Here is a 55,735-nt window from a genome sequence, read left to right on the forward strand (position 1 = left end):
AATGAGCATTCCGAGCCGGTTTTTAACGCTGCATAACCAAGTTTCAAGCGATTTCGTACATAGCCTAGAGACCTGGGAGGTATTTGACTGATACGCCGAGTGTCCGGCCGATGCCCCCGGAAGAGCCAGCGACGAACCTCGCGCCTTGCGGATCAATATAGGCAGGTGACGTACTGGTAATCCTGATTCTATCCAAGACGACCAGACTGCTTGCATTGACTTTCATGACGTCATTCCTTGCGCTCATGCGCTGAACAGTAGGGTGGCGTTTGCCACCCTTAAATCCTTTGCTTGCAGTCTTATATATTTCTTCGTGTCAGAAAAGCAGCCGGTTCGTTACATGCCCCTTGTTTCAAGGACGAGTTGCCTGGCCGGATTAAACATCTCCGGACACCAGGGATTCATCGGACCATGACGAAATAATGGCAATAAGCCATTATTTTTCATGAACTTAACCATTTCCTCGCGACTGACGGCGCTGGAAAAATCGGAAAACTGGGAGGGGCCAAGATGAGAAATTTCCAAGCCCCGAATAATGATACGAAATATTTCTTATATGTTTTTTGTCGCTACCGGCGAGATCCGGTCGCGTCCCCCCTACGCTCCCAGCGCGCCCAGCCGTTCAACGCTCCACAAAGAAGCTCCGCCCCTCACTCCTGAGCAGGTCGAGCAGGCTCTGCGCCGCCGGGGACAGGTAGCCGCCGTCACGCACGGCGGCGACCAGGGTGCGTTTCATGGTGGTTTCCTTGAGCGGCACCTCACGTAGGTGCATGGCCCCGCGCACGTCTTCCAGGGTATTGCGCGCCAGGAAGCTCAGCAGTTGGGTCTGGCCAATCAACGGTGGCAGCAACGAGATGGTGTTGGTCTCGATCTGCACCGACGGCAGCGGCAGCCCGCGGGCCAGGAACACGCCGTCGATCCAGCGCCGGGAGGAAACACCGGTGGCCGGCAGCACCCAACGGTAGCGTCCCAGGTCCTTCAGGCGGATCGGACCGTCGAAGATCGGGTGGTTGCGGCTGGCGACCACCACCGCCTCATCGTCGAACAACGGGTGGGCCAGTATCTGCGGATCACTGTCGAACTGTGGGCAGATCACCACGTCCAGGCGGCCGGCACGCAGGGACTCGCGCAGCATGTTGTCCTGGCCGATGACCAGGTTCAGCGTGATCTGCGGCGCACGCTCGAGCAGGGTCGCCGTCAACTGCGGCAGCAGGTACTCGGCCATGCTCGACGCGCAGCCCAGGCGGATATTGCCCAGCACACCGCTGGCAAAGTCACGGACCTCGCGGTGGGTCTCGGCGATGTTCTGCTGCAGTTGCCGGGCGCGCTGCTGCAACAGCACCCCGACCGGCGTCAGCTTGATGCGCCGGCCCTCGCGCTCGAACAGCTTGGTACCGAACGACTCTTCCAGGCGCTGGATGCTCTTGGTCAGCGCCGGCTGGCTGCGGTTGAGCTTCTCCGCGGCGCGCCCCAGGTGCCCGAGTTCGGCGATGGTTTCGAAATAGGTGAGATCGCGCAGGTCCATAATCAATCAACCAAAGTTATAGGTTCATGACAATTAGAAACTGGACTTGATCAATTGCGCTATCAATAATTTACCCATCGCGTCGATCGCAACGCCCTGCAACAGGTGCGTCCGACGCTCTGGAGGGAGTTTTGTCCGATTCATCGCGTTTTTCCCTGAGCCACTGGCCACGCCCGCTGCAATGGCTGGCCCTGATCCTTCTCGCCGGCAGCGCCGGGCAACTGTTAAAGCACGCCAACCTGCCGGCCGGTCAATTCATCGGGCCGATGCTGGTGGCGATCGGCTTCGGCGTCAGCGGCGCCCGCATCCGCATCCATCGCCAGGCATTCCGCCTGGGCCAGGGCTGCATCGGCCTGCTCGCCGCCCATTCGATGACCCTGGCCGTTTTAGAAGCCATGGCCGACTCCTGGCACCTGATGCTGTTCGCCACGGTACTGACGGTGGTCCTGAGCTCGTTGGTCGGCCTGCTGATGGTCCGTTTCGGCGGCATCCAGGCCAGCACCGCCGCCTGGGGGACCTCCCCCGGCGCGGCGTCGGCCATGGTCGCGATGGCCGATGATTTCGGGGCCGACGGCCGGGTCGTGGCAACCATGCAATACGTGCGGGTGGTCTGCGTGGTGGTGATCGGCGCGCTGGTCAGCCATGTGCTCGAAGCGCCGGCCGGCGGCGAGCAGCACGCAATGGCCGCGCCCCAACACGGGCTGGACCTGCTCAGCCTGGGGCTGACCCTGGCAACAGCGGTGCTCGGGGTGGTGCTCGGCGCCCGCGTACCGGCCGGAGCCCTGCTCGTCCCCCTGCTGATCGGTGGCGCATTGCAACTGTCCGGCCTGTTGCACATCACCCTGCCGGCCTGGCTGCTGGCCACGGCCTACGGCGCCATCGGTTGCTACGTCGGCCTGCGCTTCGACCGCCCCACCGTGCTCTACGTCTGGAAGCGCCTGCCGGTGATGATCCTCAGCGCCATCAGCCTGATCGCCCTGTGCGCCGCCTCCGCCTGGCTGCTGGCGAAGTGGCTGGGCCTGGATTTCCTCTCGGTCTACCTGGCGACCAGCCCCGGCGGCCTGGACACCATGGCAATCATCGCGGTCGACACCCATTCCGACGTCGGCCTGGTGCTGGCCATGCAGACCCTGCGCCTGCTGGCGGTGATCTTCACCGGTGCCTACTTCGCCCGCCTGGTGATCCGCTTCGCCCGCCAGGCGTGACGCCCGGCACCCGCCCTTGCAGGGATGCAATCGCGGTGCTGTCGCTTGCCTGAACCCATCGGCAAACGACGCCGCTTAACGATTCATTTCACGTTTTTTTCTCATCTGCCCCTCTACATTCCCGCCCGAACAAACATGCGAATGATTCCTATTGTTTAACCGGAGCGGCGAAAAGGGTGCAGTCGCACCCGCTCCCGCTTCTCGGCATCGACCATAAGACCGTACACAAGACCGCAGGAGCTTCCACAGAATGATTTCCCGTTTCCCTTCGCTGTTCAAAATGACCCTGCTGGCCACCGCCCTGTTCGGCGCCGGCCAGGCCTACGCGGCGCCCAGCGCCGAGGGCATCGTGGTCTACAACGCCCAGCACGAAAGCCTGACCAAGGCCTGGGTCGAGGGTTTCACCAAGGAAACCGGGATCAAGGTGACCCTGCGCAACGGTGACGACACCGAGATGGGCAACCAACTCGTGCAGGAAGGCGACAAGTCGCCCGCCGACGTGTTCCTCACCGAGAACTCGCCGGCCATGGTGCTGGTGGACAACGCCAAACTGTTCGCCCCGGTCGCGCCGAGCACCCTGGAACAGGTCGGTGCCGCCTACCGTCCGGCCCACGGCAACTGGGTCGGTATCGCCGCCCGCTCCACCGTGTTCGTCTACAACAAGGACAAGCTGAGCCAAGCGCAACTGCCCAAGTCGCTGCTAGACCTGGCCAAGCCTGAGTGGAAAGGCCGCTGGGCTGCTTCGCCGGCCGGTGCCGACTTCCAGGCCATCGTCGCCGCCGTGCTGGAACTCAAGGGCGAAGCCGCCACCCTGGACTGGCTGAAGGCGATGAAGGCCAACGCCTCGGTCTACCGCGGCAACAGCGCGGTGCTCAAGGCGGTCAACGCGGGCCAGGTGGAAAGTGGTGTGATCTACCACTACTACAGCTTCGGCGACCAGGCCAAGACCGGCGAGAACAGCAAGAACACCTCGCTGCACTACTTCCGGCACCAGGATCCGGGCGCCTTCGTCAGCCTCTCCGGTGGCGGCGTGCTCAAGTCCAGCCGGCACCAGGAGGAGGCCCAGGCGTTCCTCAAGTGGGTCACCGGCAAGGGCGGCCAGGCAGTGCTGCGCGACGGCAACTCGTTCGAGTACGCGGTCGGCGTCGGTGCCGACTCCAACGCGAAACTGGTGCCGCTCAAGGACCTCGACGCGCCGAAGGTCGACGCCTCGAAACTCGACAGCAAGAAGGCCGTGGCCCTGATGACCCAAGCCGGAATCCTGTAATTGCTCCCGCAGTCCAACCCTCCTCTGGACACCGCCGCAGCCGCTCACGCGCCTGCGGCGCTTTCGCCTCGGCGAACCGGAAAATTTTTCGCTCGGCAGAGCAATCCGTGGATCATCGGACTGTCGCTGCTGATGTCCCTGCTGGCCCTGTTGCCCATCGCCTTCGTCATCCTCTCGGCCTGGCAGACCGGCTGGAGCACCCTGCTGGAACTGGTGTGGCGCCCAAGGGTGGCGGAACTGGCGGCCAACACCCTGCTGCTGACCCTGATCACCCTGCCGCTGTGCGTGATACTGGGCCTGGCCCTGGCCTGGCTGACCGAGCGCACCGACCTGCCCGGCCGGCGTCTCTGGTCATTGCTGGCGACCGCACCGCTGGCGGTGCCGGCGTTCGTCCACAGCTACGCCTGGGTCAGCCTGGTGCCGTCGATCCACGGCCTGGGCGGCGGCGTGCTGGTGTCGGTGATCGCCTATTTCCCGTTCCTCTACCTGCCCATCGCCGCCACCCTGCGGCGCCTGGACCCGGCCATCGAGGACGTCGGCGAATCACTGGGGCTCAAGCCCTGGGCGGTGTTCCGGCGCATCGTGCTGCCGCAACTGCGGCTGGCGATCTGTGGCGGCTCGCTGCTGGTCGGCCTGCACCTGCTGGCCGAATACGGTCTCTACGCGATGATCCGCTTCGACACCTTCACCACGGCGATCTTCGACCAGTTCAAGTCGACGTTCAGCGGCCCGGCGGCCCACACCCTGGCCGGTCTGCTGGCGCTGTGCTGCCTGGGGCTGCTGACGGTCGAGTCGGCGGCCCGCGGCAAGGCCCGCTACGCCCGGGTCGGCTCCGGTACGGCCCGCCAGCAGCGCACGGTACGGCTCGGTGTCGCAGGCAAGCTGGTGGGCCTGAGTGTCCCGTTGCTCAGCAGTGCACTGGCCCTCGGCGTGCCGTTGATCACCCTGGGCAACTGGCTGGTCGCCGGCGGCGTGGATGTCTGGCAGGCGGATGAGCTGTGGCCGGCCTTGCAACAAACCTTGCTGCTCGGGGCCGCCGGTGCGCTGCTGACCACCTGCGCCGCGGTGCCGGTGGCCTGGCTGTCGATCCGCTCGCCAGGGCGCCTGCATCGCCTGCTGGAAAGCTGCAACTACATCACCAGTTCGCTGCCGGGCATCGTCGTCGCGCTGGCGCTGGTCACGGTGACCATCCACTTCGCCCGGCCGATCTACCAGACCTCGCTCACCGTACTGCTGGCCTACCTGTTGATGTTCATGCCGCGGGCCCTGGTGAGCCTGCGCGCGGGCATCGCCCAGGCGCCGGTGGAGCTGGAGAACATCGCCCAGAGCCTCGGTCGCTCGCCGGCCCGGGCCCTCTGGCTGGTCACCCTGCGCCTCGCCGCACCGGGTGCCGCCGCCGGTGCGGCGCTGGTGTTCCTGGCCGTGGTCAACGAACTGACCGCGACCCTGCTGCTGGCGCCCAATGGCACGCGCACCCTGGCCACCGGCTTCTGGGCCCTGAGCAGCGAAATCGACTACGCCGGCGCCGCACCCTATGCCCTGATCATGATCCTGTTGTCGCTGCCGCTGACCGGCCTTCTCTACCATCAATCCAAACGCACGGCGGGCCGATGAACGCTCTGGTACTCAACTCGCTCTACAAGTCCTTCGGTGCACAATCGGCCCTGGAGAACGTCAGCCTGTCGCTCGCCGCCGGCAGCCGCACGGCGATCGTCGGCCCCTCGGGTTCGGGCAAGACCACCCTGCTGCGGATGATCGCCGGCTTCGAATTTCCCGACTCCGGCAGCATCGTGCTCGACGGCCAGCCACTGGTCGACGCCCACACCGCCATCCCCGCCCACCAGCGCCTGATCGGCTATGTGCCGCAGGACGGTGCGCTGTTCCCGCACATGACCGTGGCCGACAACATCGGCTTCGGCCTCGCCGGCAAGACCAGCGAGAAACAGCCGCGTATCGCCGAACTGATGGAGAGTGTCGCGCTGGATGCACAGATGGCGAGCCGTTGGCCCCATGAACTGTCCGGCGGCCAACAGCAACGGGTCGCCCTGGCCCGCGCTTTGGCCCAGCGGCCACGGCTGATGCTGCTCGACGAACCGTTCTCGGCCCTCGACACCGGGCTGCGCGCGGCCATGCGCAAGATGGTCGCGCGCCTGCTGTCGGATGCCGGCGTGACCACCATCCTGGTGACCCATGACCAGGCCGAGGCGCTGTCGTTTGCCGATCAACTGGCGGTGATGCGCCAGGGCCGGCTGGTACAGGCCGGGGCGCCGATGGATCTCTATCTGCGCCCGGTCGACGAGGACACTGCCGTGTTTCTCGGCGACGCGGTCATTCTTCCGGCGCGGATCGAGGATGGCTGGGCGGAGTGTGAGCTGGGCAAGGTGCCGGTCAACAATGAAGGCCTGCATGGCCCGGCGCAGATCATGCTGCGACCCGAACAACTGCAACTGGCCATGCCCGGCTCAGGTGAGATCGCGGGCAGCCCGGCGGTAGTGACCGACTGTGACTTCGGTGGCAATACCTGCACCTTGACGGTGGAACTGGCCAACGCGGGGAAACGTCCGCTGCTGGTGCGCAGCAGCGGCATGTTGGCACCGCGGGTCGGCGCCCAGGTGCGGGTGTCGACCCTCGGGCACGCCCACGTGCTGGGTTAGCAGGTCAGCACGCCCGCCGTCCGGGTCGGCCGGGCCCAGGGCGCGATCAGGCGCTCTGGCGTACCGCAGGCTTTGCGCTTGAGCACGAAGTTGCGGCACTTGCCGGCGAAGCCATTGCGGTCCTGCACCATGTCCTGCTGCATCTGCGCCAGTTCCAGGTCGCGGCAGTACTCCATCGCCTCCAGATCCGGCGCCTGCTTGTTTTCGCGAGCCATGTGCGGCTCGTGAACCAGGCGTTGGGCCTCGCCCATCAACCACTCGCCAAAGGCCTGCGGACAACGCGGACCGATGCCCTGGATCATGCCCATCGCCAGCGCCTGGGTGGTGCTCAGCGGCAGGCATTGCTGGGTCAGTTGCAGGGCCAGGTCGGCCCCCACCGCCCGCGGCAGGCTGTAGGTCCAGTATTCGGAACCGTAGAGGCCCATGGTCTTGTAGTGTGGATTGAGCACGATGCCGTCGCGGGCCAGCACCACGTCCGCCGCCAGCGCCAACATCACCCCGCCCGCCCCGGCACTGCCGGTCAGGCCGCTGACCACCAGTTGCCGGGCGCTCAGCAGTTCGCGGCAGACATCGTTGATCGCACGGATATTGGCCCAGGCTTCCAGGCCTGGCACTGCAGCAGCCTGGATGACGTTCAGGTGCACACCGTTGGAGAAACTGCCCTGCCCGCCACGGAACACCAGGACCTTGGTGTCCTGGGCCCTGGCCCAGCGCAACGCACTGACCAGCCGGCGGCACTGTTCGGTGCTCATCGCACCGTTGTAGAACTCGAAGGTCAGTTCGCCGACATCGCCCACCTGGCGATAGCGGATCGGCTGGTAGGCCTCCAGGCATTGCCGGTGGGTGCTGATCGACCAGTCCAGGGTCGGCACCTGGTCCAGCCGCCCGGCCAGCACATGGCGCGCCGGGCGCTTGAAGGTTTCCTCGCCGGTGGCGGGCTTGCGCCGCAGGGAACCGATCCAGATGCTGCGATCGCCCGTGGCGACCAGCACCGCGTCATCGTGTACCGCCAGCAGTTGCCCGGGGGTTCCGCAGCGGCTGTCCAGGTGGGCGTCGTAGAGGTAGTACTGCTCACCCTGGAGGCTGGCAAGTACCCCGGGCTGGCCATCGGCGGCATCGATACGACGCTTGATGAACTCGGCGCTGTCATGCCAGCTGAAGCTGCGGTCGCTCTGCTTCATGTTCGGCTGCAGGTGGCCGCGCACGTCTGGCGATTCATAGTCCAGTGGCGTCGGTTTGAAATCGGTACCGAATTTCGCCACCACCTCGTGGATGCAGATCAGCGCCGCATCGGCCACCGGGCCGTTGTACAACTGCGACTTGCGCACCTGGGCCGGCATCTCGAATTCGCTGGTCGCCCAGATCGCGCCGCTGTCCATCTCCTCGGCCGCCTGCAGGGCGGTCACGCCCCAGCGCGGGAGCTTGCGGCTGATGGCCCAGTCCAGCGCGCTGGCGCCGCGGTCGCCGACAATTCCCGGATGGATGATCACCACCGGGCGCTCGGTATTGCGCCACAACTGCTCGGGCACACGGTCCTTGAGAAACGGACAGATCACCAGTTGCGCGCCGCTGCCTTCGATCTGCCGGCAGACCTCCTCTTCAGTGGTGAACAGCACCACACTGGGCTCGTGCCCGGCTTCGCGCAACGCCAACCAGGCACGCTGGGTGAGACCGTTGAACGCGGTGGACAACAGAATGATCTTCAATGAGCGCATGACTAACCTCCTCCTTGAGCATGTACCGGGCCCACTGCTGCGATGAACAATCCATGGCCCGACCGGAGTGGCTACAGTAGCGCGGTGTGAGGAGCCGGCCTTGATCGAGGTCAAGGCCGAAGGTGCAGGCGTCAGCGGTGACGCGCGCGGGCTTCGCTGGCGGTGTGACCGAAGAAGTCGCGGAAACAGCGGCTGAAGTGCGCCGAGCTGACGAAGCCGCAGGCAGTGGCGATGTTGATCACCGACTCGTTGGTCTGCAGCAGCAGTTGCCGGCCGCGGGTCAGGCGCAGCTCCAGGTAGTAGCGCTTGGGTGAGCTCTGCATGAACTGCTGGAACAGTCGGTCGACCTGACGCCGCGACAGGTTGACGTAGGCCGCCAACTGGTCGAGCTCCAGCGGGTCTTCGATATTGTTTTCCATCAGGTCGAGCAGGCTTTGCAGCGCCACCGGCAGACGCGGATCGCGGGAGACCCGCGCCAGCGGCATATTGTCGGTCTGTTCGCTGCGGTCGCAACTGAGGATCGCCTCGATCCCCCGTACCAGTTCGTCGCCCTGCTGGGCGCGGATCACGTTGAGGATCAGGCCCAGGGCACTGTTGGCGCCGGCACAGCTGATCAGCCCACCGTCGATCACATAGGGCTGCGGCAACAACTGCACCGTCGGGCAGATTTCCATCAGGCCGGCGCGGTTCTCCGGGTGCACGGTGCAGGAACGGCCGTCCAGCAGGCCGGCATGGGCCAGCTGGAAGCAGCCGTTCCAGAGGCTGCCCAGTTGCATCGACGCCCGCGCGCACTGGCGCAGTTTCTCCACCAGCTTGCCGGCCGGCTGCAACGGGCTGCGCAGGCCGCCGCAGACAATCAGCAGGTCGGCGCCGTCCGGACGCAGGGCGCTGATGCAGTCGTCGGCGGCGATGGAGATACCCAGGTCGCAGGCGATCTGCAGGTGATCGATGCCAAAGGTCTTCACTTCATACAGCGGCGCCCGTCCCAGCAGGTTGGCCGTGACCAGTCCATCCAGCGCGCCGGTGAAGGCCATCATCGAGAAATTGTCGAGCAGCACGAAGGCGATCCGCCGGGGTGGTGGCGGCGTGAGCGCTCCCTGGCCCGACTCGTTCAGGTAGGCGAGATTCAGGGTCTTGAGGCTGCGACTGAATTGGCGGTGCCCCGCCGGTGGTGATTCGGACATGCGTGATGATGCTCAAGGAGAACCAGGAGGCTGGTGGGCACGAGAATATCGCGTTCGCGCAGCGCCTTCAAAACTGTTCGAAAGGCTTGCCACGCAGTTTTCTTTGACAGCTGTGACGCGGCAGAAAACAATGCTCGGCGGCATCCGAGCCTGAAGAACAGCCGGGGTGCCTGTCTTTCGGAGACTGTATGAACAAGATCCTGTCGATCCTGTCGGGCCTGGCAATCGCCCTGATGCTGACCGGCTTTACCCGGACATCGCCCGATACCCCGGTCCAGCTGGACGACTACACCCTGGGCAAGATCAGGCTGATCGAGTCGCGGCTGGCCAGCGAAGGCCACCCCGACACCGGCCGGCGCATCGACGAGATCTCCGCCAGCTTCCTCGGCACACCCTATGTACCGCATATGCTGGTGGGCTCGGCGACCTCGGCGGAAAAGCTGGTGATCGACTTCCGCGGCCTGGACTGCTTCACCTACCTGGATTACGTCGAGGCCCTGCGCAAGTCCGACAGCCTGCCGCGCTTCATCGAGAACGTGGTCCGCACCCGCTACGAAAACGGCGACATCAGCTACGTCAACCGCAAACACTTCTTCACCGACTGGGCGCATGCCACGCCGCTCAATGCCCGCGACGTAACCCGCGAAGCCAGCCCGGACGCCACCACCGTCACCAAGGTCCTCAAGACGCCTGCCGGCGGTGGTTCGAGCGCCGAGGTGACCCGCGCCATCAGCTACATTCCCAGCCAGTTCGTCGACGACACCGTCATCAGCCGGTTACGCACCGGCGACTACGTCGGCATCTACACCCCCGCCCAGGGCCTGGACGTGACCCACACGGGCATCTTCATCATGACCGACAAGGGCCCCGTGCTGCGCAACGCCTCGGCCCAGTCGAACCACTACCAGGTCATCGACTCGCCGTTCCTCGCCTATGTGAAAAAGACCCCGGGGATCGTGGTGCTGCGGGCCCTCTGAGACCAGCAGCACCTCTCGAAAACCATCGTTACACATATCGGGAAATACCTGTGACAGGGTCGTAACCCGCAGTCCGTCTAGCCTTGAATGTGCCGGCAGGGAATGTCGGCAGGAAGCAGCCATACGTCGGCAACTTTCTCAAACCTAAACGGATGGGTTATTATTGAATCATGGTGACGACAGCGCGATTCGACGATGTACGAGTAGTGATCTACTCCAACGATCACAGGCCCTGCCATGTGCATGTCATGAACTGGGAGCACGAAGCGGTGTTCCACCTGCGGTGCCCCGAAGGTCCGCCGCAACTGCGTATCAACTACGGTTTTACCTATCGCAGGCTCAAGCTTCTGTGCGCACTGCTGACCGAAGACCTGGCCTATCAATGCCAGCAATGGAAGGAGATCCACGGTGACTTTGACTGAACTCGAATTCAGGCAGGCAAACGCCTCCCAACCCAAGGTGCCTCGTGCGGAGCAGGTCCACTACGACACTGAAACCGACTGCGTGGTGATCCGGCTCGATTCCGGGGTGAGCCTGTCTTTCCCGCCGCGCCTGGCCCAGGGACTGGCCGGCGCCAAACCTGCGCAGCTGGCACGGATCGACATCAGCCCCAGCGGCCAGGGGCTGCACTTTCCAGCCCTGGATGTCGACCTGCACCTGCCCGCGCTGATCAATGGCGTGCTGGGTAGCGCATCGTGGATGGCCGGTCAGTTGGGCAGGAAAGGCGGTTCCCGCTCGACCGAAGCCAAATCCCGCGCCGCTCGCGAGAACGGCAAGCTGGGCGGTCGTCCGCGCAAGCGCCCCGCCCTCTGAAGCAGACCCGGACGCCTGGCACAAGGCCCGGGCGTCATCAGCGTGCCGCCTCGTCGAGAGGAAGGGAAAACAGAACGTTTTTTGTATACCATATCCTTTCCATCCCTCTCGAATGATCGCGCCGTGTCCCTACCCAAACTCAATCTGCCGGACCTGGGCAATGCGCCCTCCACCTCGGAGATCATCACCCGTCACCTGCGCGAGGCGATCGTCGCCGGCAATTTCGCCGAGGACGAGCCGATTCGCCAGGACGAAATCGCCCGCCAGTTCAATGTCAGCAAGATCCCGGTGCGCGAGGCACTCAAACGGCTGGAGGCCGAGGGGCTGGTGATGTTCCAGCGCAACCGGGGGGCGATGGTCACGCGTCTCTCCGAGCTGGAGCTGGCGCAGATGTTCGAGGTGCGCATGCTGCTGGAGGACAAGGTGTTGCGCCTGGCGATCCCGAACATGACCGACAGCACCTTTGCCAGGGCCGAGAGCATCTGCCAGGAGTTCGTCGGCGAGAACGATGTCGGCCGCTGGGCCGAACTCAACTGGGAACTGCATGCCTGTCTCTACGAGCCGGCGCAGCGGCCGTTCCTGGTCGGCATGATCCGCTCGGTCAACGACAAGCTGGAACGCTACCTGCGCATGCAGATGAGCCTGTCCGCCGGCAAGGAGCGCGCCGATCACGAACACCGGGAAATCATCGAAGCCTGCCGCGCCCGCGACGTGGAACGGGCGGTGAAACTGCTCGACGAGCATATCGCCGGTGTCTGCGCGACCCTGCTCGAACATCTGCCGCGCGCACACTGAGGCCGGTGCCACTGTGCCGATTTCGTCATGAGCACCCGATAAAAGCATCAAGCCGGACCACCCCCGCGCAGGCCACTCTGCGAACTCCTTCATTCCACAGTGGCCTGCCATGAAACGTATCACCGTGATCGACTCGCATACCGGCGGCGAACCCACCCGCCTGGTGACCGCCGGTTTCCCTGACCTGGGCCACGGCAGCATGGCCGAGCGCCGCCAGCGCCTGGCCGAACAGTACGATAGCTGGCGCGCCGCCTGCGTCCTCGAACCCCGCGGCAGCGATGTGCTGGTCGGCGCCCTGCTCTGCGAACCGGTGGACCCGCAGGCCTGTGCCGGCGTGATCTTCTTCAATAACACCGGTTACCTGGGCATGTGCGGCCACGGCACCATCGGCCTGGTGGCCTCTCTCGCCCACCTGGGCCGCATCGGCCCGGGCACCCATGCCATCGAGACCCCGGTCGGCACCGTGCACGCCACCCTGCACGAGGACCGCTCGGTCAGCGTGCGCAACGTGCCGGCCTACCGTTATCGGCGAGCCGTGGCGCTGGAAGTGGCGGGCATCGGCCAGGTGGTCGGTGATATCGCCTGGGGCGGCAACTGGTTCTTCCTGATCGCCGAGCACGGCCTCGATGTCGCCAGCGACAACCTCGAGGCATTGACCGCCTACAGCTTCGCCGTACAGCAGACGCTGGAGCAGCAAGGCATCCGCGGCGAGGACGGCGGCCTGATCGACCATATCGAACTGTTCGCCGACGACGCCCATGCCGACAGCCGTAACTTCGTCCTGTGCCCCGGCAAGGCCTACGACCGCTCGCCCTGCGGCACCGGTACCAGCGCCAAGCTGGCGTGCCTGGCGGCCGATGGCAAGCTGCAACCGGGACAGGTCTGGCGTCAGGCCAGCATCCTTGGCAGCGAGTTCGAAGGCTCCTACGAGGCCGCCGGCGAGCGCATCGTGCCGACCATCCGTGGGCGGGCACACATCAGCGCCGAAGCGACCCTGATCCTCGAACAGGACGACCCGTTCGCCTGGGGCATCCGCCTGTGAACGAAGGCGCGGTGGCCGACGTGATCGTGATCGGTGCCGGCATCGTCGGCGCCGCCTGCGCCCAGGCCCTGGCCCACCGGGGCCTCGACGTGCTGGTGCTGGATGCCGGGTTGCCCAATGCCACAGCGGCGGGCATGGGCCACCTGCTGGTGCTCGATGACAACCCGGCCGAACTGGCGCTGAGCCAATACTCGGTGCAACGCTGGCGCGAGCACGCGCCCAAGCTGCCCGAGGGCTGCGCCTATCGCAACAACGGCACCCTGTGGATCGCGGCCAACGCCGAGGAAATGGCCGTGGCCGAAGCCAAGCACCACAACCTGCAGGCCCACGGCATCGCCTGTGAGCTGCTCGACGGCCAGACCCTGCACGAACGCGAACCGCAACTGCGCGAAGGGCTCGAGGGCGGCCTGCTGATTCACGGCGACGGCATTCTCTACGCCCCGGCCACCGCCCGCTGGATGCTCGAGACTGCGGGCATTCGCCAGCGTCGGGCGCGGGTCCGCGAAATCGACGGCCAGCGCGTACGGCTCGACAACGGTCACTGGCTCGCGGCCGGTGCCGTGGTGCTGGCTAATGGCGTGCAGGCTGACGAGCTGTGTCCGGAACTGCCTATCGAGCCGAAGAAGGGGCATCTGCTGATCACCGACCGCTATCCCGGCAGCGTCACCCATACCCTGGTGGAGCTGGGTTATGTCACCAGCGCCCACAACGCCAAGGGGCCATCCACCGCCTGCAACATTCAGCCACGCCCGACGGGTCAGTTGTTCATCGGCGCCTCGCGGCAGTTCGGCACCCGCGACCTCGCAGTCGAAAGCTGGATGCTGGCGAAGATGCTCAAGCGCGCCGTCGAGTACCTGCCGGGCCTGGCCCGACTCAACGCCATCCGTGCCTGGACCGGTCTGCGTGCCGCGAGTCCCGACGGCCTGCCGCTGGTGGGTGAGCACCCGCGGCGCAAGGGTCTGTGGCTGGCCGTCGGCCATGAAGGACTGGGCGTCACCACGGCCCCCGGCACCGCCGATCTGCTGGTCGGGCAACTGTTCAACGAAACGCTGCCGCTGGATGCCACTCCCTACCTGCCCCAGCGCTTTCCAGGAGTCTCGGCCCATGCCTGAACTGATACTGGACGGCCGCGCCCTGCGCGTCGCCGATGGCACCACCGTGGCCGCCGCACTGGCCCTGGGCGGTGACGGCTGCAGTCGTACGTCGGTGAGCGGCCGCCGTCGGGCACCGCTGTGCGGCATGGGTATCTGCCAGGAGTGCCGGGTCAGTATCGATGGCTACCGCCGCCTGGCCTGCCAGACCTTGTGCCAGGACGGCATGCGTGTGGAGACCCGGCCATGAGCGAAACCACCGACCTGCTGATCATCGGTGCCGGTCCGGCCGGCATAGCCGCCGCCCTCGCCGCCGCCCCCAGTGGCGCACGCATCACCCTGATCGACGACAACCCACTGACCGGCGGGCAGATCTGGCGTGACGGGCCGCAGGCCAAGCTGCCGCCCCTGGCCCGGCAGTTGCGCGAGCGCCTGCAACATTGCGCCAATGTGCAGCACCATCCCGCCACCCGGGTGATCGCCCGCAGTGGCCCGAAACGGCTGTTGCTCGAAGACCCGCAACGGGGCTGGCAGATTGGCTACGACAACCTGATCCTCTGCACCGGGGCCCGCGAACTGCTGCTGCCCTTCCCCGGCTGGACCCTGCCCGGTGTCACCGGTGCCGGTGGCCTGCAGGCGCTGGTCAAGGGCGGCCTGCCGGTGAACGGCGAACGCCTGGTGATCGCCGGTAGCGGCCCGTTGCTACTCGCCAGCGCCGCCACGGCGCGACAGGCCGGGGCGCGGATCCAGCGAATCGCCGAACAGGCTTCGCGGGCCGCCGTCGCCGGTTTTGCCGCACAGTTGCCGCGTTGGCCACACAAGGGGCTGCAAGCCTTCGCTCTGTTCGACCGCCATTACCGCACCGATACCCACGTGATTGCCGCCCTCGGCAACGACCGCCTGGAAGGTGTGCGCCTGCGGCAGCACGGCAGAATCGTCGAAGTGGCTTGCGAACGACTGGCCTGCGGCTTCGGCCTGATCCCCAACAGCCAGCTCGGCCAGGCCCTGGGCTGTGCACTCGCCGGCCAGGCCATCGCCGTCGACGACTGGCAGGCCAGCAGCCTTGCCGATCATTACGCCGCCGGCGAATGCACCGGTTTCGGTGGCAGCGAGCTGGCCCTGGTCGAAGGCGCGATCGCCGGGCATGCAGCCGTGGGCGAGCGGCAGGCCGCCCGCGCCCTGTGGTCGCGGCGGGCACGCTGGCAGGGTTTTGCCGACCGCCTGAACCGGGCCTTTGCCCTCGACCCACGGCTCAAGTCCCTGGCCGAGCCGGACACCCTGGTCTGCCGTTGCGAGGATGTCAGCTACGCCGAACTGCTCGGCCACCGCGACTGGCGCGAGGCCAAGCTGGCCAGCCGTTGCGGCATGGGCGCCTGCCAGGGCCGCGTGTGTGGTGGTGCGACCACCTACCTGTTTGGCTGGCAGGCCGCGGCACCGCGCCCACCGTTCGGCCCGGCACGCATCGACACCCTGTTGCACCTGGACGACACCCCACCGGCATGAAGCGTGGCCCGGGGCTTCCGGCAACCCCGACGGATCACTATGATCCCGGGGGTTGCCACCAGATGCCTGCCGCCATGTATGCCTCGCTCAACAGCTTCAAGCCCTGCGACCTGCCCACGCTGCTGAACAGCCTGCACAGCATCGCACCGTTGCTCGACACCCTGGCGGACGTGGTGTTCTTCATCAAGGACAACCAGGCCCGCTATGCCTTCGCCAACCAGACCCTGGCCCGACGCTGTGGTTTCAAGCACACCGAAGCGTTGTTGGGGCTGACCGCCGACCGGGTGTTCCCCGAGCGCTTCGGCGCCTCCTACACCGAACAGGATCGCCGGGTACTGGGCAGCGGCCGTGAACTGGCCGACCAGTTGGAGCTGCACCTCTACTACGGCAACCAGCCGATCTGGTGCCTGACCCACAAGGTGCCCTTGCGCGACCCGCAGGGACAGATCGTGGGCCTGGCGGGGATTTCCCGCGACCTGCAGTTGCCGCAGTCGAACCATCCGTCCTTTCCGAAAGTCGCCGCGGTGGATGCGTACATCCGCGAGCATTTTTCCCAGCCCATCAGCCTGGCCGAACTGACCGGCATCGCCGGCCTGTCGGTGGCCCAGTTGGAGCGCCAGTGCAAGCGGATCTTCCAACTCACGCCCCGACAGATGATTCACAAGGCGCGCCTGGAGGAAGCCTCGCAACTGTTGTTGCAGGCCGACCTGCCGATCACCGAGATCGCCCTGCGCTGCGGTTACACCGACCACAGTGCCTTCAGCCGTCAGTTCCGGGCGCTGACCGGGTTATCGCCGAGCCATTATCGCGAGACGCATCGGCAGCGGTGACGTCAGGGCGGATGTCTGGTCAGGAGGCCGAGGGTGGACTTAAGGAGCCATTCGCGGGCAAGCCGCGAAGGGCCGCCACTGTGTTCCTTTAAGGCGCGCTTTCGCCCTCGTCTGCTCCCTTCTGTAACACCACCCTTCCCCCCGCCTTGACCCACGGCGCCCACCAGCCCCCCCCTAAGCCAAGGCTCTGCAACGAATTTCCCTGTCCAGCTGGAATCAGGCACAGTCATTGCTAATCTAATATCGTATACGAAATTCATAATACGATAACCAACACCACTCACCGACAAACGAGGCTTCCATGAAAAATCCCGTTTTTGCCGCAGCGCTCAGTGTGGTTCTCAGCTCTTGCTTCATCGCCACGGCCCAGGCCGACAAGCTCGATGACATCATCAGTTCGGGCAAGCTGCGCTGTGCCGTCACCCTCGACTTCCCGCCGATGGGCTCGCGTGATGCCAACAACAAGCCGGTGGGCTTCGACGTCGACTATTGCAACGACCTGGCAAAAGTCCTCGGCGTCACTGCCGAAGTCGTCGAAACGCCGTTTGCCGATCGTATCCCGGCCCTGATGTCCGACCGCGTCGACGTCATCACCGCCTCCACCTCCGACACCCTCGAACGGGCCAAGACCATTGGCATGAGCATCCCCTACTTCGCCTTCCAGATGGTGGTGCTGACCCGCGAGGACACCGGCATCAGCAAGTACGAGGATCTCAAGGGCAAGAATGTCGGCAACACCAGCAGCACCTACGAAGCCATCGCCCTGGAGAAGGACCAGAAGAGCTGGGGCAGCGGCAGCTTCCGTGCCTACCAGTCGCAGAACGACACCATCCTGGCCGTGGCCCAGGGCCACATCGACGCCACCGTGGTCACCAACACCGTGGCCGCCGCGACGCTCAAGTCCGGCAAGTACAAGGGCCTGAAGGTCGTCGGCAACGCCCCGTACGTGATCGACTATGTGTCGCTGGGTGCCGCCCGCAACGAGTACGGCCTGATCAACTACCTCAACCTGTTCGTCAACCAGCAGGTACGGACCGGGCGCTACAAGGAACTGTTCACCAAGTGGGTCGGCACCGAGATTCCACCGACCGACCTGACCGTTCCCCACGTCTACTACTGAGGACCGCTCGATGCCCAGCACGCCCACTGTCCTGAGCGGACGCAGTCTGGTCGAAGGGTCTGCCCAAGGTCCCCTGCTGTTCGCCGATGTCGGCCTGAGTTTCTGGGGTGGCGTCGATCCGTTCAGCGGCGAGGTGATCGATCGCCATCATCCCCTCAGCGGCCAGCACCTGAGCGGCTGTGTGCTGGCATTGCCCAGCGGGCGCGGCTCCTGCACCGGCAGCAGCGTCATGATGGAGGCGATCAGCAACGGCCATGCGCCTGCCGCCCTGGTGCTGGCCGAGGCCGATGAGATCCTGACGTTGGGTGTGTGGGTGGCCCAGGTGATTTTCGACCGCTCTCTGCCGGTGCTGTGCATCGGCAGGGAGGCCTTTGCCGCCTTGCGCGGCCAGGCCTTCGCCCGGGTGGAAAATACTCGCCTGAGCCTGTTCGATGCCTGCCCTGCGGATGGCTGGCAGGTCACGCCAACGCCTCCCTCCTTTCGCCCGGCAATCGGCAGCGTCGAACTCAGCGAGTACGACCGCAGCCTGCTGGACGGCCACTATGGCAAGGCCGCCCAGGTGGCCATGCAGATCGTCCTGCGAATGGCCGGGCTGCAAGGTGCCACAGCCCTGCTGGACGTGACCCAGGCCCATATCGATGGCTGCATCTATACGGGCCCGGCGAGCCTGCGCTTTGCCGAACAACTGGTGCAATGGGGCGCGCGGGTACGCGTCCCGACCACCCTCAATTCCATCTCCGTGGACCAGCGGCGCTGGCGCGAGCTGGGGGTCGACGCGGCCCTCGGCGAGCCCGCCAGCGCCCTGGGCAACGCCTACATGGCCATGGGTGCGCAACTGAGCTACACCTGCGCGCCGTACCTGCTCGACAGCGCCCCCAAGGCCGGCGAGCAGATCGTCTGGGCCGAATCCAACGCCGTGGTCTACGCCAACAGCGTGCTCGGTGCCCGAACCCAGAAATACCCCGATTACCTGGACATCTGCATCGCCCTGACCGGCCGCGCCCCATTGACCGGCTGCCACCTGGCCGAACGGCGCAAGGCACAGTTGCAGATCGAGGTGCCAACCTTGAACGCGTTGGACGATGCGTTCTACCCGCTGCTCGGCTACCACATCGGCACGCTGTGCGGCAGCCGTATCCCCCTGGTGCGCGGGCTGGAACGCAGCCGGCCCGACCTCGACGATCTCAAGGCGTTTGGCGCCGCGTTCGCCACCACTTCGGCGGCACCCCTGTTCCATATCGCCGGGGTCACCCCCGAGGCGCTCGATCCGGCACAGGTGGCGGATGCATCGCTGCCTGTGGAGCGCATCGACCTGGCCGGGCTGCTGGAAAGCTGGCACGAACTCAACAGCGCCCGCAGCCCATCGGTGGATGTCATCTCGCTGGGCAATCCGCACTTCTCCCTCGGCGAGTTCGCCCACCTGGCGCGGTTGTGCCAGGGCCGACACAAGCATCCGTCGGTGATCATGGCGATCACCTGTGGCCGCGCGGTGCTGGAACAGGCCCGTGCGGCGGGATATCTGGAGCCGATCGAAGCCTTCGGCGCCACGCTGATCACCGACACCTGCTGGTGCATGGTCGGCGAACCGGTGATCCCGCCGGGCGCCCGCACGCTGATGACCAACTCCGGCAAGTACGCCCACTACGCTCCCGGCCTGGTCGGACGCAGCGTGCACTTCGCCAGCCTCGCCGAATGCGTCGACAGCGCCTGCACCGCCCAGGCCAGTGGGCGCCTGCCGGCCTGGTTGCAACAGGAGGAGGCGGCCCATGTTTAATTTCAGCTACACCTTCCAGTGGCGCGCGGCGTTCCGCGCCCTGCCCGACATGCTCAGCGGCGCCTGGGTGACTTTCGAGACCGCCGCCCTGTCGATGATCTTCGGCGTGCTGATCGCCCTGACCCTGACAGTGATGCGCGAGGCCAGACAACCGTTGCCGCGCGGTTTCGCCAACGGCTGGGTGTCGATCGCCCGCAACACCCCATCACTGTTCCAGATCTACATCCTGTATTTCGGCCTCGGCTCGCTGGGGCTGCATGTCAGTTCCTGGTTCGCACTGCTCGCCGGGATCACCTTCAACAACGCCGGCTACCTGGCGGAGAACTTCCGTGGCGGCCTCAAGGCGGTGCCCGGCACCCAGATGCGCGCCGCGCGCTCGCTGGGCATGAGCGCCTTCCAGGCCTACCGGATGATCGTCGTGCCGCAGTTGCTGCGGGTGGTGTTCTACCCCCTGACCAACCAGATGGTCTGGGCGGTGCTGATGACCTCCCTGGGGGTGGTGGTGGGGCTCAACAACGACCTGACCGGGGTGACCCAGGAATACAACGTCAAGACGTTCCGCACCTTCGAATACTTCGCCATCGCGGCGGTGCTGTATTACCTGATCGCCAAGGCGATCGTCGCGATAGCCCGGCTGTTGTCCTGGCGGCTGTTCCGTTACTGAGGGGGTCTGCTCGATGTTCTCTACCAGTCTTACCGCCAATGACCTGCTGTTCCTGCTCAGCGGCGCGTGGGTCACGCTGCAACTGACGTTCTGGGCGATCCTGCTGGGCAGCGTCGCCGGCCTGTTGTTCGGCCTGCTGCGCGCACTGCTGCCGCGGGTGAGCTTGCCGCTGGCCTGGGTGCTGGACGTGTTTCGCAGCGTGCCGCTGCTGATCCAGTTCGTCCTGTTCAACTCGTTCAAGAGCATCCTGGGCCTGAAGATCAGCGCCTTTTCGGTCGGCTGCATCGTGCTGGGCATCTACGCCGCCGCGTACTTCACCGAGATCGTGCGCAGCGGCGTGCTGTCGGTGCCGCCGAGCGTGCGCCGGGCCAGCCGCTCGCTGGGGCTGAGCTACCTGCAGGACCTGCGCTGGATCGTCCTGCCGATGGCCACGCGGGTGGCCTTCCCCGGCTGGCTGAACCTGGTGCTGGGGGTCATGAAGGACACCGCGCTGGTGATGTGGATCGGCATCATCGAGCTGTTGCGCGCCTCGCAGACCATCGTCACGCGCATCCAGGAACCGCTGCTGGTGCTGTGCATCGCGGGCCTTATCTACTACGTCATGAGCCTGGTGGTCGCTCGCCTGGGCGCTCGTCTGGAAAGAAGGTGGCAAGAAAATGATTGAGATCGACAACGTACACAAATCCTTCGGCGACCTGGAAGTGGTCAAGGGCGTCAGCCTGACGGTGAACAAGGGCGAGGTGGTGTCGATCATCGGTGGCTCCGGTTCCGGCAAGTCGACCCTGCTGATGTGCATCAATGGCCTGGAGTCGATCCACAAGGGTAGCATCCGCGTCGACGGCATCGAGGTCCACGACCGCGCCACCGACCTGAACAAGTTGCGGCAGAAGATCGGCATCGTGTTCCAGCAGTGGAACGCCTTTCCGCACCTGACGGTGCTGGAGAACGTGATGCTGGCGCCGCGCAAGGTGCTCGGCAAGAGCCGGCAGGACGCCGAGGAACTGGCGGTGCGCCAGCTCACCCATGTCGGCCTGGGCGACAAGCTCAAGACCTTTCCCGGCAAGCTCTCCGGCGGCCAGCAGCAGCGCATGGCGATCGCCCGCGCCCTGGCGATGTCACCGGATTACATGTTGTTCGACGAAGCCACCTCGGCACTCGACCCGCAACTGGTCGGTGAGGTGCTGGACACCATGCGCATGCTCGCCGAGGACGGCATGACCATGGTTCTGGTGACCCATGAGATCCGTTTCGCCCGGGACGTTTCCGACCGCGTGGCGTTCTTTCGCAACGGCCTGGTGCATGAGATCGGCTCGCCCGATCAGGTCATCGGCAATCCACGGCAGCCGGAGACGGCGGCGTTTCTCAAGTCGGTCAAGTAGAAATGCCCCCCAATCCCTTTAGGAGCCGGGCTTGCCCGCGAACCGCCGAAGGCGGCCGTTCACCTCGCCAGCGTCGCAGCCTGGCCGGCGCTTTCGCGGGCACGCCCGGCTCCGACAGGGGGACCGTTAAGCAGACACGAAAGGAGGAGTATGCAATGCGTTCTTCGAAGATCGTTCATGTAGTCAGTTGCCATGCCGAAGGCGAAGTCGGCGATGTGATCGTCGGCGGTGTCGCCCCGCCGCCGGGCGCCACCGTGTGGGAGCAGTCACGCTGGATCGCCCAGGATGAAACCCTGCGCAACTTCGTCCTCAACGAACCGCGCGGCGGCGTGTTCCGCCACGTCAACCTGCTGGTGCCGGCCAAGGACCCGCGGGCGCAGATGGCCTGGATCATCATGGAGCCGGCCGACACGCCGCCGATGTCCGGCTCCAATTCGCTGTGCGTGTCCACGGTGCTGCTCGACAGCGGCATCCTGCCGATGACCGAACCGCAAACGCGCCTGGTGCTGGAGGCTCCCGGCGGCCTGATCGAAGCCGTAGCCGAATGCCGGGACGGCAAGGTCCAGCGGGTGGAAATCAGGAATGTACCGTCGTTCGCCGACCGCCTCGACGCCTGGATCGAAGTCGAAGGCCTGGGCTCGCTCCAGGTCGATACGGCCTACGGCGGCGACAGTTTCGCCATCGTCGACGCCCGGCGCCTGGGTTTTGCGATTCGCCCCGATGAGGCCCGGGATCTGGTCGAGACCGGCCTGAGGATCACCCGTGCCGCCAACGAACAGCTGGGTTTCGTCCACCCGCTGAACCCGGACTGGTCGCATATCTCCTTCTGCCAGATCGCCGCCCCGGTGATCTACGAGAACGGTATCGCCACGGCTGCCAACGCGGTGGTGATTCGCCCCGGCAAGATCGACCGCTCGCCCTGCGGTACCGGCTGCTCGGCGCGCATGGCGGTGCTACAGGCCAAGGGGGTGCTGAAGGTCGGCGAACGCTTCATCGGCCGCTCGATCATCGGCTCCGAGTTCCACTGCCGCATCGACTCACAGACCGAGCTGGCCGGGCGTACGGCGATCTATCCGTGCCTGTCCGGCCGGGCCTGGATCACCGGTACCCACCAGTTGCTGCTCGACCCCGCTGACCCGTGGCCACAGGGCTATCGACTGTCGGACACCTGGCCGGGAGCCTGATGCCCCACTGATTAAATACCCATTGCACGACCTTGCGGCGCTGGAACGGCGCCCGCTGAAACACACGAATCGCAGATTTTTATCAACCACATCGTATACGAAATACAATTAAACCAGGAGTCCATCATGAGTAAACGCATCAACTGGAGCGGCGTCTTCCCCGCGGTCACCACCCAATTCAACGACGATTTCTCCATCAACCTGGAAAAGACTCACCAAGTGATTTCCAACGTGATCCGCGATGGCGTCTCGGGCCTGGTGGTCTGTGGCTCGGTCGGCGAAAACACCTCGCTGACCGCCGAGGAAAAGATCGCCGTCACCGAAGTCGCGGTGGCCGCCTCCGGGGGCCGGGTGCCGGTGATCTGCGGTGTGGCCGAGTTCACCAGCGTGCAAGCGGCCAAGGTCGCGAACTCGGTGCGCAAGGTCGGGGTCGACGGGGTCATGCTGATGCCGGCGCTGGTCTATGGCTCCAAGCCGTTCGAGACCGCCGAGCACTTTCGCTATGTGGCCAGGCATGCCGACGTGCCGCTGATGGTCTACAACAACCCGCCGATCTACAAGAACGACGTCACCCCGGACATCCTGATTTCCCTGGCCGACTGCGACAACGTGGTGTGCTTCAAGGACTCCTCCGGCGACACCCGCCGTTTCATCGACGTGCGCAATGAAGTCGGCGATCGGTTCGTGCTGTTCGCCGGTCTCGACGACGTGGTGCTGGAGAGTATCGCAGTGGGCGCCGAGGGTTGGGTGTCGGGGATGTCCAACGTGTTTCCCAAGGAAGGCGAAACCATCTTCCGCCTGGCCAAGGCCGGGCGCTTCGCCGAGGCGATGCCGATCTATGAATGGCTGATGCCGATCCTGCACCTCGATGCGCGGCCGGACCTGGTGCAGTGCATCAAGCTGTGCGAAGCCATCGCCGGCCGCGGCAGCGCCCTGACCCGCCCACCGCGCCTGGCACTGCCGGAGGCCGATCGGCTGTTCGTCGAGCAGATCATGGCCAAGGCCCTGGCCAACCGACCGGTGTTGCCGGACGTGGGGCTCTGAGCTCGGAGCCGGGGCAGCCTGCCAATCGGCTTAGGCTGTCCCGGCCTCTTCGCGGGCAAGCCCGGCTCCTACAGAGGCTGTGTCGAATTCAGGTCATGTGGACGACGCAAAACGCCAGGAGCCGGGCTCGCCCGCGAATAATTCGGCACAGCTATCGGGTCAGGGCTCATTGTTTTACCGGTTTGAGTTCAATGATCTTGCCGTTGGTGATTGCCACCAGCACATACTGATTCTTGATTTTCACCCACTGGCTGTCCTCCTCCGGAGCATGCAGGCCGCGTTTCTTCCAGTCATGCAGCGCCTGTGACTCACGCTGGTAAACCGCCGGGGCGCGGTCGCCGACCACCAGCTCACCGCTGCTGAAAGTGGAAGGGACTTTTTCATCGGAGGACTGCGCCGCCTGCAGCGGCAGTGTCACAACGGCCGAACAGGCCACCAGGGACAATCCGGCAATCAGGGATTTCACGGTCATGGACGACTCCTTGGCTCAAGACGGATGCAAAGGGTCTGACCGCGGCACAGGAAAATCATTCGATTCAACGGGGCCTGTGAAAGCCGGATGCAAAAACGCCACTCGGGTGAGTGGCGTTTCTGTGAGACTCGAAACTCGATCAGGGTCGCTTACAGCGCCATGTCGGATTTCGGATCCTCAGCCTTGGGCTTGTCGGTCGCAGCCGGGGCTGCAGCCGGTGCCGCCGCGGTCTGGCCAATCACCGGAGGAGTGGTCAGTTGCAGGATCTCGGCGGTGTAGTTCCACTCTTTCTGCACGGCTTCAGGGTTGCCGTTCAGCTTGGTGCCGTAGCTCGGAATGATCTGGTGCAGCTTTTCCTGCCAGGCAGGGGTCGCCACCTTGTCCTTGAACACCTTCTCCAGCACGCTCAGCATGATCGGCGCAGCGGTCGAGGCACCTGGCGAGGCACCCAGCAGGCCGGCGATGCTGTTGTCCTTGGCGGCAACGACTTCGGTGCCGAGTTTCAGGACGCCGCCCTTCTCTTCGTCACGCTTGATGATCTGCACGCGCTGACCGGCCTGCCACAGGCGCCAGTCTTCCTTCTTCGCCTCGGGGAAGTACTCTTTGAGGGCGTTGAAGCGGTCGTCATCCGACATCATCAGTTGGCCGCCCAGGTACTGGACCAGGTCGAACTGATCGATACCCACGCGGGTCATCGGCCAGATGTTGTGGGTGGTGGTGCTGGTCAGCAGGTCGAAGTACGAACCGTTCTTCAGGAACTTGGTGGAGAAGGTCGCGAATGGGCCGAACAGGATCACGCGCTTGCCATCCAGCACACGGGTGTCCAGGTGCGGAACCGACATGGGCGGTGCACCGGTCGAAGCGATGCCGTAGGCCTTGGCCATGTGCTTGAGCGCGATGTCCTGGTTGTCGGTCACCAGGAACGAACCACCGACCGGGAAGGCCGCGTAGTCGTTGGCTTCCGGGATACCGGACTTCTGCAGCAGGTGCAGCGCGCCGCCACCGGCACCGATGAACACGAACTTGGCGTCGGCCGCGGTTTCGCTGCCGTCCTTCAGGTTCTTGTAGGTCACGTGCCAGGAGCCGTCTTCGTTGCGCTTGATGTCCTGCACTTCGCTGGACAGCTTCAGGGTGAAGTTCGGCTGCTGTTGCAGGTGGGCAACGTACTGGCGGGTGATCTCGCCGAAGTTCACGTCGGTGCCGATCGGCGTCCAGGTCGCGGCGATCTTCTGCTTCGGATCGCGCCCTTGCATCATCAGCGGGACCCACTTCTTGATCTGCTCCTGATCTTCGCTGTACTGCATGCCGCTGAACAGCGGGCTGGTCTGCAGTGCCGCGTAACGATCGCGCAGGAACTTGACGTTGTCGTCACCCCACATGAAGCTCATGTGCGGGGTGGAGTTGATGAACGAGTGCGGGTTCTTCAGCACGCCCTGGCGCACCTGCCAGGACAGGAACTGACGGGTGATCTGGAACGACTCGTTGATCTCGATCGCCTTGGAGATGTCGATCTTGCCGTCCTTGCCATACGGGGTGTAGTTCGACTCGGCCAGGGCAGAGTGACCGGTACCGGCGTTGTTCCAGCCGTTGGAGCTTTCTTCGGCGACGCCGTCGAGACGCTCGATCATTTCCATCGACCAGTCGGGCTGCAGCTCGTTCAGCCAGATACCCAGGGTCGAGCTCATGATCCCGCCGCCGATCAGCAGCACATCGACCTTCTTGGATTCGGCCGCGAACGAGGACGATGCCCCGATCGACAAGGCCAGGCCCAATAGCGCCGTGTTCACTTTTTTCAACATATTGTCATCCTACGATAGAACGCCATCCGCTCCTCCGCTCTCGTTCATGCAGGGCCACGACGCACGGAAATACCGTGGACTCCCGCACTCGAAAAACTGGAGGATGGGCACACAAGGCCGCCAAGAATGGCTCGGCCTCACTTTTTATGTCGCTCCTGCGCTGACTTCTTGTCGTTCTTGGCTTCAGCTGACTTGAGTGACACGAATTCTGTTGGTGCGTGGTCGCACACGCTGCCGGCAGCACGGCCGCCGGCTCCGGCACCATCCGACGGACAAGCCGGTCGGCGACCGGAGAGTCGTCAAATACGCGGCTTTGAGGGCAGTCTGGCTTCGCAGGGACGAAGAGACTGGCCAGCATCAATGGTGGCAGAAATGCCATTGTCTACTGCACGCGCACATACGTCAAAAAAAGTGTCGTTTTCTTACCTTTTTTAGACCAAAGATCGACAGCTCTTTGACAAAAACCGTGGTAGCCGAATAGGACGATTGCACGCTGCCGGTCACCTGCCCGATCGCTTCCGCGGATGAATCCGCGAAAGCGACAGCACCGACAACGCCTCTGCCGCTGAAACCAAACCGTCATCACTCCTTTATCTGTTCGCCATCTTCGCCCCGTACTGTCGCCCCCAATGAGATCGATCTCAAGGACGCGACAATGAGCGATTTGAAAGAAGTGGCCCGCCTGGCCGGCGTTTCCCGGGCGACCGCCGCCCGCACCTTCGCCACCCCCGAGGTGGTGCGTCCGGCGACCCGCGAGCAGGTCTTCGCCGCCGCCCGCGAACTGGGCTTTCGACCCAACCACCTGGGCCGCCAGTTGCGCCTGCAGCAGACCAACCTGATCGGCGTGGTGGTGCCCAACCTGCTCAACCCGGTGTTCGCCGAACAGTTCCAGGCCATGGAGCGCGCCGCCAGTGCCTGGGGCTACAACCTGCTGCTGGCGACCACCGACTACGCCGCCGAACGCGAAAGCGCAGTGGTCGAGCAACTGCTGCGCCAGCGGGTCGACGGCCTGATCCTGACCGTCACCGACGCCGAGCAGAACACAGTGCTGGAAAGCCTGGCCTGCGAGGACACGCCATTCGTGCTCGCCTACCACCAGCCGGACAACACCGACTACTGCGCGGTCTCGGTCGACAACCGCGCCGGCATGGCCCTGGCGACCCGCTACCTGCTGGAAGCCGGCCACACACGGATCGGCATGGTCGCCGGCCCCGCCCTGCAATCGGACCGCGCCCGCCTGCGCTATGCCGGCTACTGCGACGCCATGCAGCAAGCTGGCCGGGCGCCCCTGCCGGTCATCGAGATGCCGGCGCATATCCGCGCCGACTTCGCCGCCATCGAGCCTTTGCTGCGTGGCCCGCAGCCGCCCAGCGCACTGGTCTGCTCCAACGACCTGCTGGCGATCAGCCTGATCGCCGAACTGCGTCGCAATGGCTGGGGCGTACCCGAACAACTGTCGGTCATCGGTTTCGACGGCATCGCCATCGGCACCCAGATGCATCCGACCCTGTGCAGCGTGGTGCAGCCGATCACCACCCTGGCGAACACCACGATCGAACACCTGCTGGCCCGCATCAACGGTGCCAGCCCCACCTCCCAATGCCTGCCCTGTCATATCCGGCCCGGCGAAAGCATGCGGCCCTACGAGGAAACGCTCCATGACCCAGTTCCGTAAGACCCTGGCCGCCCTGCTGCTCGGCGGTATCGCCAGCCTCGCCCACGCCGCAGAAACCGCGATCTGCTACAACTGCCCGCCCGAATGGGCCGACTGGGGCAGCCAGCTCAAGGCGATTGCCGACAGCACCGGGGTGCAGGTGCCGCTGGACAACAAGAACTCCGGCCAGGCCCTGGCGCAGATAGTCGCCGAACGCGCCGCGCCGGTCGCCGACGTGGTCTACTACGGCGTGACCTTCGGCCTGCAGGCGCAGAAAGCCGGAGTGCTGGGCGAATACAAGCCCCGGCACTGGGACGAGATTCCCGCCGGCCTCAAGGATCCGGCCGGGCACTGGTTCGCCATTCACTCGGGTACCCTCGGCCTGATGGTCAACGTCGACGCCCTCGGCGGCCTGCCCGTGCCACAAGGCTGGGCCGACCTGCTCAAGCCCGAATACAAGGGCATGGTCGGCTACCTCGACCCGTCCAGCGCCTTCGTCGGCTACGTCTCGGCGGTGGCGATCAACCAGGCCATGGGTGGCACCCTCGACAACTTCGCCCCGGCCATCGACTACTTCCGGAAACTGGCGAAAAACGCGCCGATCGTGCCCAAGCAGACCGCCTATGCGCGGGTGCTCTCGGGTGAACTGCCGATCCTGGTCGACTACGACTTCAACGCCTACCGTGCCCGCTACAAGGACCAGGCCAACGTCGCCTTCGTGATCCCGAAGGAAGGCAGCCTCAGCGTGCCCTACGTGATGAGCCCGGTCGGCAACGCCCCGCATCGCGCCAATGCCGAGAAGGTCCTGGACTTCGTGCTCTCCGACCAGGGCCAGGCCCTGTGGGCCAATGCCTACCTGCGCCCGGTACGGCAGATGAAAATGCCGGCGGACGTGGCCGCGCGCTTTCTGCCGGACAGCGACTATGCCCGTGCCGGCGTGGTCGACTACGAGCACATGGCCGCCGTGCAGGAAGCCTTCGCCGCCCGCTACCTGAGCGAGGTGAAGTAAGTGTCGCGGGTGCTCGACGATCACCTGACCGCCCGCCCCCGCGGCTGGCCACGGCTGCGCCTGTCAGCGGCGGCGACCTGGCCCCTGGCGCCGGCCATGGCACTGTTGCTGGCGTTCTGGTTGCTGCCGCTGGCCCATCTGGTGCTGCTCGGTGCAAAGGATCGTGATGCCGGCGGCAGCGGCTACTGGCAGGTGCTGAGTAGCGCGCAGTACCTGGGCAGCCTGTTGCAGACTGTCCTGCTGGCGCTGGTGACGACCCTGGCGGCGCTGCTGGTCGGAGGCATCAGCGGGGTGTTCCTGGCTCGCCAGCGGTTCTTCGGCCGTTCGCTGCTGGTGGCGCTGCTGACGTTCCCTCTGGCCTTTCCGGGCGTGGTGGTGGGTTTCCTGGTGATCCTGCTGGCCGGTCGCCAGGGCCTGTTCGCTCAGCTCGGCCTGCACCTGGCCGGCGAGCGCTGGATCTTCGCCTATTCCCTGACAGGACTGTTCCTCGGTTATCTGTACTTCTCCATTCCACGGGTGATCCTCACCGTGATGGCCGCCTGCGAAAGCCTCGACCACAGCCTGGAGGAAGCCGCGCGGTCCCTCGGCGCCGGGCTCTGGCAAGTGGTTCGCGATGTGATCGTGCCGGGCCTGGCACCGGCGCTGGTGTCCTGCGGGGCAATCTGCTTCGCCACCGCGATGGGTGCCTTCGGTACCGCCTTCACCCTCGGCACGCGCCTGAATGTCACCCCGGTGGCGATCTACAACGTGTTCACCAACTACGCCAATTTCGCCGTGGCCGCGGCACTGTCGGTGGTGCTCGGTGGCGTGACCTGGCTGTTATTGCTGCTGGCCCGCCGATGGGTCAAGCCGTCGGGGAGCGTACTGTGAAACGTTCGAAGCTGTTCTGTGCGCAACTGGCGTTCACCCTGCTGGTCTGCACCTTCATGCTGGTGCCGGTGCTGTTGTCACTGCTCGCCGGGCTCACCCGCAACTACTTTCAGGGCCCGTCCAGTGGCCTGACGTTCGCCTGGCTGGCCCAGGTCTGGCAGGCCTATGCCGGTACCGTCCGGCTGTCGCTGCAACTGGCCCTGGCCTGCGCCGTGTGCGTGTGCGTCATCGGCGTACCGGCCGCCTATGCCCTGGTGCGGATGAACAACCGCTTCAGCCGCGCCTTCGAGGAACTGATGGTACTGCCGGTGGCGATGCCCGGCCTGGCCAGTGCCCTGGCACTGCTGCTGACCTACGGCCAGTTCGGTGCCTTTCGCGGCAGTTGGCTGTTCATCCTGGTCGGGCATGTGCTGTTCACCCTGCCCTTCCTGGTTCGCCCGGTCATGGCGGTGATGCAGCGCCAGCAGTTGCCGCTGCTCGAAGAGGCCGCGGCCAGCCTGGGCGCCGGTCCCTGGCGGCGCTTCTTCAACGTGGTGGTGCCCAACAGCCGTGCCGGCATTCTCGCCGGTGTACTGATGGTGATCACCCTGTCCCTGGGCGAATTCAACCTGACCTGGATGCTCCATACCCCGATGACCAAGACCCTGCCCGTGGGCCTGGCCGACAGCTACGCCTCGGCGCGGCTGGAAGTCGCCAGTGCCTATACGCTGATTTTCCTCTTGCTGATCGTGCCACTGCTGATTGCGGTGCAGGCCCTCAGCGCCCGTCTGTCCCGTGGAGAACGCCCATGACCGGCACCCCGATTCGCCTGCAAGGCTGCCGCAAGTCCTTTGCCGACGGCACGATTGCCCTGCACCAGCTGGACCTGGAGATCGAACCCGGCGAAATCCTGGCGATCCTCGGCCCCTCCGGCTGTGGCAAGACCACCACTCTGCGCCTGATCGCCGGCCTGGAGCGTCCCGACAGCGGCCAGGTGTACTTTGGTCAACAGGAGGTCACCGGCCTGCCCATCGAGCGCCGCGACGTCGGCATGGTGTTCCAGAACTATGCACTGTTCCCCCATCTAAACGTCGCCGAGAACGTGGTCTACGGGCTCAAGGTTCGTGGCGTTGCCACCGCCGAACGCAAACGGCGCTGCGCCGAGCTGCTGGAACTGGTCGGCCTTGAAACCCATGGCCAGCGCAGCATCCACGAACTGTCCGGCGGCCAGCGCCAGCGGGTCGCCCTGGCCCGCGCCCTGGCGCCACGGCCCCGGGTCCTGCTGCTGGACGAGCCGCTGGCAGCGCTGGATGCCCAGTTGCGCGAACGCCTGCGCAGCGAGCTGGACCAACTGCTGCGCAGCCTGGGCATCACCTCGGTGTTCGTCACCCACGACCAGGGCGAGGCCATGGCCCTGGGCGATCGTATCCTGGTGATGGAGCACGGCCGCGTCGCGCAACTGGGCACGCCGCGGGAGATCTACCAGAAGCCGGCCAACGCCTTCGTCGCCGGCTTCGTCGGCAATCTCAACGCCTTCACCGTGCTCGACTACCCCCACGAGGCACTGCGGGTCGACGGCGGCGAGCTGCCCTGGAACGGCGGCCAGCAGCCGACCACGGTCTACTGCCGCCCCGAGCATCTGCGGGTCATGGAACCCGGTGCCGGGCACCTGCGTGGACGGCTGCTGGGGCAGTTCTTCCAGGGGGCCCAGAGCCGCCTGCTGGTGGATGTCGGCGCGGCGCAACCGCTGCTGGTCGACAGCAGCGACCCGCAGATCCACGCCACCGGCGCAGCGATCTCCCTCGCGATCGAGCCCCAGGCGTTGTTCACCCTGCAATCGTGATGTTTTCCCCGTACGAGAGGTTTCCTTGAATTCTTCGTTTCTCATCGCCCAGATCAGCGACCTGCACCTCAAGGCCGGCCAGCGCCTGACCTACGGCGTGGTCGACACCCTCGCCGCCCTGCGCCGTGCCGTCGAGCACCTGAACGCGAGCATCCCGCGCCCGGATATCATGGTGATCAGCGGCGACCTGGTGGACTTTGGCCGGGCGGATGAATACGCCGTGCTGGCTCCCGAGCTGGCGCGCCTGCAGATGCCCTGCTACCTGGTGCCCGGCAACCACGACCAGCGCGGGCACATGCTGGCCGGTCTGCCCGACCATCACTACCTGCCGCGCTCGGCCGACGGTCCGCTGGACTGGGTGGTGGACGAGCATCCGGTGCGCCTGATCGGTCTCGACTCGACCACACCTGGCGCCCACGGTGGCCGTATCACCGAAGCGCAACTCCAATGGCTCGACCGGCAACTGGGCCTGCGCCCGCAAGTGCCGACACTGCTGGTCCTGCACCACCCGCCCTTCATCACCGGTATCGGCCACATGGACCGCGAGTCGTTTCAGAACGCACCGGAGCTGGAAGCGGTGGTGGCGCGCCATCCGCAGGTCGAACGCCTGCTCTGCGGGCACCTGCATCGCGCCATGCAGCGTCGTTTCGGCGGCAGTGTCTGCTGTGTCTGCCCGGGCACGTCCCACCAGATCGTTCTCGACCTGCAGGACACGGCGCCAGCGCACTTCAACCTGGAGCCGGCCGGCTATCTGCTGCATGCCTGGCACCCGCAGCGTGGGCTGGTGACGCACAACGGGGTGTTCGGGGAATATGCGGGGCCGTATCCGTTTTATGACGAGAATGGGTTGATTGACTGAGCGGGAACCTGATCAGGTCTGCACCCGGGATCTCATGGCGTCTCAGGACGTGAAGGGCGCCCGTTAACATGTTATCTTTCTGCCCATCGCCACCCCTGCCGGCGACATTGCACCCATCGCAGGAACAAGCGTGCAGAGGTGGAACATGAAAGGGCTCGTCCAGAATAATGATCGCTTTCACGGACGTGACGGTTTCGGCCGTTGGGAACACGCCTTGCAGGCCCACTGCGGGGCGTTTCATTGCGAGCCGCCGCCAGGTCGAGCGATCACTGCGTTTTCCGGACAGATCATCGCACCCGCCCTCGACCCAACCCGGGTGGGTGCCCGAATCATCAGCAACAGCCCGCATATCCACCGCGACCACCACGATATCCGGCATGACGACAATGACTGCTTCTTCCTCGTCCACCAATCCAGCGGCAGTGCCCGGATAGAGCATGGCGCGCAGCAGAGCCTGCTGCAGCCGGGCGATCTGGTGCTGCTCGATGCCACCCGGCCCTGTGACATTCGCTTCCAGGGCATGGCCGGCCAATTGTCACTGATCCTGCCGCGTCACACGGTACAGCGGCTGGCATCCGGGCGCCGGCTGCTGCTCAACCGCACCCTGCGCGCCGATTCGGGACCCGGGCGAATCGCCGGTGCACTGGTCACCGAACTGTTCGAAAGCAGCAGCGACACCCCCGAAGCAACAGAGGCCATGATGGATGCACTGCTGCACCTGATTCGGCCACTGGTGAGCGAAGACATACGCCAACATCCCTCCTGCGCTCCACGGACCCAGGCGCAGTTGCTCAACAGGGCGCAACAGGTGATCAACGACGATCTCGCCAACCCCGAGCTGAGCCCGGCCCTGATTGCCCGGGCCATGGGCTGCTCGCTGCGCACGCTGCATCGGCTGTTCGCCCATGAGGGCATCACCCTTGGCCGCTACATCATGGAGCGGCGTCTGGAACGTTGCGCCGAATCGCTGGCGCAGCACGTCGACCAACAGAAGATATCGGCCGTCGCCTTCGACTGGGGTTTCAGCGACCTGAGTCACTTCTCCAGGGCGTTCAAGGCCCGCTATGGCCAGTCGCCGAAGGACTTCCGCATGGCCGCCTGCAACTGAAGAATGCAGCCGGCCCCAAGGACCGGCTGCCGGGTATCAGACTTCGCTCAGGACCCGCCCCAGGTTCTGATAGACCACCGGCCTGCGCCAGCGCAGGTAGCCGGCCAGCAGCAGACCGGACAGCGCCACACCGAGCATGCCCAGCGGAATCAACTGATTGAAGATCGATTCGCCACCGGTCAGCAGGGCCATGTTGATGACGATCAGGTAGATGCCGTAACCCAGCGCGCCCGCACTCAACAGCGGCGCGATCAGCCGTTGCCAGAGATGGCTGCCCCTGGCATCGCGGCGGAAGAAGGCAATGACGGAGACGGAAGTCATCGCCTGCACGGCCAGAATACCGAGCGTGGCTGGCGCACTGCCCAACGGCAGTACCTGGGTGATCGGATCGGCGCCCTGCACTGCACAGGCCGCAATGATCAACAGCACCAGTGCGGTCTGGAAAATGCTGGCCAACCAGGGGGTCTGATGCCGCGCGTGGGTGAGCGCGAACACCCGCGGCAGCACCCTTTCCCGTCCCAGGGCGAACAGGTAACGCGACAACGAATTGTGGAAGCTGAGCAACACGGCGAAGAGGCTGGTGATCAACAGCACATGGATCGAATCAGCGAGCAGCGGCCCTACCCACTCGTTCGCCAGGCGAAACCATACCGCACCCGGGTCCTGCTCGATGAAGGCCGTTGCATGGGATGGCCCGATGGCAACGATCATCAGCCATGACGACAGGGCGTAGAACCCCATGATGATCAAAAGCGCGAGGAAGGTCGCGCGAGGCAGTGTCTTGTGCGGTTCACGTGCTTCTTCGGCATAGATGGCGGTGGTCTCGAACCCCATGAAGGCGCCGCCCACGAACACCAGCGCCGCGCCCAATCCCGGGGCCAAGACGTTCGATGGCTGCAACGGCGCCAGGCTGAAACCCTCCGGCCCGCCCTGATGAACGATCACTGCCAGGTCGAAGACCGCAATCACCAGCAGTTCGGCGAGCATCAACCAGGCCAGGAAACGCCCGTTGAACTCGACGTTGCGGGTGCCGAAGCACAGGATCAGCGCCGCGTAGCCCATGCTGGCCGCCCACCACGAAAGGCTGATGCCGAAACTCTCCAGCGCCTGCGCGGTGAAAAAGCCGATCAGGCCATAGCAGGCGATCTGCATGCCGGCATACGCGGTGATGGCGAGGAACGCCGAGGCAGTGCCGCACGGCCGCCCCAACCCGCTGGAAACGTAGGCATAGAACGCCCCGGCGTTGCGTACGTACCGCCCCATGGCGACGAAACCCACCGCGAACAACAGGTACACCAGTCCTGCCAGCAGAAACACACCCGGCAGTCCTATGCCGTTGCCCATCAGGATCGCGGTGGGCACCACACCGACCAATCCGGTCAGCGGTCCATTGGTGGCGATCACGAAAAACACGATGCTCCACATGCCCAGGGCATTCTTGCGCAACGTGCCGGTTGTTTGAATATTCGCACTCATGGCATTCATCCGGGGTTATTGAAATTGTTGTGTCCGAACTCGGAGACGATCGGGAGTCCAGCTTAAAAGTGCTCCACCCGGGACGTCTTGGCGATAAGCGCCATTGCTTGACTGACAGTGACACCAGGCCCGCCGCATCCAATGCAGCGCGACAACGACAAACCGGCCGGTTTACTCTGCCGGCTCGATCAAAAGGAGGTAGGCGATGGATTTGAAGTTCAGCCACGTGGACGTACTGGTCGCTGACCTGGAAGCGGCCTGTCACTACTACGCCCGGATACTCCAGGCCAGGATCTCGACGACACAGGTCTGGGACCGCGGCGGCCTGCATGTGCGCTACGCCGTTGCGCTGATCGGGCAGGAACGCTTCATGCTGGTGGAGCCGCTGGCCGGCAACCTGAAGCAGCTCCTCGATACCGTGGGCGAAGGCATGATCTATCGCCACTGCTACACCACGCCGGATATCGAAAAGGCCTACGACGAACTGATCGCCTGCGGGGTCCAGCCGGAAGACGAGAACGGCAATCCCCTGACCCGCGAGGATCTGCAGTCACCCTCCGGAACGCGCATCATCTGGTTGCCCAAGCGCTTCGGGCACTTTTCCATCGAGATTCTGGAAGAGAAGACGCTCGGGGCCTTTCTCGAGAAAGCGTTTGCCTGAGATGCCCCGTGTGATTCAGGCGGCGGCCTAGAAGCCAAAGCGATACCATTTGCTCGCCTGCACGCTTGTGGCCACTTGCGGAGCCCCGGTCGCCTGTTCAACCACGATGGCCGCGGGCTCAGGCAAGCGCTTGCGGGACCAGCGAAATAACGTCGATCGGGCTTGCCTTTTAAATATGGATATCCGTATATTCGATTATCCATATATACAAGGTAGCTCCCGTGATCACTCCCCCCGAGGTCTTCAAGAACCTGGCCGACGAGACACGCGCCCGCGCCACCCTGCTGATCGCCAAGCTGGGCGAACTGTGCGTCTGCGAGCTGATGTGCGCCCTGGATGACAGCCAGCCGAAAATCAGCCGCCATCTGGCGCAACTGCGCAGCAGCGGCCTGCTGCTCGATCGCCGGCAGGGCCAGTGGGTGTATTACCGGCTCAACCCGGAACTGCCCGCCTGGGTCCACGAGATGCTGCACGTGACATTGCAGGCCAACACCACATGGCTGCAGGACAATGCCGCACGCCTGCAGAACATGGACGACCGCCCCGTACGCACCACCTCCTGCTGCTGACAACCCACCGAGCGAGTCTTTCATGCTGGTCGCCACTGCCGTCTTCGTCTTCACCCTCATTCTGGTCATCTGGCAGCCCAAGGGCCTGGGCGTCGGCTGGAGCGCCGCGCTCGGTGCGAGCATCGCACTGGCTACCGGCGCCGTGTCGCTGCACGACATTCCCACCGTCTGGTCGATCGTGTGGAACGCCACGGCCACCTTCATCGCCGTGATCGTCATCAGCCTGCTGCTGGACGAAGCCGGCTTCTTCGAGTGGGCCGCCCTGCACGTGGCCCGCTGGGCAAACGGCAGCGGTCATCGCCTGTTTGCCTTCTGCGTGCTGCTCGGCGCTGCCGTTTCGGCATTGTTTGCCAACGACGGGGCGGCACTGATTCTCACGCCGATCGTCATGTCGATGCTGCTCGCCCTGCGCTTCCCGCCAGCCGCGACCCTGGCCTTCGTCATGGCTGCCGGCTTCATTGCCGACACCGCGAGCCTGCCGCTGGTGGTTTCCAACCTGGTGAACATCGTCTCGGCCGACTACTTCAGGCTGGGCTTCGCCGAGTACGCTTCGGTGATGGTTCCGGTAAACCTGGCCAGTGTGGCCGCCACCCTGCTGGTGCTGTTCGTGTTTTTCCGTCGCGATCTTCCGAAGCAGTACGCACTCGAAGCCCTTCAGGAACCGAAGACGGCCATCCGTGACCGCGCGACCTTCATCGTTGGCGGGTGGACACTGCTGGTCCTGTTGGGCGGCCTGTTTGCCCTGGAACCCCTGGGCATCCCGATCAGCGGCGTGGCGGCCGCCTGTGCAGCCTGCCTGTTCGCCGTGGCGGCCCGCGGCCAGCGCATTTCTACCCGCCGTGTGCTGCGCGAGGCCCCGTGGCAGGTGGTGATCTTTTCCCTTGGCATGTACCTGGTGGTCTATGGCCTGAAGAATGCCGGCCTCACGGACCTGCTCACTCATCTGCTCGACCGGCTTGCCGAGCACGGCTTGTGGAGCGCCGCCCTCGGCACCGGGCTGCTCTCGGCGCTGCTGTCGTCGGTGATGAACAACATGCCCAGCGTACTGGTCGGCGCCCTGTCGATCCAGGCCAGCGCTGCCGATGGGCTGGTGCGCGAGGCGATGATCTACGCCAACGTCATCGGTTGCGACCTCGGCCCCAAGCTCACGCCCATCGGCAGCCTCGCCACGCTGCTCTGGCTGCACGTGCTGGAGCGCAAGGGCGTGCGCATCACCTGGGGCTACTACTTCAGGGTCGGCGTTCTCCTGACCTTGCCCGTCCTGCTGATCACCCTTTCAGCCCTGGCCCTGCGCCTGAGCCTCTGAAGTCCACCCCGAAGCGAGGAACCCTCCATGCGAGTCCTGTTCATGTGCACGGCCAACAGCTGCCGCAGCATTCTTTGCGAAGCCCTGTTCAACCACCTGGCCCCGTCAGGCTTCGAGGCCGTGAGCGCCGGCAGTTTCCCCAAGGGGCAAGTGCTGCCGCGCAGCCTCGGCCCCCTGCAGCAGGCCGGCATTTCCATAGCAGGCCTGAGCAGCAAGGGTAATGAGGCCTTCGAGGACAACCCGCCGGACATCGTCATCACCGTCTGCGACAAGGCCGCCGGCGAAACCTGTCCGGTGTATTTCGGCCCCGCGCTGAAATCCCACTGGGGGCTGGAGGATCCCTCGGAGGTGGTGGGCGACGAGGCGTCGATCGATGCCGCCTTCCACGCCACGCTGGCGCGCATCAGGAAACGCTGCAGTGCCTTTTTCGCATTGCCCTTCGCCACGCTCGATCACGAAGGGCTCAAACGCGAACTGGATCGTATCGGCACACTCTAGGCCGGAGCAGTGGATATCGCCCCACGGCGCCTCTCGCCCCTTCGCCGTTCGTCGATGCCTGTCTGCCGCCACACGCACTACAAGGAAGCGTTGAGCTCGGAAATCAGTTTCTCACGATACCTCAGCGCCTCGACCGAGGCTTCCCCGAGGGAGCTGGCAACCGCGCTCAGCAGCCCCTGGGCGAGCAGCATGAAGGCGCACATGCTGTTGCTGAAGAACAGGCTGTGGTTGGGAACGTAGAAGCTGTGCAGGGCCGACTTCGCCAGCGGCGAACTGGCGGAGTCGGTCAGCGCGATGACGTCGATGCCGTGTCGCGCGGCTACTTCAGCCGTGGCCAGCACACTCGGGGTGTACGGGAAGCAGCTGGCAACCACCAGTACATCGCCGGCATCCATCTGCGCCAGGGCATCGGCCACGCCCTGGCGGCTGGAGTCCAGGGTGCTGACATCGGGACGCAACATCCCCAGGCCGTACGACATGAACAGCGCCAGGGAGTTGAACTGGCGCATGCCATGAATGCGCACGCGCCTTGCCGTGCTCAACCGGGCGACCACCTGGCCGAAGGTCTCGGGGTCGACCTGCTCGACCATGCTGGCGATGTTGGCGCTTTCCTGCCGACCCAGTCGGGCCAGTTGGCTGAGTGCGCCGGAATCATCGTGGCCGACCACCAGCCGGGAAGCCTGGTCACTGTAGAAGCTCTTGCCCTCGGTCAGCTCGCGACGGAACACGTCCTGCAGCTTGCTGAAGCCCGAATACCCCAGGCGCCGGGCCAGGCGGGACAGCGTGGAGGCGTTGACCCCCAGTTGCTCCGCCAATTCGCTGATCGACGAGACGGCAGCGCGCTGGGGGGATTCGATCAGCGACGTGAGCACGCGGGTCGAGCTGCTGCCCAGGGCTATGTCCACCTCTTGTCGCTCGATGGCGGCCAACAGTTCTTTCAAACCGCTGACCGTTTCGGGCAGTTGCTCGCTTGCTTTGCTCATCCGGCCATCCGTTATCTGGAAACAGAAACCACACCCGCTGCGTCCGGCTGCTCCGTCGAGCGGTGGGTATAAACGCGCCATTCTACAGTGCTCGCGGTCAGGGTGAAGACCGCGGTGGCCAGGGTGTTTTCGTCATCCGGGTCATCGGGCGCACAGCGATAGATGGGCAGGGCCGGGTCCGCCTCATCCCGCAACAGCTCAAGGGCCCGCGATGGATTGAAGCCCGTCTGCGCCTCTGCCAGCAGGCGCTCCACCCGCTGCTGGCGCGACCCCGAGCTGCCGGTCACCACCTGGCCGACCCCGGCAAGGGCCCCGTGGACCATGTGGTTGGAATGCCCGCCGGGTTGCACCACCTCGACCACGGCCGTTGCGGCGGCGCTCGCCTCGACACTGACCACCCGCGTCGAACCCGCCTGGCCGAAGGCATGGTGAAAGGACCCGGCCCTCGGCGTGGTGGCAACGGCGGCAATCGCCTCGTCGATGGACCGGGCATCCAGCGACGCGCGTCCCAGGATCTGGCGGGGCAAGCCGGCGGGAATATCGGTTGGCCGCAGGTTGTTGACGGTGGCGACCACGCCATGCTCATTCACCGCAAAGGTGTGGCCGGGAATGGAACCGGGGTAGATGAAGCTGGTGAAGGCCGCGCCTTCATCGGGCCGGGCATGCACGATCGCGCAATCGTTGCGCAGTTGCGGCAGCCCGTCTTCATTGTGCGCAATCAGCGTGCCCTGTGGCGTCCGACCGTAGACGGTGGTACAGCCGTCCACGCTGGCCAGCCCCGCGAAGTCACCGCGGCAGTTCCACAGGAAGACTTCGTCCACCGGCAGTTGCAGCCCGGCGGCCAGGCCTTCGATTTCCTGCCAGTAACGCGGGTAGTGCCGACGCACCAGGGCCTGCATCTGCCGGGCCTTGTCGGAACCGGCCAAGGCAGCCAGCCGTTGCCACAGCGGCAAGGGCCGCAGCCGGGTGTTGACGGCCTCGCGACCGAATTCGCCCAGGCGCAAACCCAGGTCGTACGCGCTGCCGGCAATGTGAAGTTGAGCGAGCATGGTTAGGCGACCTTATGACACGTGCTGGAGAAATTCCCGCAGGCGCGGGCTGGGCGGGTTGGCGATCAGCGTTTCAGGTTCGCCGTCCTCGGCGATGCGCCCCTTGTCGATGAAAATCAGCCGGCTCGCCACCTTGCGCGCGAAGTCGACCTCATGGGTCACGATCACCATGGTCATGCCTTCTTCGGCCAGGGCCTTCATCACCGTCAGCACTTCATGGCGCAGTTCGGGATCCAGCGCCGAGGTCGGCTCATCGAACAGCATCATCTTCGGTTTCACCGCCAGGGCACGGGCAATCGCCACGCGCTGTTGCTGGCCGCCGGACAGTTGCGACGGGTAATGGTCGGCGCGCTCGGCCAGCCCCACCTTGGCCAGCAGCTCACGCCCCAGTGCATGCGCCTCGGCCTTGCCCGCCCCCCTCACCCGGATGGGCCCGAAGGCGACGTTTTCGAGTGCGGTCATTTGCGGGAACAGGTGAAACTGCTGGAACACCATGCCCGCCTCCTGGCGGATGAGCCGCTCATCCACCTTGGGGTCGTTGACCCGCAGGCCATCGACGATCAGCTCACCCTCGGTGACTTCCTCAAGCTTGTTGATGCAGCGCAACAGGGTGGACTTGCCCGAACCCGACGGCCCGATAATGACCACCACCTCGCCGCTGGCAATAGTGAGGTCGATGTTGTGCAGTACCTGGGTACTGCCGAAGTGCTTGGAAACGTTCTTGAATTCGATCATAGGATTTTGAGTCTCGCTTCCATACGGCGCAGGACGTAGCTGAGCACCAGGGTAATGACCAGGTAGATCACCGCGACCGCGGACCAGATCTCCATGGCCCGGAAGTTGCCGGCGATCACTTCCTGGCCCTGGCGGGTCAGCTCGGCGACGCCGATGACGATGAACAGGGACGTATCCTTGATGCTGACGATCCACTGGTTGCCCAGCGCCGGAATCATCCGGCGAAATGCCAGCGGCGCGATGACGTAGCGCAGCGTGTCGCGGCGGGACAACCCCAGCGCCAGGCCGGCTTCACGGAACCCGTTGTTGATCGACAGCACCGCGCCCCGGGTGATTTCGCCGATGTAGGCCCCCGAGTTGAGCATGATGGTGGTGACGGCGGCACTGAACGGGTCGATGCGCACCGGAATCATCAGGGGCAAGGCAAAGTAGATGAACATCACCTGCACCATGATCGGGGTGCCACGGATCAGTTCGATGAAAACCAGCGCTACCCGACTGCTGAGGAACCCGCCGTAAGCGCGGGCAAAGCCCGCGATCACGCCGATGACGGCGCCGCCGATCAGGCCCAGGATGGAAATCCAGAGCGTGAGTTTGGCGCCTTCCAGCAAAACGGGGAGCGCATCCCAGATGGCGCTCCATTGAAAATGCATAACCGGAAACTCTCAAGAAAAGCGGAAGGGATTACTGCGGCTGGGTGCCGAACCATTTCTCGTAGATGCGCGCGTAGGTGCCATCCTCACGCAGCTTTTTCAGCGCCGCGTTGACCGGCTCGCGCAGTTCGCTGCCCTTGGGGAAGCCGATACCGTACTGCTGCGCCATCATCTGGTTGCCCACCGCCTTGACCTGCCCTTCGCCGGCCGTCTTGATGTAATAGAGCACGTTGGGCGTGTCGTGCATGGCGGCATCGACACGACCGGTACGCAGTTCCAGGTACGCATTGTCGATGTTCGGGAACTGGCGCAGTTCCCTGGCCTTGAAGTTGGCCTTGGCATAGTCGGCCGCCGAGGTGCCGCTCTTCACCGCCACGGTCTTGCCGGCGACGTCCGCTTCGCCCTTGATGCTGTCGTTATCGCTCTTGACCATCAGCAAAAAGCCGCTGTCGTAGTAGCCGTCGGAAAAGTCGATGGCCTGCTTGCGCTCTTCCTTGATGGTGATCCCCGCCAGGGCCGCGTCCACGTTATGGGTCTGCAGGGCCGGGATGATGCCGTTGAAATCCATCGGCTTGAGGATGTACTTGACGCCCATCTCCTTGGCGATGGCCGCCCAGAGATCGATATCGAAGCCGACATACTCATTGCCCTGCTTGAACTCGAACGGCACGAACGCCGTGTCCGTGGCGATCAACAGTTCCTTGTCGGCGGCCTGGGAAGTGCAGGTGATGGCAAGGGCCACAGCTGCGAGCGATACCTTGAAGAATTTTTTCATCGTCTTTCCTCTGCAAAAGGGGGCTCGATCACCGATGTCGGTGCGAGGGAAAGCGGCAGTCAGTACGTATGGGGCGGGCCCCTGATTGTTTTTAGGTGGCGAGTCCATGCCAGGGATTCCAGCGAGCAGTGACTCTGCACTTGCTGAAATGCAAATATCCGTTGCTTCATTGTCATATGCAAGTATTATTTGCACGAACTTTGGAGGAATCATGAGCCACGTACTGCACCGAAGCTTCACCCAAACCTATCCCACCGCCGTTGCGGGCGACGGGCCGTACCTCATCGACAGCACTGGGCGCCGGTATCTGGATGCGAGTGGCGGTGCAGCGGTCTCGTGCCTGGGCCATAGCGATCCGCAGGTGATCGAGGCCGTCAGGCAGCAGATCGGGCAACTGGCCTATGCGCATACTTCGTTCTTCACCACCGAGGTGATGGAAGAGCTGGCGGATTTTCTGGTGGCCCGCGCGCCGGCCGGCCTGGAGTCGGTGTACTTCGTCTCGGGGGGCTCCGAAGCCATCGAGACCGCACTGAAGCTGGCCCGGCAGTACTTCGTGGAAATCGGCCAGCCAAGTCGCCGGCATGTCATTGCGCGCCGCCAGAGCTACCACGGCAACACGTTGGGCGCGTTGGCGGCAGGCGGCAATGAGTGGCGTCGCCGCCAATTCGAGCCGCTGCTGATCGACGTCAGCCATGTCAGCCCCTGCTACGCCTACCGCGAGCAGCGCAACGGCGAAACTGCCGAACAGTTTGCCACTCGCCTTGCCCTCGAACTGGAGGCGGAAATCCTCCGCCTGGGGCCGGACAATGTCATGGCCTTCGTCGCCGAGCCGGTGGTGGGAGCCACCCTGGGTGCGGTCACGGCGGTCCCCGGGTACTTCCGGCAGATCCGGCAGGTGTGCGACCGCTACGGCGTGCTGCTGATCCTGGACGAAGTCATGTGCGGCATGGGGCGTACCGGCTCACTGTTCGCCGCCGAGCAGGAAGGTATCAGCGCCGATCTGATCACCATCGCCAAGGGGCTGGGGGCCGGCTACCAGCCGATTGGCGCGACGCTGGTCAGTGCCCGGATACGCGACGCCATCGCGAACGGTTCCGGCTACTTCCAGCACGGGCACACCTACATCGGCCACGCTACGGCATGCGCCGCGGCGCTGGCGGTGCAGAAGGCCATCGAGCAGCGCGGCCTGCTCAATCGGGTGATCGACAGGGGCAATGCATTGCAGGCTCGCCTGATGGAAGTGCTGGGCAACCATGCCCATGTCGGCGATATCCGCGGACGCGGCCTGTTCCAGGGCCTTGAACTGGTGGCCGACCGGCAGGACAAGACCCCGTTCGCCCCCGAACTCAAGCTGCACGCACGCCTCAAGAAAGCCGCCATGAATGAAGGTTTGATGTGCTATCCGATGGGGGGCACGGTGGATGGCCAATACGGCGACCATATCCTGCTGGCACCGCCGTTCATCATCGATGAACACCACATCGACGAGATCACCCACAAGCTGGCCCGCGCCATCGACGTGGCCATCAACGCACTCTGACGGAGCCCCCATGGAAATCAGATCCCGACTGACCCCGTTGCCAGCCGGCAACATGAGCGAAGATCAGCAGCGCGTACTCACCGACATCCTCAAGGGGCCGCGTGGCAACCTCGACGGGCCGTTCCTGGCGTGGATCCACAGCCCTGCGCTGGCCGATCACGCCCAGCGCCTGGGAGCGTTCTGCCGGTACGGCACGCGCCTTGAGCTGCGCCTGACCGAACTGGCGATATTGACCACTGCCGCCTGGTGGCGCTCCCAGGCCGAGTGGCAGATCCACGAGCCCATCGCCAGGTCCGCCGGCTTGTCCGGGGCGATCATCAATGCCTTGAGGGCACAGCAGGCCCCCTTGTTCGAGGCGGCAGACGAACAATGCGTCTACGACATCGGCCAATCGCTCCACGAGACCCGGCGCGTGCCAGCCGACCTCTATGAACAGGGCGTGGCGCTGTTCGGCGAGCCGGGACTGGTCGAACTGATCGGTGTGTATGGCTACTACACGCTGGTGGCGATGACGCTCAACGTGTTTGAAGTCCGGCGTGACCCGAACGTGCCGTTGCCGTTTGACGAGTCGCTTGGCTGATGTGCCCGCCTGTTGATTGCGGTTCCACGACTTGTTTCGCCGGCGTCATCGAGGGTTTCCTGAAGCGCCGCAACCCTTGATCCCCATGGCGGCTCCCCGGCACGGAGCCGCCTTCCAGGCACCGTGCAACCGTCACACTTTCGTCATCACAGATGCCCTCTGCTGGAAAGGCGACCCCGCGCTCGTTGTTGTGCGAGGAACTGCCTGAGATAGCGATAGGTCGCCCCAAACGGTGCCGCTGCCTGAGTGCACCCTCACCTTCAGACCGAATGATATATCGAGCAAGGGTCCATGTTCTTCCCGCGTGCCAAGTTACGCCGGGACATAGCCTCCAAGTGGATAGGCTTTCATAGGGTTTGACTGACTAGTCACTATTGACTATACCGTCTCCCAGGGACGGAACCCGGTCATCGACGATCTCAGGAGAGATCGTTGCGAGTTGAAGTCATTCCCGCCCCTTCTGGTACAGCAGTACGCGAAAGGAAGCCGGGTCAATTCGCGTTGTCATGGAAGGACAAAACGCCTTGAGCATTCTCGATAGCAGCATCAAACCGTCCGCAGAAGACCAGGCCGACCGTTTCACCGCACGCCATCTCGGCGACTGGCTGGTGTTCTGCCTGATTCTCTACATCAGCAGTGAACTGGACCGCCTCCTGGGGCTCTGGCTGCTCCTGATCCCCCTGCTCGCTGCACCCGCGCTGGTCGCATCCGGCAGTTTCATCGTAGGGTTCGCGGCCAATCTCTGGACGCGCCGCTGGAAACGCCTGGTGTCAGTCGTCGTAGCCCCCGTCATTACCGTCGGCCTGCTGACGGCCTCGTACCACTATGGCGTGGATGCCGGCTGGGTGAGCTTTCAGTTGAAGCGGCATGTCTACCTGGAAACGATTCGCAGCCTGCCGCAGTCGTCGGCCAAGTACCATGAGTGGAGTTGGGGCTCAACGGGTGGCGATGTCGGCACGAACGTGGCCTATACCCTCGTCTATGACGAAACGGACAAGCCACTGACCCAGCCCAGGAACGACAGGCAATGGCAGGATAATGCGTCGGTGCAGCCCTACGGGCATCACTTTTTCCTGGTGACCGAGCTGCGTTGAGGATCGCTACGACCCGGTCGGGATGATCCTCAACCAGGGCCATCGAGCCTGATAGCTTCTTGCTTTGGGCTCGAACAGGTTCGGATCAGGGTATTCGGGGTTGATACGCAGAATGCCCTGCTCCACGTCAGCCAGCCCATACGGCGCATAGACTTCCCCCGAGGCGACATCCAACCCGATGCACGTCCCGGCAATCAGGTAGCGGTCGATCCCCTCCCGGGTCGAATGCAGTTGGGAGTAGGAGCGGCCAAACCGCTCCTCGTACCAAAGATGGACGCGGGCCTGGTTCCTCACCTCGATATTGACCCCGAGATCCTGGAACAGTCGCTCGACCGAGCGGATAACCGCATCCTCGGCTTCCCAGGACAGGTCCTCATCAAAGTAGAAAACGTCGTAGTCCTTTATCCCCCAGTCTGCCGGCAGTTTCGCCTGGTGATTCCACACGGCCTGGAACAGGCAGCCTGCGGTGAGCATGCACTGGTTCAGGCCCAGCGAAGGCAGGCGTGCGGTGATTTGAGCGTTGGCCGGATTGAGCATCGCCAGGCTGATCAGGCGTTCGACAGTCAATGTCATATGGGAGTCCTCTGGGATCTGCTGCTCGCCGTGCTGTGGCGCTGGTGCCCAGCGGCCCCGAACACGGGTTCATCCTGGCTCAGGGGCGTGTCACGCAAACGCGATACCTGATCCATCGATCGAATTCATCCTCCGGGTCCTGGTGAGTTTCAAGCACCTCCAGGAACCCGCAACGCTCAAGCCCCGTCAGGTCCTCAAGCGTCCACCCTGCGGGGAAATCGCTGGAAACATCCTTGCCCTGATGCTCGATCCAGTGGAAAGCCCCGAAAGGCAGGTAGCCCAGCCACTCCGACTTGTAGGTGATCTCGTCCACTGCGCTGGCTGCCACCAACGCCTTGATCCTGTCCTGGATGCTGCCCTGCCTATCACTCATTCTGCTCTCGCTGTTCCACGCAAGGCCAATACTGCCAGCACTGCGACCCAGATCACCGACACCCCATAGTTGAGTCGCTGGTACAGGCCAAACAGGTGCCCCTCGGCGAAGGCCTTGGCCATCATCGCCACGGTAACGATCGACAGGATGACACAGATTGCCGAAAACACGCCGAAGCCGGATGACGACAGCAGTCGCTTGCCGAGGAACACCCAGAACAATGCCGCCAGCGTCAGCGAAACGAACATCACCAGCCCCGACAGGTTGTGGATCTGTTGCGAGAGCGATGGCTGGGCAGGCACGCAGCCCTGGTCACAGGAGAAGTAGCCGGTGGCCAGGCTCGCCAGGCCATGCACGAAGATCAGCGCCGCACTGAGCAGCGCCAGCCGCGAGTCCCTGAAACGTCTGGCCAGCCCCCAGGCAAAGAGCATGAACCACAGCCCCAACGGGAAGTTGTTCACCCAGGCCGAGAAGCTGTGGGTGGGTGCCCCCTCGGCGCCCAATTGACTCATGGCCAGTTCCAGATGGCTGTAGCCCGGATAGGCGAGCGCAGTCAGGGTAACCCCCAGGAACAGCCAGAACGGAATCAGTACGCCCAATCCCAGCAAGGCACGATCGGTGGTTTTCACGGTATGGCGCTCCCTTGTCTTGTAATGATCAGTCCGCGCTCCATGCTAGGGAACAGCCCTCTCATGCGTTACCGATTTTTTTGCAAGGCAGCTTGCGCATGCGTCATGATGCCGCCCCCGCCCCATGGATGGCCCTCAATGACTCGACGCCTGCCGAGCACCTCCGCGCTGCTCGCCCTGGAAGCCGCCGCTCGCCACCAGAGCTTCGCCAAGGCCGCACAGGAACTGGCACTGAGCGAAGGTGCGATCAGCCGCCAGATCGCCAAGCTGGAGGAGTTCATCGGGGTAAGGCTGTTCCATCGCGTGGGCAACCGCGTCGAACTGTCCGCTCCCGGCGCCAGCTATGCGGCACGCATGCGCACGGCGCTGGCCGACATCGAACGCCATACCCGCCAGTTGATGAGCGACACGCAAGGCATGACCTCACTGGAAATCGGCGTGATCCCGACCCTCGCCAGCCGCTGGCTGATCCCCAGGCTCGCGCGGTTTCGGGAGCGTCACCCGGACATCGAAGTCAATCTGCGCGAAAGGACGCAGCCTTTCTCTCTTGAGGAAAGCGACCTGCATGCGGCCATCAACTACGAGCACCCGACCTGGCAGCCGATGAAGGTGCAGTCGCTGTTCGAGGAACCCGTGGTCGCGGTCTGCCATCCACGCCTGGCCGACAGCGTGGCGCACAACATGCCGCTGCTGCACAAGCATAAAAGCCCCTACGGTTGGGACCGCTACGCGCAGCTCGCCAACCTGCAACTGCCCGGCATTTCGGCAGGCCCTACCTATGATCGCTACGCGCTGCTGATTGAAGCGGCCAAGGCCGGCATCGGCATGGCCCTGGTGCCGCGGCTTTATGTCGAGCAGGAATTGAAGGAAGGCCGGCTCAGTGCGCCATGGCCAACGTTCACCCAGTTGAGCGAACGTTATGTGCTGGTCACCCGACCTGCAGCGCAGCGCCCGCCGGCGCTGGAGAAGTTCGAACGCTGGCTGATCGAGGAAGGCGCCAGTCACCTTCCCGCGTGATCAGAACACCAGCTTGTAGCCGATGGTGAACAGCATCAACGCCAGGAACGGCCGCAGGAATCCGTCGGCCACCCGTCCGGCCAGATGACTGCCAAGGTAGATCCCGGGCAACGAGCCCATCAACAGGAAGCCCAGCAGTTCCCAGTTCATGTTGCCCATGCCCGCATGCCCCAGGCCCGCCACCAGCGTCAGTGGCACCGCATGGGCGATCTCGGTGCCGACCAGGCGCCGGGTCGGCAGGAACGGATAGAGGATGAACAACGCCACCGTGCCCAGGGCCCCGGCGCCGATGGAGGTCAGCGCCACCATGGTGCCCAGGACCAGGCCGGTCAGCACGGTCAGGCCGTTCAGCTTGGGCGCGCTGATTCGCGAGTGGTCGACGCCGCGCTGGTGGGCGAACCTCAGCAAGGCCTTCTTGAACAGCACCGCCAGCGCCGTCAGCAACAGCACCACGCCGAGCGCCTGCTTGATGATGCGGTTCAGTTCATCGGGCGCCTCGTTCAGGCTGCTGAGAAACCACAGGGTCAGCAACACTGCCGGCACGCTACCGAGGGTCAGCCAGCCGGTGATCTTCCAGTCGATATTGTCGTTGCGCTTGTGCACCAGCACGCCACCGGACTTGGTGATGGCCGCATAGAGCAAGTCCGTACCCACGGCGGTTGCCGGGTTGATACCGAACCACAACAGAATCGGCGTCATCAGCGAGCCGCCACCGACGCCCGTCATCCCTACGATAAAGCCGACCACCAAGCCTGCTACGACAAAACCGAAATTACCGACATCCATTAGCAAACCCTGGGCGAGACGACCAAAACAGGCGCGCAGCATAGCGGTTAATCTTATGACCGTTTATAAAAATAAAATCTATCGTTATAACCATATCAATGATCGGGCTGATGCTTTTTCTGTTTCAGCAGAGGGATTTGCCTCCTTGAGAACACCTCATAACCCCAGGGGGAACCGGGAGGAAACCCCGAACAGCAAGGGGTCAGTACTGTGATCAGCGCCCCGGCTGCCACTGCGGATACTGCACCAGCCCTTCGTACCGCAACCACGGCACATCATGGGACACCCAGATGTGCTGCTCGGGGATCACCCCCGGGTCCTCGTCCAACGTCGCCACTCGCACGATCACCACCGGCATGTTCAGCCGCTCGGCCATCAGGTGCGAGCCACAGCGCGAACAGAAATGCCGCAGCTTGCCAGGTGACGACTCATAGGCCGTCAGCGCGTCCCGCCCCGTCTTCCAGCGAAAGTGTTCACGCTTGACGCCGGCCGTGCTGGCAAACGCTGCCGCGTGGGTCTTGCGGCAGGTCTGGCAATGGCAATGCCCGATCGGCATGTCGAGCGCATCGACTTCATAGGTGACCGTTCCACACGCACAACTGCCCTTCATATCGGCTCCCGGCTCATGGCTGATTCGAGGGCATCCTACACCGCTGCCGCAGCAGGCGTCAGGTCGCGCGAGACATCAATCCCGGCGCACGCAGCAATAGGCCTCGGTGCGATAGGGAAAGGCAACGGTTTCCTGGCCACGCAAGGCCGGATGGGTCTGAATCAGCTGTTGAAGCTGATCGGCGACAGCGGCCTTTTCCGCCGGCGCTAACGCCGCGATGAAACTGACCGACAGGAATCGATCGATGATCACCTCCCGGGGCGTCCCCACATGGCTGTACTCGAAACGGCTCAGTTGCGGCGCCGAGAAGTAGCGACTGTCGTTGAAGGGCAAGCGCCAGGCACCGGTATGAAAACGCGGCGTGTCACCCTCGTAGGGCGTGATGATCCGGGTGATCTGCGCCACCCAGTCCACCGATTCGTCGCGCACGTTCCACACCAGCCCCAACCGACCGCCGGGCCTGAGTACCCGATGGATCTCGGCCAGCGATGATTCATGGGCAAACCAGTGAAAGGCCTGGGCACAGGTCAGCGCATCCGCGCTGCCGGCGTCCAGCGGCATGGCGTCGGCGGTGCCCGACAGCGCGCGCACCTGCGGCAGGCGCGCCAACAGCTCGGCGCGCATGGCCTCCACCGGTTCGACCGCGGTCACCATGGCCCCGGTCTGACTGAGCAGGCGGGTGAACTTGCCGGTGCCGGCGCCCAGATCGATTACCCGGGCAGTGGGGACGGCGCCCAGGGTGTCACGCAACCATGGCAGCAACTCGGCGGGATAGTCAGGGCGCCCCTGGGCGTAGGTCTTGGCTTCGGCGCTGAAGCCGACTTGTGCAGCCTGGTGAACACCCGACATACCAGCGATCTCCGTAGGTCAATCCTGCAGGATACTACCCGAATCAGTCATCCAGATCCTTGGGCGCGGCAGGCGCCTTGCCCGGTTTTTCCGCCTTGCCGGGCTTGCCGCCCTTCTCCGGCTTGGCTTCGGCGGCGGCCGGGGCTGGCGCGGGTGTCGGCGCGACGGTAGCTTTCTCGGCAGCCGGCAAGTCATCGACCGCCTTGAACACCTCGGCGATCGGCAACGGCCCGTCATGCTCGAGGGTCTTCTGCTGGCCGTCCTTGCCCACCAGAATCACCGTGGACTTGCCTTCCGGTGTGACGCCCAGCTTCAGTCCACGGATCAGCGCCATGGTGGTCGGCTGCTCCATGTATTTGTCGGCGCGCTTGCCCACCGTCTGGGCCACTTCGTACAGCACCAGTTGACGCTCGTCGAACGCCTTGCGGTTGGCCGGCTCGTCAAGGGCCTTCTTCAGCCCGACCAGGGTCGGGTCCGCGGTGCTCGGTGCAATCACCACCAGTGCGCGGGATTTTCCGAAGTCCTGGGCCAACGGAGAGTCGACATCGGCGGCCAGCAACGGGCCGGACGCGAAGATCGACAGGGCGGCGAGGGTCAAAGACCGGACGAACATACACACCTCCTTTGAATATTCATGGGGTAATGATTGCGCATCGTAGGAAAAGATCCACACAGGGCCGAGTTATTTCTCAAAATTCAGGTAACGGGATCTTTCTTCCAACAGGATATCGAACAGCGCCTGGGCCGCCGTGGACAACTCATGGCCCGGTTTGGTCAACACGCCGATGGCCCGCTCGACCACCGGCCCATGCAGGGTGAGGCAACGCGCACCCAGCTCGCGCATCTGCCCGACACACAGCGCCGGCACCGCGCTCACGCCTAGGCCACTGGCGACCATGCGCCCCACCGTCGCCAGTTGATGGCTCTCGAACTCCACCGGCAAGGTCATGCCCCGGGCATGCAGGTGCTCCTCGAGCATCACCCGCACATTCGACGGGCGCTGCAAGGTGATGAAGGGCTCACGCAGCAAGGTGTCCCAATCGATCTCGGCCGCGTCGGCCAGCGGCGAATCCGCCGGCACCACGGCCACGAAGCGATCGATGTACAGCGGCGTAAAGCGTAGCGACGAGTTCTGCAGCGGCTCGAAGGCCACGCCCAACTCCACCTGGCGATCGCCGACCATCTCCAGTACCTGCTCGTTGATCACATCGTTCACCGCCACGTTGACCTGCGGGTAGCGCGCGCGAAAGGTCTTGAGGATCGGCGGCAGCAGGTTGCCGGCGAACGACGGCATCGCCGCCAGGGTCACCCGGCCGCGCTGCAGGGTGAAACGTTGGCGTAATTCATCCTCGGCATTGTCCCAGTCGGCGATCAGGCGCCGGGCCAGCGGCACCAGCGCCTCGCCCTCGGGAGTCAGGGCGACGTTGCGGGTGTTGCGACTGAACAGGCGCCCGCCCAGCCCTTCCTCCAACGCCTTGATGGTCAGGCTCAGGGCCGATTGCGAGAGGAACAGCCGTTCACCGGCCACGGCGAAACTCAGGCTCTGGGCAACGGCGAGAAACGCCCTAAGCTGTTTGACGGTCATCGGAATTTTCTCATGGCAGCGGGCATTTATTGAGTTTTCTCAATCAATCAAACCTAAAAATCAACTTAACAAATATATTTCCCGGAGCAACACTCTGTCCAAAGGTCGTGAAGGCCAACGAACAACAAAAGAGGATCATGCAGATGGCAGGTTTCGATAAACGCGTGGCGTCCTACGAGGAGGCCCTCGCCGGCCTCGAAGACGGCATGACCGTACTCTCCGGCGGCTTCGGCCTGTGTGGCATCCCGGAAAACCTGATCGCCGAGATCAAGCGCCGTGGCACCCGCGACCTCACCGTGGTTTCCAACAACTGCGGCGTCGATGGTTTCGGCCTCGGCGTGCTGCTCGAAGACCGGCAGATCCGCAAGGTGGTGGCCTCCTACGTCGGCGAGAACGCCCTGTTCGAGAAGCAACTGCTCAGCGGGGAAATCGAAGTGGTGCTGACCCCGCAAGGTACCCTGGCCGAGAAGATGCGCGCCGGCGGGGCTGGCATTCCGGCCTTTTTCACCGCCACCGGCGTCGGCACCCCCGTGGCCGAGGGCAAGGAAACCCGTGAATTCAACGGCCGCCCGTACCTGATGGAAGAATCCATCACCGGCGACTTCGCCATCGTCAAGGGCTGGAAAGCCGACCATTTCGGCAACGTCATCTATCGCCATACCGCACAGAACTTCAACCCGCTGGCGGCCACCGCCGGCCGGATCACCGTGGTCGAAGTCGAGGAAATCGTCGAACCGGGCGAACTGGACCCGGCGCAGATCCATACCCCGGGCATCTACGTCGACCGGATCATCTGCGGCACGTTCGAGAAGCGCATCGAACAGCGCACCGTGCGCAAGTAATCCCCGGCCCCCTCGACTTACGGAGAACAAGAACATGGCACTTTCCCGCGAACAAATGGCCCAGCGCGTCGCCCGCGAGCTGCAGGACGGCTTCTACGTCAACCTCGGCATCGGCATCCCGACCCTGGTCGCCAACTACATCCCGGCCGGCATGGAAGTCATGCTGCAATCGGAAAACGGCCTGCTCGGCATGGGCGCCTTCCCCACCGAAGACGCGGTCGACGCCGACATGATCAACGCCGGCAAGCAGACCGTCACCGCCCGTATCGGCGCGTCGATCTTCTCCTCCGCCGAATCCTTCGCGATGATCCGCGGCGGCCACATCGACCTGACCGTACTCGGCGCCTTCGAGGTCGACGTGCAGGGCAACATCGCCTCCTGGATGATCCCCGGCAAGCTGGTCAAGGGCATGGGCGGCGCCATGGACCTGGTGGCGGGAGCCGAGAACATCATCGTCACCATGACCCATGCCTCCAAGGATGGCGAATCGAAGCTCCTGTCCAAATGCAGCCTGCCGCTGACCGGTGCCAATTGCATCAAGCGCGTGCTGACGGACCTGGCCTACCTGGAAATCGAAAATGGCGCTTTTGTCCTCAAGGAACGCGCTCCTGGCGTCAGCGTCGAAGAGATTGTCAGCAAGACCGCGGGTAAACTGATCGTTCCCGACCATGTGCCTGAAATGCAGTTTTCCTGATGAGGAATGAAGCGATGCAAGACGTAGTGATTGTTGCCGCCACCCGTACGGCGATCGGCAGCTTCCAGGGTGCGCTGGCCAACGTCAGCGCGGTGGATCTCGGTGCGGCGGTGATCCGCCAGTTGCTGAGCCAGACCGGCCTGGACGGTGCGCAGGTCGATGAAGTGATCATGGGCCAGGTGCTCACCGCCGGTGCCGGCCAGAACCCGGCGCGCCAGGCCGCGATCAAGGCCGGCCTGCCCCACGCCGTGCCGGCCATGACTCTGAACAAGGTCTGCGGTTCGGGCCTCAAGGCCCTGCACCTGGGCGCCCAGGCTATCCGCTGCGGCGATGCCGAGGTGATCATCGCCGGAGGCCAGGAAAACATGAGCCTGTCCAACTACGTGCTGCCCGGTGCCCGCACCGGCCTGCGCATGGGCCATAGCCAGATGATCGACACCATGATCAGCGACGGGCTGTGGGACGCGTTCAACGACTACCACATGGGCATCACCGCCGAGAACCTGGTGGCCAAGTACGACATCAGCCGTGAAGCCCAGGATGCCTTCGCCGCCGCCTCGCAGCAGAAGGCCGTGGCCGCCATCGAGGCCGGGCGTTTCGTCGACGAGATCACGCCGATCCTGATTCCCCAGCGCAAGGGCGACCCTCTGGCATTCGCCACCGACGAACAGCCACGCGCCGGCACCACGGCCGAGGCGCTGGCCAAACTCAAGCCGGCGTTCAAGAAGGACGGCACGGTGACCGCGGGCAACGCCTCGTCGCTGAACGACGGTGCCGCCGCGGTGATCCTGATGAGCGCCGCCAAGGCCAAGGCCCTGGGCCTGCCGGTGCTGGCGAAGATCGCCGGTTATGCCAACGCGGGTGTCGACCCGGCGATCATGGGCATCGGCCCGGTCAGCGCGACCAGGCGCTGCCTGGAAAAGGCCGGCTGGAGCCTGGAGCAACTGGACCTGATCGAAGCCAACGAGGCCTTCGCCGCCCAGTCGCTGTCGGTGGGCCAGGAACTGGGTTGGGACGCCAGCAAGGTCAACGTCAATGGTGGCGCCATTGCATTGGGCCATCCGATCGGCGCCTCGGGTTGCCGGGTGCTGGTGACCCTGCTGCACGAAATGATCAAGCGTGATGCGAAAAAAGGCCTGGCGACCCTGTGCATCGGCGGTGGCCAGGGCGTGGCGCTGGCGATCGAGCGTTAAAAAAGGCCCCTTCGCGGGCAAGCCCGGCTCCTGCACAATGGATGTCCGATCCTTCTGATGGGAGCCGGCTGCCACCGCAGAACGAGTGCTATCCTCGACTCATGTTTCCATGCCTGTCGAGGCCAGCCCCCGCATGATTCTCGTCCTGCTGCCCCACTGCGACTACGACCCCACCGAAAGCAGCGTGCCCTGGCAGTATCTGCAGCGTGCCGGCATCGAAATCCGTTTCGCCACCCCCGAAGGCACCGTCGCCCATGCCGACCCGCGCCTGGTGGAACACGGCTTCGGCCCACTCAATCCGCTGCTGATGACCCGCAGGCCCGACCTGGACAGCTATCGGGCTATGCTTGCCGACCCGCACTTCCAGCATCCCCTGGCCTACGCCGATGTCGACCCAACGCAATTCGACGGCCTGCTGGTCCCTGGCGGCCACGCCGATGGCATGCGCAGCCTGCTGGACTCCGAGGCGGCGAAACGGATCGCCCTGCACTTCTTCAAGACCGGCAAACCGATCGCCTCGGTCTGCCACGGCCCGCTGCTGTTCGCCCGTACCCTCGACCCCGACACGGGCCGCTCGGTGCTGTACGGACGCAAGGTCACCGGCCTGCTGTCGATGACCATGGAATTGGCCGCCTGGCTGATTACCGCGCCGTGGCTCGGTCGCTACTACCGCACCTACCCGCAGACCGTCGAAGCCGAGATCAAGACCGTGCTCGCCAGCCCCGGGGACTTCATCAGCGGGCCACCGGCGCTGCTGCGTGACTCGGCCAGTAAACCCGGACGCGGCTTCACCGTCCGCGACGGCAACCTGCTGACCGCGCGGTGGCCCGGCGACTGCCATCGCCTCGCCACCGAATGGCTGAAGATGATCAAGGAAGCGCGCAACGCCTGAGCCGAATTAACCGCCCTGGCTGTTCAAGGTTGAAACGGCTACAGGCAACCGTGACACTCAAGCCCTGCCCGGCTGCCGGGTGAGCATTACCTCCAGCTCGACCGTGTGCACGAAGCACAGCTTGTTGCCTTCCGGGTCGCGGCAGTAGGCGCCGTAGTAATCGGCCGCATAGTGGGGCCGCAGGCCCGGCGCGCCCTCGTCCCTTGCGCCCAGGGCCAGGGCACGGTCCCAGGCCGCCTGCACCGCCGCCCGGGACGGTGCGGCGAAGCTCACCTGCACACCGTTGCCCCAGGTCGCCGGCAGGCCGTTGAACGGCTCCTGCACGAAAAAGTGCGGCCAGTCCCAACCCGGCAACCGCCAGCCGGCGCCCGGCGGGCCGCCATCCTGCTCATCGGCCATGCGCACCAGGCCGAG

59 protein-coding genes (1 of these 59 cut by a window edge) are annotated in these 55,735 nt (G+C 64.5%); 39 read left to right on the top strand and 20 right to left on the bottom strand.

Annotated features, from left to right (window positions below; translation table 11 throughout):
* Positions 1-622: 622 nt before the first annotated feature.
* On the bottom strand, positions 623-1,525 hold the full coding sequence (locus PF66_RS26785; RefSeq protein WP_054057068.1) for a LysR family transcriptional regulator: 903 nt from the start codon (positions 1,523-1,525) through the stop codon (positions 623-625).
* 131 nt (positions 1,526-1,656) lie between these two features.
* Here PF66_RS26785 and PF66_RS26790 point away from each other — a divergent pair, with 131 nt between their 5' ends.
* The 4 genes from PF66_RS26790 to PF66_RS26805 all read left to right on the top strand — a co-directional run bounded on the left by PF66_RS26790 (position 1,657) and on the right by PF66_RS26805 (position 6,651).
* Positions 1,657-2,730: an AbrB family transcriptional regulator gene (locus PF66_RS26790; protein ID WP_054064324.1), complete on the top strand. Its 1,074-nt coding sequence runs from the start codon at positions 1,657-1,659 to the stop codon at positions 2,728-2,730.
* Between the two features lie 250 nt (positions 2,731-2,980).
* Positions 2,981-3,997, top strand: a complete 1,017-nt coding sequence (locus PF66_RS26795; protein ID WP_054061483.1) for an iron ABC transporter substrate-binding protein — start codon at positions 2,981-2,983, stop codon at positions 3,995-3,997.
* A 132-nt stretch (positions 3,998-4,129) separates the two neighbouring features.
* The gene (locus tag PF66_RS26800; protein WP_241494455.1) at positions 4,130-5,611 is read left to right on the top strand and encodes an ABC transporter permease; all 1,482 of its coding nucleotides are present in this window, start codon (positions 4,130-4,132) and stop codon (positions 5,609-5,611) included.
* Positions 5,608-6,651, top strand: coding sequence for an ABC transporter ATP-binding protein (locus PF66_RS26805; RefSeq protein WP_054064325.1), 1,044 nt, complete (start codon positions 5,608-5,610; stop codon positions 6,649-6,651). Before PF66_RS26800 ends, PF66_RS26805 begins: the two co-directional genes overlap by 4 nt.
* Here PF66_RS26805 and PF66_RS26810 read toward each other — a convergent pair.
* Positions 6,648-8,366, bottom strand: a complete 1,719-nt coding sequence (locus PF66_RS26810) for a hydrogenase maturation protein (RefSeq protein WP_054058141.1) — start codon at positions 8,364-8,366, stop codon at positions 6,648-6,650. The genes PF66_RS26805 and PF66_RS26810 overlap by 4 nt on opposite strands.
* Positions 8,367-8,497: 131 nt before the next feature.
* Positions 8,498-9,550: a GlxA family transcriptional regulator gene (locus tag PF66_RS26815; RefSeq protein WP_054058140.1), complete on the bottom strand. Its 1,053-nt coding sequence runs from the start codon at positions 9,548-9,550 to the stop codon at positions 8,498-8,500.
* Between the two features lie 188 nt (positions 9,551-9,738).
* Between PF66_RS26815 and PF66_RS26820 the strand changes: the two genes are divergently transcribed.
* From PF66_RS26820 to PF66_RS26895, 16 genes are all read left to right on the top strand, one after another.
* Complete coding sequence (locus tag PF66_RS26820) at positions 9,739-10,527, top strand: N-acetylmuramoyl-L-alanine amidase-like domain-containing protein (RefSeq protein WP_054064326.1); 789 nt, start codon at positions 9,739-9,741, stop codon at positions 10,525-10,527.
* A 170-nt stretch (positions 10,528-10,697) separates the two neighbouring features.
* Positions 10,698-10,949 carry a DUF4160 domain-containing protein gene (locus PF66_RS26825; RefSeq protein WP_054058138.1) on the top strand — a complete coding sequence of 84 codons (252 nt, stop codon included), beginning with the start codon at positions 10,698-10,700 and terminating at the stop codon, positions 10,947-10,949.
* Positions 10,936-11,340 (top strand): DUF2442 domain-containing protein, encoded by a 405-nt coding sequence (locus tag PF66_RS26830; RefSeq protein WP_054058137.1) that lies wholly within the window; start codon positions 10,936-10,938, stop codon positions 11,338-11,340. The genes PF66_RS26825 and PF66_RS26830 overlap by 14 nt, the downstream gene beginning before the upstream one ends.
* Before the next feature lie 123 nt (positions 11,341-11,463).
* Positions 11,464-12,135 (top strand): GntR family transcriptional regulator, encoded by a 672-nt coding sequence (locus tag PF66_RS26835; protein WP_054064327.1) that lies wholly within the window; start codon positions 11,464-11,466, stop codon positions 12,133-12,135.
* Between the two features lie 109 nt (positions 12,136-12,244).
* Positions 12,245-13,177 (top strand): 4-hydroxyproline epimerase, encoded by a 933-nt coding sequence (locus PF66_RS26840; RefSeq protein ID WP_054064328.1) that lies wholly within the window; start codon positions 12,245-12,247, stop codon positions 13,175-13,177.
* On the top strand, positions 13,174-14,289 hold the full coding sequence (locus PF66_RS26845) for an NAD(P)/FAD-dependent oxidoreductase (RefSeq protein WP_054064329.1): 1,116 nt from the start codon (positions 13,174-13,176) through the stop codon (positions 14,287-14,289). The genes PF66_RS26840 and PF66_RS26845 overlap by 4 nt, the downstream gene beginning before the upstream one ends.
* Entirely contained in the window at positions 14,282-14,518 is a 237-nt protein-coding gene (locus tag PF66_RS26850) for a (2Fe-2S)-binding protein (RefSeq protein ID WP_054064330.1), read from the top strand. The genes PF66_RS26845 and PF66_RS26850 overlap by 8 nt, the downstream gene beginning before the upstream one ends.
* Positions 14,515-15,771, top strand: a complete 1,257-nt coding sequence (locus tag PF66_RS26855) for an NAD(P)/FAD-dependent oxidoreductase (protein ID WP_054064331.1) — start codon at positions 14,515-14,517, stop codon at positions 15,769-15,771. The genes PF66_RS26850 and PF66_RS26855 overlap by 4 nt, the downstream gene beginning before the upstream one ends.
* Before the next feature lie 74 nt (positions 15,772-15,845).
* Entirely contained in the window at positions 15,846-16,601 is a 756-nt protein-coding gene (locus tag PF66_RS26860; protein ID WP_054064427.1) for an AraC family transcriptional regulator, read from the top strand.
* Positions 16,602-16,902: 301 nt separating this feature from the next.
* Positions 16,903-17,721, top strand: a complete 819-nt coding sequence (locus tag PF66_RS26865; RefSeq protein WP_054064332.1) for a transporter substrate-binding domain-containing protein — start codon at positions 16,903-16,905, stop codon at positions 17,719-17,721.
* Positions 17,722-17,731: 10 nt separating this feature from the next.
* Positions 17,732-19,495, top strand: coding sequence for an aconitase X (locus PF66_RS26870; protein ID WP_054064333.1), 1,764 nt, complete (start codon positions 17,732-17,734; stop codon positions 19,493-19,495).
* Positions 19,488-20,159: an amino acid ABC transporter permease gene (locus PF66_RS26875; protein WP_054064334.1), complete on the top strand. Its 672-nt coding sequence runs from the start codon at positions 19,488-19,490 to the stop codon at positions 20,157-20,159. The genes PF66_RS26870 and PF66_RS26875 overlap by 8 nt, the downstream gene beginning before the upstream one ends.
* 13 nt (positions 20,160-20,172) lie before the next feature.
* Positions 20,173-20,823 (top strand): amino acid ABC transporter permease, encoded by a 651-nt coding sequence (locus PF66_RS26880; protein ID WP_054059961.1) that lies wholly within the window; start codon positions 20,173-20,175, stop codon positions 20,821-20,823.
* Entirely contained in the window at positions 20,816-21,538 is a 723-nt protein-coding gene (locus PF66_RS26885; RefSeq protein WP_054059962.1) for an amino acid ABC transporter ATP-binding protein, read from the top strand. Before PF66_RS26880 ends, PF66_RS26885 begins: the two co-directional genes overlap by 8 nt.
* Before the next feature lie 155 nt (positions 21,539-21,693).
* On the top strand, positions 21,694-22,722 hold the full coding sequence (locus PF66_RS26890; protein WP_054059963.1) for a trans-3-hydroxy-L-proline dehydratase: 1,029 nt from the start codon (positions 21,694-21,696) through the stop codon (positions 22,720-22,722).
* A gap of 126 nt (positions 22,723-22,848) precedes the next feature.
* Entirely contained in the window at positions 22,849-23,766 is a 918-nt protein-coding gene (locus tag PF66_RS26895; protein ID WP_054064335.1) for a dihydrodipicolinate synthase family protein, read from the top strand.
* A gap of 166 nt (positions 23,767-23,932) precedes the next feature.
* Here PF66_RS26895 and PF66_RS26900 read toward each other — a convergent pair whose 3' ends face one another.
* A complete protein-coding gene (locus tag PF66_RS26900; protein ID WP_054059965.1) occupies positions 23,933-24,238 on the bottom strand; it encodes an RcnB family protein in 306 nt (101 codons plus the stop codon).
* Positions 24,239-24,387: 149 nt separating this feature from the next.
* Positions 24,388-26,037, bottom strand: a complete 1,650-nt coding sequence (mqo, locus tag PF66_RS26905) for a malate dehydrogenase (quinone) (RefSeq protein ID WP_054059966.1) — start codon at positions 26,035-26,037, stop codon at positions 24,388-24,390.
* Positions 26,038-26,692: 655 nt separating this feature from the next.
* Between mqo and PF66_RS26910 the strand changes: the two genes are divergently transcribed.
* The 7 genes from PF66_RS26910 (at position 26,693) to feaR (ending at position 33,359) form a co-directional block, all read left to right on the top strand.
* A complete protein-coding gene (locus PF66_RS26910) occupies positions 26,693-27,712 on the top strand; it encodes a LacI family DNA-binding transcriptional regulator (RefSeq protein WP_054064336.1) in 1,020 nt (339 codons plus the stop codon).
* Entirely contained in the window at positions 27,696-28,700 is a 1,005-nt protein-coding gene (locus tag PF66_RS26915) for an ABC transporter substrate-binding protein (RefSeq protein WP_054059967.1), read from the top strand. Before PF66_RS26910 ends, PF66_RS26915 begins: the two co-directional genes overlap by 17 nt.
* 96 nt (positions 28,701-28,796) lie before the next feature.
* Positions 28,797-29,570: an ABC transporter permease gene (locus tag PF66_RS26920; RefSeq protein WP_241494460.1), complete on the top strand. Its 774-nt coding sequence runs from the start codon at positions 28,797-28,799 to the stop codon at positions 29,568-29,570.
* Complete coding sequence (locus PF66_RS26925) at positions 29,567-30,361, top strand: ABC transporter permease (protein WP_054064338.1); 795 nt, start codon at positions 29,567-29,569, stop codon at positions 30,359-30,361. Before PF66_RS26920 ends, PF66_RS26925 begins: the two co-directional genes overlap by 4 nt.
* On the top strand, positions 30,358-31,392 hold the full coding sequence (locus PF66_RS26930; RefSeq protein ID WP_054064339.1) for an ABC transporter ATP-binding protein: 1,035 nt from the start codon (positions 30,358-30,360) through the stop codon (positions 31,390-31,392). The genes PF66_RS26925 and PF66_RS26930 overlap by 4 nt, the downstream gene beginning before the upstream one ends.
* A 25-nt stretch (positions 31,393-31,417) precedes the next feature.
* A complete protein-coding gene (locus PF66_RS26935) occupies positions 31,418-32,251 on the top strand; it encodes a phosphodiesterase (protein WP_054064340.1) in 834 nt (277 codons plus the stop codon).
* Between the two features lie 145 nt (positions 32,252-32,396).
* On the top strand, positions 32,397-33,359 hold the full coding sequence (feaR, locus tag PF66_RS26940) for a transcriptional regulator FeaR (RefSeq protein WP_054064341.1): 963 nt from the start codon (positions 32,397-32,399) through the stop codon (positions 33,357-33,359).
* 36 nt (positions 33,360-33,395) lie between these two features.
* Here the strand turns inward: feaR and PF66_RS26945 are convergent, their stop codons facing one another.
* Positions 33,396-34,835, bottom strand: coding sequence for an APC family permease (locus tag PF66_RS26945; RefSeq protein WP_054064342.1), 1,440 nt, complete (start codon positions 34,833-34,835; stop codon positions 33,396-33,398).
* Positions 34,836-35,040: 205 nt separating this feature from the next.
* Here PF66_RS26945 and PF66_RS26950 point away from each other — a divergent pair, with 205 nt between their 5' ends.
* The 4 genes from PF66_RS26950 to PF66_RS26965 all read left to right on the top strand — a co-directional run bounded on the left by PF66_RS26950 (position 35,041) and on the right by PF66_RS26965 (position 37,869).
* A complete protein-coding gene (locus PF66_RS26950) occupies positions 35,041-35,496 on the top strand; it encodes a VOC family protein (RefSeq protein ID WP_054064343.1) in 456 nt (151 codons plus the stop codon).
* A 221-nt stretch (positions 35,497-35,717) separates the two neighbouring features.
* Positions 35,718-36,065: a metalloregulator ArsR/SmtB family transcription factor gene (locus PF66_RS26955; protein ID WP_054064344.1), complete on the top strand. Its 348-nt coding sequence runs from the start codon at positions 35,718-35,720 to the stop codon at positions 36,063-36,065.
* A 22-nt stretch (positions 36,066-36,087) separates the two neighbouring features.
* Positions 36,088-37,371, top strand: a complete 1,284-nt coding sequence (locus PF66_RS26960; RefSeq protein ID WP_054059975.1) for an arsenic transporter — start codon at positions 36,088-36,090, stop codon at positions 37,369-37,371.
* A gap of 27 nt (positions 37,372-37,398) precedes the next feature.
* On the top strand, positions 37,399-37,869 hold the full coding sequence (locus PF66_RS26965; RefSeq protein ID WP_054064345.1) for an arsenate reductase ArsC: 471 nt from the start codon (positions 37,399-37,401) through the stop codon (positions 37,867-37,869).
* 77 nt (positions 37,870-37,946) lie between these two features.
* On the opposite strand, the gene PF66_RS26970 is transcribed toward PF66_RS26965, so the two are convergent.
* Genes PF66_RS26970 through glnH form a run of 5 tightly spaced genes read right to left on the bottom strand, consistent with a single transcriptional unit; the run spans position 37,947 to position 42,064 of the window.
* A complete protein-coding gene (locus tag PF66_RS26970) occupies positions 37,947-38,852 on the bottom strand; it encodes a MurR/RpiR family transcriptional regulator (RefSeq protein WP_054059977.1) in 906 nt (301 codons plus the stop codon).
* An 11-nt stretch (positions 38,853-38,863) separates the two neighbouring features.
* Positions 38,864-39,901: a C45 family autoproteolytic acyltransferase/hydolase gene (locus tag PF66_RS26975; protein WP_054064346.1), complete on the bottom strand. Its 1,038-nt coding sequence runs from the start codon at positions 39,899-39,901 to the stop codon at positions 38,864-38,866.
* A gap of 12 nt (positions 39,902-39,913) precedes the next feature.
* Positions 39,914-40,636, bottom strand: coding sequence for a glutamine ABC transporter ATP-binding protein GlnQ (gene glnQ, locus PF66_RS26980; RefSeq protein ID WP_054064347.1), 723 nt, complete (start codon positions 40,634-40,636; stop codon positions 39,914-39,916).
* Positions 40,633-41,289: a glutamine ABC transporter permease GlnP gene (gene glnP / locus PF66_RS26985; RefSeq protein ID WP_054059980.1), complete on the bottom strand. Its 657-nt coding sequence runs from the start codon at positions 41,287-41,289 to the stop codon at positions 40,633-40,635. The genes glnQ and glnP overlap by 4 nt, the downstream gene beginning before the upstream one ends.
* A gap of 31 nt (positions 41,290-41,320) precedes the next feature.
* Positions 41,321-42,064: a glutamine ABC transporter substrate-binding protein GlnH gene (gene glnH, locus PF66_RS26990; RefSeq protein ID WP_054064348.1), complete on the bottom strand. Its 744-nt coding sequence runs from the start codon at positions 42,062-42,064 to the stop codon at positions 41,321-41,323.
* 211 nt (positions 42,065-42,275) lie between these two features.
* On the opposite strand from glnH, the gene PF66_RS26995 reads away from it, so the two are divergent.
* The 3 genes from PF66_RS26995 to PF66_RS27005 all read left to right on the top strand — a co-directional run bounded on the left by PF66_RS26995 (position 42,276) and on the right by PF66_RS27005 (position 45,278).
* The gene (locus PF66_RS26995) at positions 42,276-43,604 is read left to right on the top strand and encodes an aspartate aminotransferase family protein (protein WP_054064349.1); all 1,329 of its coding nucleotides are present in this window, start codon (positions 42,276-42,278) and stop codon (positions 43,602-43,604) included.
* Positions 43,605-43,614: 10 nt separating this feature from the next.
* Positions 43,615-44,184, top strand: a complete 570-nt coding sequence (locus PF66_RS27000) for a carboxymuconolactone decarboxylase family protein (RefSeq protein WP_054064350.1) — start codon at positions 43,615-43,617, stop codon at positions 44,182-44,184.
* 524 nt (positions 44,185-44,708) lie between these two features.
* On the top strand, positions 44,709-45,278 hold the full coding sequence (locus PF66_RS27005) for a hypothetical protein (protein WP_054059992.1): 570 nt from the start codon (positions 44,709-44,711) through the stop codon (positions 45,276-45,278).
* Between the two features lie 6 nt (positions 45,279-45,284).
* On the opposite strand, the gene PF66_RS27010 is transcribed toward PF66_RS27005, so the two are convergent.
* From PF66_RS27010 to PF66_RS27020, 3 genes are all read right to left on the bottom strand, one after another.
* Complete coding sequence (locus PF66_RS27010; RefSeq protein WP_054059984.1) at positions 45,285-45,851, bottom strand: nucleotidyltransferase family protein; 567 nt, start codon at positions 45,849-45,851, stop codon at positions 45,285-45,287.
* Between the two features lie 79 nt (positions 45,852-45,930).
* Positions 45,931-46,224 (bottom strand): hypothetical protein, encoded by a 294-nt coding sequence (locus PF66_RS27015; RefSeq protein ID WP_054059985.1) that lies wholly within the window; start codon positions 46,222-46,224, stop codon positions 45,931-45,933.
* Positions 46,221-46,853 carry a DUF998 domain-containing protein gene (locus PF66_RS27020; protein WP_054064351.1) on the bottom strand — a complete coding sequence of 211 codons (633 nt, stop codon included), beginning with the start codon at positions 46,851-46,853 and terminating at the stop codon, positions 46,221-46,223. Before PF66_RS27020 ends, PF66_RS27015 begins: the two co-directional genes overlap by 4 nt.
* Before the next feature lie 138 nt (positions 46,854-46,991).
* Between PF66_RS27020 and PF66_RS27025 the strand changes: the two genes are divergently transcribed.
* Positions 46,992-47,870 carry a LysR substrate-binding domain-containing protein gene (locus PF66_RS27025; RefSeq protein ID WP_054064352.1) on the top strand — a complete coding sequence of 293 codons (879 nt, stop codon included), beginning with the start codon at positions 46,992-46,994 and terminating at the stop codon, positions 47,868-47,870.
* Here the strand turns inward: PF66_RS27025 and PF66_RS27030 are convergent, their stop codons facing one another.
* The 5 genes from PF66_RS27030 to PF66_RS27050 all read right to left on the bottom strand — a co-directional run bounded on the left by PF66_RS27030 (position 47,871) and on the right by PF66_RS27050 (position 51,700).
* On the bottom strand, positions 47,871-48,656 hold the full coding sequence (locus PF66_RS27030) for a sulfite exporter TauE/SafE family protein (RefSeq protein WP_054059988.1): 786 nt from the start codon (positions 48,654-48,656) through the stop codon (positions 47,871-47,873). It lies immediately after the preceding gene.
* 214 nt (positions 48,657-48,870) lie between these two features.
* Positions 48,871-49,266, bottom strand: coding sequence for a GFA family protein (locus tag PF66_RS27035; RefSeq protein ID WP_054059989.1), 396 nt, complete (start codon positions 49,264-49,266; stop codon positions 48,871-48,873).
* Positions 49,267-49,341: 75 nt separating this feature from the next.
* A complete protein-coding gene (locus PF66_RS27040) occupies positions 49,342-50,115 on the bottom strand; it encodes a class I SAM-dependent methyltransferase (RefSeq protein ID WP_054064353.1) in 774 nt (257 codons plus the stop codon).
* Between the two features lie 43 nt (positions 50,116-50,158).
* The gene (locus PF66_RS27045; RefSeq protein WP_054064354.1) at positions 50,159-50,728 is read right to left on the bottom strand and encodes a DUF4174 domain-containing protein; all 570 of its coding nucleotides are present in this window, start codon (positions 50,726-50,728) and stop codon (positions 50,159-50,161) included.
* A gap of 69 nt (positions 50,729-50,797) precedes the next feature.
* Positions 50,798-51,700 (bottom strand): LysR family transcriptional regulator, encoded by a 903-nt coding sequence (locus tag PF66_RS27050; protein WP_054060778.1) that lies wholly within the window; start codon positions 51,698-51,700, stop codon positions 50,798-50,800.
* A gap of 143 nt (positions 51,701-51,843) precedes the next feature.
* Between PF66_RS27050 and PF66_RS27055 the strand changes: the two genes are divergently transcribed.
* The 4 genes from PF66_RS27055 to PF66_RS27070 all read left to right on the top strand — a co-directional run bounded on the left by PF66_RS27055 (position 51,844) and on the right by PF66_RS27070 (position 55,321).
* Positions 51,844-52,542: a CoA transferase subunit A gene (locus PF66_RS27055; RefSeq protein ID WP_026144891.1), complete on the top strand. Its 699-nt coding sequence runs from the start codon at positions 51,844-51,846 to the stop codon at positions 52,540-52,542.
* A gap of 34 nt (positions 52,543-52,576) precedes the next feature.
* Positions 52,577-53,236 (top strand): CoA transferase subunit B, encoded by a 660-nt coding sequence (locus PF66_RS27060; protein WP_017902124.1) that lies wholly within the window; start codon positions 52,577-52,579, stop codon positions 53,234-53,236.
* A gap of 14 nt (positions 53,237-53,250) precedes the next feature.
* On the top strand, positions 53,251-54,429 hold the full coding sequence (locus PF66_RS27065) for an acetyl-CoA C-acetyltransferase (protein ID WP_054064355.1): 1,179 nt from the start codon (positions 53,251-53,253) through the stop codon (positions 54,427-54,429).
* Positions 54,430-54,562: 133 nt separating this feature from the next.
* Positions 54,563-55,321: a DJ-1/PfpI family protein gene (locus tag PF66_RS27070; RefSeq protein WP_054064428.1), complete on the top strand. Its 759-nt coding sequence runs from the start codon at positions 54,563-54,565 to the stop codon at positions 55,319-55,321.
* Between the two features lie 57 nt (positions 55,322-55,378).
* Here the strand turns inward: PF66_RS27070 and PF66_RS27075 are convergent, their stop codons facing one another.
* On the bottom strand, positions 55,379-55,735 hold the 3' portion of the coding sequence (locus PF66_RS27075) for a VOC family protein (protein WP_054060777.1). Its footprint extends 75 nt past the window's final position; only the last 357 of its 432 coding nucleotides appear in the window; its start codon lies beyond the right edge, outside the window — the gene reads right to left on this strand; the stop codon is at positions 55,379-55,381.

The organism is Pseudomonas asplenii, from assembly GCF_001293465.1.
Lineage (GTDB): Bacteria > Pseudomonadota > Gammaproteobacteria > Pseudomonadales > Pseudomonadaceae > Aquipseudomonas > Aquipseudomonas fuscovaginae_B.

Bases quoted from the DNA above. Each gene is read 5' to 3' on its own strand.
- PF66_RS26785 (WP_054057068.1), bottom strand. From the start codon at position 1,525: ATGGACCTGCGCGATCTCACCTATTTCGAAACCATCGCCGAACTCGGG.
- PF66_RS26855 (WP_054064331.1), top strand. From the start codon at position 14,515: ATGAGCGAAACCACCGACCTGCTGATCATCGGTGCCGGTCCGGCCGGC.
- PF66_RS26815 (WP_054058140.1), bottom strand. From the start codon at position 9,550: ATGTCCGAATCACCACCGGCGGGGCACCGCCAATTCAGTCGCAGCCTC.
- PF66_RS27000 (WP_054064350.1), top strand. From the start codon at position 43,615: ATGGAAATCAGATCCCGACTGACCCCGTTGCCAGCCGGCAACATGAGC.
- PF66_RS26915 (WP_054059967.1), top strand. From the start codon at position 27,696: ATGACCCAGTTCCGTAAGACCCTGGCCGCCCTGCTGCTCGGCGGTATC.
- PF66_RS26920 (WP_241494460.1), top strand. From the start codon at position 28,797: ATGGCACTGTTGCTGGCGTTCTGGTTGCTGCCGCTGGCCCATCTGGTG.
- PF66_RS27060 (WP_017902124.1), top strand. From the start codon at position 52,577: ATGGCACTTTCCCGCGAACAAATGGCCCAGCGCGTCGCCCGCGAGCTG.
- PF66_RS26805 (WP_054064325.1), top strand. From the start codon at position 5,608: ATGAACGCTCTGGTACTCAACTCGCTCTACAAGTCCTTCGGTGCACAA.
- PF66_RS27055 (WP_026144891.1), top strand. From the start codon at position 51,844: ATGGCAGGTTTCGATAAACGCGTGGCGTCCTACGAGGAGGCCCTCGCC.
- PF66_RS26965 (WP_054064345.1), top strand. From the start codon at position 37,399: ATGCGAGTCCTGTTCATGTGCACGGCCAACAGCTGCCGCAGCATTCTT.
- PF66_RS26865 (WP_054064332.1), top strand. From the start codon at position 16,903: ATGAAAAATCCCGTTTTTGCCGCAGCGCTCAGTGTGGTTCTCAGCTCT.
- PF66_RS26900 (WP_054059965.1), bottom strand. From the start codon at position 24,238: ATGACCGTGAAATCCCTGATTGCCGGATTGTCCCTGGTGGCCTGTTCG.
- PF66_RS26795 (WP_054061483.1), top strand. From the start codon at position 2,981: ATGATTTCCCGTTTCCCTTCGCTGTTCAAAATGACCCTGCTGGCCACC.
- mqo (WP_054059966.1), bottom strand. From the start codon at position 26,037: ATGTTGAAAAAAGTGAACACGGCGCTATTGGGCCTGGCCTTGTCGATC.
- glnP (WP_054059980.1), bottom strand. From the start codon at position 41,289: ATGCATTTTCAATGGAGCGCCATCTGGGATGCGCTCCCCGTTTTGCTG.
- PF66_RS27045 (WP_054064354.1), bottom strand. From the start codon at position 50,728: ATGTTCGTCCGGTCTTTGACCCTCGCCGCCCTGTCGATCTTCGCGTCC.
- PF66_RS26820 (WP_054064326.1), top strand. From the start codon at position 9,739: ATGAACAAGATCCTGTCGATCCTGTCGGGCCTGGCAATCGCCCTGATG.
- glnH (WP_054064348.1), bottom strand. From the start codon at position 42,064: ATGAAAAAATTCTTCAAGGTATCGCTCGCAGCTGTGGCCCTTGCCATC.
- PF66_RS27065 (WP_054064355.1), top strand. From the start codon at position 53,251: ATGCAAGACGTAGTGATTGTTGCCGCCACCCGTACGGCGATCGGCAGC.
- PF66_RS27050 (WP_054060778.1), bottom strand. From the start codon at position 51,700: ATGACCGTCAAACAGCTTAGGGCGTTTCTCGCCGTTGCCCAGAGCCTG.
- PF66_RS26895 (WP_054064335.1), top strand. From the start codon at position 22,849: ATGAGTAAACGCATCAACTGGAGCGGCGTCTTCCCCGCGGTCACCACC.
- PF66_RS26995 (WP_054064349.1), top strand. From the start codon at position 42,276: ATGAGCCACGTACTGCACCGAAGCTTCACCCAAACCTATCCCACCGCC.
- PF66_RS27030 (WP_054059988.1), bottom strand. From the start codon at position 48,656: ATGGATGTCGGTAATTTCGGTTTTGTCGTAGCAGGCTTGGTGGTCGGC.
- PF66_RS26975 (WP_054064346.1), bottom strand. From the start codon at position 39,901: ATGCTCGCTCAACTTCACATTGCCGGCAGCGCGTACGACCTGGGTTTG.
- PF66_RS27070 (WP_054064428.1), top strand. From the start codon at position 54,563: ATGATTCTCGTCCTGCTGCCCCACTGCGACTACGACCCCACCGAAAGC.
- PF66_RS26870 (WP_054064333.1), top strand. From the start codon at position 17,732: ATGCCCAGCACGCCCACTGTCCTGAGCGGACGCAGTCTGGTCGAAGGG.
- PF66_RS26885 (WP_054059962.1), top strand. From the start codon at position 20,816: ATGATTGAGATCGACAACGTACACAAATCCTTCGGCGACCTGGAAGTG.
- PF66_RS27010 (WP_054059984.1), bottom strand. From the start codon at position 45,851: ATGACATTGACTGTCGAACGCCTGATCAGCCTGGCGATGCTCAATCCG.
- PF66_RS27035 (WP_054059989.1), bottom strand. From the start codon at position 49,266: ATGAAGGGCAGTTGTGCGTGTGGAACGGTCACCTATGAAGTCGATGCG.
- PF66_RS26850 (WP_054064330.1), top strand. From the start codon at position 14,282: ATGCCTGAACTGATACTGGACGGCCGCGCCCTGCGCGTCGCCGATGGC.
- PF66_RS27040 (WP_054064353.1), bottom strand. From the start codon at position 50,115: ATGTCGGGTGTTCACCAGGCTGCACAAGTCGGCTTCAGCGCCGAAGCC.
- PF66_RS26930 (WP_054064339.1), top strand. From the start codon at position 30,358: ATGACCGGCACCCCGATTCGCCTGCAAGGCTGCCGCAAGTCCTTTGCC.
- PF66_RS26945 (WP_054064342.1), bottom strand. From the start codon at position 34,835: ATGAGTGCGAATATTCAAACAACCGGCACGTTGCGCAAGAATGCCCTG.
- PF66_RS26880 (WP_054059961.1), top strand. From the start codon at position 20,173: ATGTTCTCTACCAGTCTTACCGCCAATGACCTGCTGTTCCTGCTCAGC.
- PF66_RS26800 (WP_241494455.1), top strand. From the start codon at position 4,130: ATGTCCCTGCTGGCCCTGTTGCCCATCGCCTTCGTCATCCTCTCGGCC.
- PF66_RS27025 (WP_054064352.1), top strand. From the start codon at position 46,992: ATGACTCGACGCCTGCCGAGCACCTCCGCGCTGCTCGCCCTGGAAGCC.
- PF66_RS26960 (WP_054059975.1), top strand. From the start codon at position 36,088: ATGCTGGTCGCCACTGCCGTCTTCGTCTTCACCCTCATTCTGGTCATC.
- glnQ (WP_054064347.1), bottom strand. From the start codon at position 40,636: ATGATCGAATTCAAGAACGTTTCCAAGCACTTCGGCAGTACCCAGGTA.
- PF66_RS27015 (WP_054059985.1), bottom strand. From the start codon at position 46,224: ATGAGTGATAGGCAGGGCAGCATCCAGGACAGGATCAAGGCGTTGGTG.
- PF66_RS26860 (WP_054064427.1), top strand. From the start codon at position 15,846: ATGTATGCCTCGCTCAACAGCTTCAAGCCCTGCGACCTGCCCACGCTG.
- PF66_RS26810 (WP_054058141.1), bottom strand. From the start codon at position 8,366: ATGCGCTCATTGAAGATCATTCTGTTGTCCACCGCGTTCAACGGTCTC.
- PF66_RS26825 (WP_054058138.1), top strand. From the start codon at position 10,698: ATGGTGACGACAGCGCGATTCGACGATGTACGAGTAGTGATCTACTCC.
- PF66_RS26890 (WP_054059963.1), top strand. From the start codon at position 21,694: ATGCGTTCTTCGAAGATCGTTCATGTAGTCAGTTGCCATGCCGAAGGC.
- feaR (WP_054064341.1), top strand. From the start codon at position 32,397: ATGAAAGGGCTCGTCCAGAATAATGATCGCTTTCACGGACGTGACGGT.
- PF66_RS26970 (WP_054059977.1), bottom strand. From the start codon at position 38,852: ATGAGCAAAGCAAGCGAGCAACTGCCCGAAACGGTCAGCGGTTTGAAA.
- PF66_RS26950 (WP_054064343.1), top strand. From the start codon at position 35,041: ATGGATTTGAAGTTCAGCCACGTGGACGTACTGGTCGCTGACCTGGAA.
- PF66_RS26840 (WP_054064328.1), top strand. From the start codon at position 12,245: ATGAAACGTATCACCGTGATCGACTCGCATACCGGCGGCGAACCCACC.
- PF66_RS26910 (WP_054064336.1), top strand. From the start codon at position 26,693: ATGAGCGATTTGAAAGAAGTGGCCCGCCTGGCCGGCGTTTCCCGGGCG.
- PF66_RS26875 (WP_054064334.1), top strand. From the start codon at position 19,488: ATGTTTAATTTCAGCTACACCTTCCAGTGGCGCGCGGCGTTCCGCGCC.